Annotated in this window: 41 protein-coding genes, 2 tRNA genes and 2 pseudogenes (2 of these 45 cut by a window edge); 19 read left to right on the top strand and 26 right to left on the bottom strand. The window is 73.9% G+C overall.

Going from position 1 to position 57,671, the window contains the following annotated elements:
* The 5 genes from ACQPYD_RS17430 to ACQPYD_RS17410 form a co-directional block, all read right to left on the bottom strand.
* Positions 1 to 67, bottom strand: partial view of an alkyl/aryl-sulfatase gene (locus tag ACQPYD_RS17430; RefSeq protein WP_433696652.1) — the 5' portion only. Its footprint begins 1,739 nt before the window's first position; 67 of the gene's 1,806 nt are visible here — the first part of the coding sequence; the start codon lies at positions 65 to 67; its stop codon lies beyond the left edge, outside the window.
* A 226-nt stretch (positions 68 to 293) separates the two neighbouring features.
* Complete coding sequence (locus ACQPYD_RS17425) at positions 294 to 722, bottom strand: hypothetical protein (RefSeq protein ID WP_433696651.1); 429 nt, start codon at positions 720 to 722, stop codon at positions 294 to 296.
* Positions 723 to 1,112: 390 nt separating this feature from the next.
* The gene (locus ACQPYD_RS17420) at positions 1,113 to 1,685 is read right to left on the bottom strand and encodes a suppressor of fused domain protein (RefSeq protein WP_433696650.1); all 573 of its coding nucleotides are present in this window, start codon (positions 1,683 to 1,685) and stop codon (positions 1,113 to 1,115) included.
* Between the two features lie 89 nt (positions 1,686 to 1,774).
* Positions 1,775 to 1,918: a hypothetical protein gene (locus ACQPYD_RS17415; RefSeq protein ID WP_433696649.1), complete on the bottom strand. Its 144-nt coding sequence runs from the start codon at positions 1,916 to 1,918 to the stop codon at positions 1,775 to 1,777.
* Between the two features lie 335 nt (positions 1,919 to 2,253).
* Positions 2,254 to 2,550 (bottom strand): hypothetical protein, encoded by a 297-nt coding sequence (locus ACQPYD_RS17410; RefSeq protein WP_433696648.1) that lies wholly within the window; start codon positions 2,548 to 2,550, stop codon positions 2,254 to 2,256.
* 559 nt (positions 2,551 to 3,109) lie between these two features.
* Here ACQPYD_RS17410 and ACQPYD_RS17405 point away from each other — a divergent pair.
* The 4 genes and pseudogenes from ACQPYD_RS17405 to ACQPYD_RS17390 all read left to right on the top strand — a co-directional run bounded on the left by ACQPYD_RS17405 (position 3,110) and on the right by ACQPYD_RS17390 (position 18,395).
* A complete protein-coding gene (locus tag ACQPYD_RS17405) occupies positions 3,110 to 4,141 on the top strand; it encodes a methyltransferase (RefSeq protein ID WP_433696647.1) in 1,032 nt (343 codons plus the stop codon).
* A gap of 229 nt (positions 4,142 to 4,370) precedes the next feature.
* The gene (locus ACQPYD_RS17400) at positions 4,371 to 17,306 is read left to right on the top strand and encodes a hypothetical protein (protein WP_433696646.1); all 12,936 of its coding nucleotides are present in this window, start codon (positions 4,371 to 4,373) and stop codon (positions 17,304 to 17,306) included.
* Between the two features lie 6 nt (positions 17,307 to 17,312).
* A pseudogene (locus ACQPYD_RS17395) lies at positions 17,313 to 17,599 on the top strand (hypothetical protein); the annotation flags it as partial.
* Positions 17,600 to 17,735: 136 nt separating this feature from the next.
* Positions 17,736 to 18,395, top strand: a complete 660-nt coding sequence (locus ACQPYD_RS17390; protein WP_433696645.1) for a hypothetical protein — start codon at positions 17,736 to 17,738, stop codon at positions 18,393 to 18,395.
* 220 nt (positions 18,396 to 18,615) lie between these two features.
* Here ACQPYD_RS17390 and ACQPYD_RS17385 read toward each other — a convergent pair whose 3' ends face one another.
* Positions 18,616 to 18,849, bottom strand: a complete 234-nt coding sequence (locus ACQPYD_RS17385; protein WP_433696644.1) for a peptidoglycan-binding domain-containing protein — start codon at positions 18,847 to 18,849, stop codon at positions 18,616 to 18,618.
* 807 nt (positions 18,850 to 19,656) lie between these two features.
* On the opposite strand from ACQPYD_RS17385, the gene ACQPYD_RS17380 reads away from it, so the two are divergent.
* The 5 genes from ACQPYD_RS17380 to ACQPYD_RS17360 all read left to right on the top strand — a co-directional run bounded on the left by ACQPYD_RS17380 (position 19,657) and on the right by ACQPYD_RS17360 (position 23,268).
* Entirely contained in the window at positions 19,657 to 20,289 is a 633-nt protein-coding gene (locus tag ACQPYD_RS17380) for a hypothetical protein (protein ID WP_433696643.1), read from the top strand.
* Position 20,290: 1 nt separating this feature from the next.
* The gene (locus ACQPYD_RS17375; RefSeq protein WP_433696642.1) at positions 20,291 to 20,731 is read left to right on the top strand and encodes a phage holin family protein; all 441 of its coding nucleotides are present in this window, start codon (positions 20,291 to 20,293) and stop codon (positions 20,729 to 20,731) included.
* Entirely contained in the window at positions 20,707 to 21,294 is a 588-nt protein-coding gene (locus ACQPYD_RS17370) for a DUF3618 domain-containing protein (RefSeq protein WP_433696641.1), read from the top strand. Before ACQPYD_RS17375 ends, ACQPYD_RS17370 begins: the two co-directional genes overlap by 25 nt.
* Before the next feature lie 114 nt (positions 21,295 to 21,408).
* Positions 21,409 to 22,404, top strand: a complete 996-nt coding sequence (locus ACQPYD_RS17365; protein WP_433696640.1) for a YihY/virulence factor BrkB family protein — start codon at positions 21,409 to 21,411, stop codon at positions 22,402 to 22,404.
* A 276-nt stretch (positions 22,405 to 22,680) separates the two neighbouring features.
* Positions 22,681 to 23,268, top strand: a complete 588-nt coding sequence (locus ACQPYD_RS17360) for a histidine phosphatase family protein (protein WP_433696639.1) — start codon at positions 22,681 to 22,683, stop codon at positions 23,266 to 23,268.
* Positions 23,269 to 23,327: 59 nt separating this feature from the next.
* On the opposite strand, the gene ACQPYD_RS17355 is transcribed toward ACQPYD_RS17360, so the two are convergent.
* From ACQPYD_RS17355 to ACQPYD_RS17345, 3 genes are all read right to left on the bottom strand, one after another.
* Positions 23,328 to 24,200 (bottom strand): phosphotransferase enzyme family protein, encoded by an 873-nt coding sequence (locus tag ACQPYD_RS17355; RefSeq protein ID WP_433696638.1) that lies wholly within the window; start codon positions 24,198 to 24,200, stop codon positions 23,328 to 23,330.
* Positions 24,201 to 24,379: 179 nt separating this feature from the next.
* Entirely contained in the window at positions 24,380 to 26,011 is a 1,632-nt protein-coding gene (locus ACQPYD_RS17350) for a pyruvate, phosphate dikinase (RefSeq protein WP_433696637.1), read from the bottom strand.
* Positions 26,008 to 26,628, bottom strand: coding sequence for a transcriptional regulator (locus ACQPYD_RS17345; RefSeq protein ID WP_433696636.1), 621 nt, complete (start codon positions 26,626 to 26,628; stop codon positions 26,008 to 26,010). The genes ACQPYD_RS17350 and ACQPYD_RS17345 overlap by 4 nt, the downstream gene beginning before the upstream one ends.
* Positions 26,629 to 27,067: 439 nt before the next feature.
* On the opposite strand from ACQPYD_RS17345, the gene ACQPYD_RS17340 reads away from it, so the two are divergent.
* Positions 27,068 to 27,490, top strand: a complete 423-nt coding sequence (locus tag ACQPYD_RS17340; RefSeq protein WP_433696635.1) for a VOC family protein — start codon at positions 27,068 to 27,070, stop codon at positions 27,488 to 27,490.
* Between the two features lie 63 nt (positions 27,491 to 27,553).
* On the opposite strand, the gene ACQPYD_RS17335 is transcribed toward ACQPYD_RS17340, so the two are convergent.
* Genes ACQPYD_RS17335 through ACQPYD_RS17310 form a run of 6 tightly spaced genes read right to left on the bottom strand, consistent with a single transcriptional unit; the run spans position 27,554 to position 33,548 of the window.
* Positions 27,554 to 28,489 carry a fumarylacetoacetate hydrolase family protein gene (locus ACQPYD_RS17335; RefSeq protein ID WP_433696634.1) on the bottom strand — a complete coding sequence of 312 codons (936 nt, stop codon included), beginning with the start codon at positions 28,487 to 28,489 and terminating at the stop codon, positions 27,554 to 27,556.
* An 18-nt stretch (positions 28,490 to 28,507) separates the two neighbouring features.
* Positions 28,508 to 29,446 carry a VOC family protein gene (locus ACQPYD_RS17330; RefSeq protein WP_433696633.1) on the bottom strand — a complete coding sequence of 313 codons (939 nt, stop codon included), beginning with the start codon at positions 29,444 to 29,446 and terminating at the stop codon, positions 28,508 to 28,510.
* Complete coding sequence (locus ACQPYD_RS17325; RefSeq protein ID WP_433696632.1) at positions 29,443 to 30,456, bottom strand: amidohydrolase family protein; 1,014 nt, start codon at positions 30,454 to 30,456, stop codon at positions 29,443 to 29,445. Before ACQPYD_RS17325 ends, ACQPYD_RS17330 begins: the two co-directional genes overlap by 4 nt.
* A complete protein-coding gene (locus ACQPYD_RS17320) occupies positions 30,453 to 31,580 on the bottom strand; it encodes an FAD-dependent monooxygenase (protein ID WP_433696631.1) in 1,128 nt (375 codons plus the stop codon). The genes ACQPYD_RS17325 and ACQPYD_RS17320 overlap by 4 nt, the downstream gene beginning before the upstream one ends.
* Positions 31,581 to 31,593: 13 nt before the next feature.
* Positions 31,594 to 32,553: a cyclase family protein gene (locus ACQPYD_RS17315; protein ID WP_433696630.1), complete on the bottom strand. Its 960-nt coding sequence runs from the start codon at positions 32,551 to 32,553 to the stop codon at positions 31,594 to 31,596.
* The gene (locus ACQPYD_RS17310) at positions 32,553 to 33,548 is read right to left on the bottom strand and encodes a fumarylacetoacetate hydrolase family protein (RefSeq protein WP_433696629.1); all 996 of its coding nucleotides are present in this window, start codon (positions 33,546 to 33,548) and stop codon (positions 32,553 to 32,555) included. Before ACQPYD_RS17310 ends, ACQPYD_RS17315 begins: the two co-directional genes overlap by 1 nt.
* Before the next feature lie 113 nt (positions 33,549 to 33,661).
* Between ACQPYD_RS17310 and ACQPYD_RS17305 the strand changes: the two genes are divergently transcribed.
* Complete coding sequence (locus tag ACQPYD_RS17305; RefSeq protein ID WP_433696628.1) at positions 33,662 to 34,642, top strand: LysR family transcriptional regulator; 981 nt, start codon at positions 33,662 to 33,664, stop codon at positions 34,640 to 34,642.
* Here ACQPYD_RS17305 and ACQPYD_RS17300 read toward each other — a convergent pair.
* Positions 34,639 to 35,613, bottom strand: coding sequence for a LacI family DNA-binding transcriptional regulator (locus ACQPYD_RS17300; RefSeq protein ID WP_433696627.1), 975 nt, complete (start codon positions 35,611 to 35,613; stop codon positions 34,639 to 34,641). The two genes, ACQPYD_RS17305 and ACQPYD_RS17300, sit on opposite strands and share 4 nt — an antisense overlap.
* A 144-nt stretch (positions 35,614 to 35,757) precedes the next feature.
* Positions 35,758 to 38,367 carry a family 78 glycoside hydrolase catalytic domain gene (locus ACQPYD_RS17295; protein WP_433696626.1) on the bottom strand — a complete coding sequence of 870 codons (2,610 nt, stop codon included), beginning with the start codon at positions 38,365 to 38,367 and terminating at the stop codon, positions 35,758 to 35,760.
* Positions 38,368 to 38,798: 431 nt separating this feature from the next.
* On the opposite strand from ACQPYD_RS17295, the gene ACQPYD_RS17290 reads away from it, so the two are divergent.
* The 8 genes from ACQPYD_RS17290 (at position 38,799) to ACQPYD_RS17255 (ending at position 48,723) form a co-directional block, all read left to right on the top strand.
* Positions 38,799 to 39,737, top strand: coding sequence for a carbohydrate ABC transporter permease (locus ACQPYD_RS17290; RefSeq protein ID WP_433696625.1), 939 nt, complete (start codon positions 38,799 to 38,801; stop codon positions 39,735 to 39,737).
* Positions 39,734 to 40,558: a carbohydrate ABC transporter permease gene (locus ACQPYD_RS17285; RefSeq protein WP_352985194.1), complete on the top strand. Its 825-nt coding sequence runs from the start codon at positions 39,734 to 39,736 to the stop codon at positions 40,556 to 40,558. The genes ACQPYD_RS17290 and ACQPYD_RS17285 overlap by 4 nt, the downstream gene beginning before the upstream one ends.
* Positions 40,559 to 40,622: 64 nt before the next feature.
* Positions 40,623 to 41,873: an ABC transporter substrate-binding protein gene (locus ACQPYD_RS17280; protein WP_433696624.1), complete on the top strand. Its 1,251-nt coding sequence runs from the start codon at positions 40,623 to 40,625 to the stop codon at positions 41,871 to 41,873.
* A gap of 154 nt (positions 41,874 to 42,027) precedes the next feature.
* Positions 42,028 to 44,502 carry a glycoside hydrolase family 3 protein gene (locus ACQPYD_RS17275; protein WP_433696623.1) on the top strand — a complete coding sequence of 825 codons (2,475 nt, stop codon included), beginning with the start codon at positions 42,028 to 42,030 and terminating at the stop codon, positions 44,500 to 44,502.
* Positions 44,503 to 44,743: 241 nt separating this feature from the next.
* On the top strand, positions 44,744 to 45,484 hold the full coding sequence (locus tag ACQPYD_RS17270; RefSeq protein ID WP_433696622.1) for an IclR family transcriptional regulator: 741 nt from the start codon (positions 44,744 to 44,746) through the stop codon (positions 45,482 to 45,484).
* 250 nt (positions 45,485 to 45,734) lie between these two features.
* A complete protein-coding gene (locus ACQPYD_RS17265; protein ID WP_433696621.1) occupies positions 45,735 to 46,724 on the top strand; it encodes a PDR/VanB family oxidoreductase in 990 nt (329 codons plus the stop codon).
* A 23-nt stretch (positions 46,725 to 46,747) separates the two neighbouring features.
* Entirely contained in the window at positions 46,748 to 47,953 is a 1,206-nt protein-coding gene (locus tag ACQPYD_RS17260; protein ID WP_433696620.1) for a cytochrome P450, read from the top strand.
* Positions 47,954 to 48,327: 374 nt separating this feature from the next.
* Complete coding sequence (locus tag ACQPYD_RS17255; protein WP_433696619.1) at positions 48,328 to 48,723, top strand: Fur family transcriptional regulator; 396 nt, start codon at positions 48,328 to 48,330, stop codon at positions 48,721 to 48,723.
* A 383-nt stretch (positions 48,724 to 49,106) separates the two neighbouring features.
* Here the strand turns inward: ACQPYD_RS17255 and ACQPYD_RS17250 are convergent, their stop codons facing one another.
* From ACQPYD_RS17250 to ACQPYD_RS17210, 9 genes and pseudogenes are all read right to left on the bottom strand, one after another.
* Positions 49,107 to 50,585, bottom strand: a complete 1,479-nt coding sequence (locus ACQPYD_RS17250) for an alpha/beta fold hydrolase (RefSeq protein WP_433696618.1) — start codon at positions 50,583 to 50,585, stop codon at positions 49,107 to 49,109.
* A gap of 192 nt (positions 50,586 to 50,777) precedes the next feature.
* On the bottom strand, positions 50,778 to 51,140 hold the full coding sequence (locus ACQPYD_RS17245; RefSeq protein WP_433696617.1) for a VOC family protein: 363 nt from the start codon (positions 51,138 to 51,140) through the stop codon (positions 50,778 to 50,780).
* Between the two features lie 116 nt (positions 51,141 to 51,256).
* Positions 51,257 to 51,406: pseudogene (locus ACQPYD_RS17240) on the bottom strand (FAD-dependent oxidoreductase); the annotation flags it as partial.
* A gap of 798 nt (positions 51,407 to 52,204) precedes the next feature.
* Positions 52,205 to 53,188 (bottom strand): phosphatidylinositol-specific phospholipase C, encoded by a 984-nt coding sequence (locus ACQPYD_RS17235; RefSeq protein WP_433696616.1) that lies wholly within the window; start codon positions 53,186 to 53,188, stop codon positions 52,205 to 52,207.
* 387 nt (positions 53,189 to 53,575) lie between these two features.
* The gene (locus ACQPYD_RS17230; RefSeq protein WP_433696615.1) at positions 53,576 to 55,882 is read right to left on the bottom strand and encodes a transcriptional regulator; all 2,307 of its coding nucleotides are present in this window, start codon (positions 55,880 to 55,882) and stop codon (positions 53,576 to 53,578) included.
* Between the two features lies 1 nt (position 55,883).
* Positions 55,884 to 55,955, bottom strand: a tRNA-Arg gene (locus ACQPYD_RS17225).
* Positions 55,956 to 56,015: 60 nt separating this feature from the next.
* Positions 56,016 to 56,087: transfer RNA gene (locus ACQPYD_RS17220), tRNA-Pro, on the bottom strand.
* A gap of 227 nt (positions 56,088 to 56,314) precedes the next feature.
* Entirely contained in the window at positions 56,315 to 56,950 is a 636-nt protein-coding gene (locus tag ACQPYD_RS17215) for a hypothetical protein (protein ID WP_433696614.1), read from the bottom strand.
* A gap of 540 nt (positions 56,951 to 57,490) precedes the next feature.
* Positions 57,491 to 57,671, bottom strand: partial view of a nucleotidyltransferase domain-containing protein gene (locus ACQPYD_RS17210; protein WP_433696613.1) — the final stretch only. Its footprint extends 593 nt past the window's final position; only the last 181 of its 774 coding nucleotides appear in the window; its start codon lies off the right edge, out of view; the stop codon is at positions 57,491 to 57,493.

The following is a 57,671-nucleotide window of genomic DNA, read 5'->3' as shown; positions in this document are numbered from 1 at the left end:
CCGTTCCGAGGAAGCCCCTGTCGGCGTTGTCGAAATCGGTCCGGTCGTCGAACGACGGCTGGGTCACGGAGGGTCTCCTTCGGGAGCTCGGGGTCGGTGGCGCACCCACCCCATCCCCCGCCCACTGACTCCGAATCGTAGTCAAGTCATTGCTTTAGGTAATGATGGAGGGATCGGGTCGATGCCGGTCGCCCGCCCGCATGGCGGCGCCGTGGCGCCGTTCGGGGCGGACTGCGCGGTCGGCCGCGACAGGGCGGACGGCTCCGCTGGAGGGGCGCCGTCCGCCCTGCGCGCTAGGCTTCCCCGTCCTCGATCAGCCGCACGGCCCGTTCCCAGTCCTCGGAGCGGGTCAGCCACCGGAACAGGGGAAGCCTGCGGCGCTTGCCGTCCGCGGCCTCGAAGACGATCCGGCCGCCGTCGACCAGGAGGCGCTCACCCGGGCGGGTGGGGCCGATGTCCAGGCGGCCGACCCAGCCGGTCCCGCTGAGCGCGAGGCGGCCGTCGGAGTAGCGCGCCAGCTCGAAGTGGTGGCGGCGCAGGTGCAGGGGGCCGGCGATCAGCAGCACGATCGCGACGACGATCGCCGGGGTGAACGCCCCGAGGAAGAGAAGGAGCAGGTTGAGGACGAGCAGGACCGCGCCCAGGACGATGAACGTCCAGCCGACGACCGGTGAATTGCGGGCCTGGAGCGTCTGCGAGGTCGTGCGCTTGTTCTCGGGCACGAGGGGATCCCTCCGGGGGAGTGATGGTGCCTCACCTTCCTCCCGCCGCCCGGGTTTGTCCAGACGTGTGTGCGGGATCGGCTCAGGATCCCCGGTCGGGCACGGGGCCTGCGCAGCCCGCGTGCCCGTCACCGCACCGGTGGGCGACGGCTGCGGGCAGTGCCGGGCCGTCCCGGCACTGCCGTCCCGGACGCTCACCGCGCCGACGGTGCCATGTTCGAGTCCGGCAACCGGGGGCGGAGCCGTCAAGGCCACGCCCCACGGCGATGCGCCCCGGAGCCGGGGCGCGGCGGGGGCACCGTCGGGCGGATGCGGCCGCGCAGGCCCGGCCGGTGGCGTAGGTGCCGCTGCCCGCACGCACCCTCGGGTGCGGGCGGGCAGCGGGGCGGCTCAGACGAGGGGAGCCCGGTCGGCGTCCAGGACGTTGACGCCCTCCGCCTCCAGGAGTTCCTCGAAGGCCGCCAGGGAGTCGCCCGTGACCAGGGCGGCCTCGCTCCGGTGGATCGGCAGCAGCCACAGGAACCGCGCGTTCCCCGCCTCCTCGGGCGCATGCTCCAGCGCCGGCCCGTAGGGGTAGGGCGGGCTCACCAGCAGGTGGTCCATGCGCGAGCCCTCCGCCCACGGGCCGCCGACGTCGATCACCGAGCCGACGCCGAGCCGGTACTCCTCGAAGGAGTGCAGGTGGCCGACCACGGCCAGGGTCTCGGAGTGGGCCGGGTCCTCGTCCGGAGCCATGAGGAAGAACTCGGTGCCGCCCCCGCTCTCGTGGACGGACGAGCCCACCGTCACGTAGACCCAGCCCTCGCCCTCGTCCCTGGGCGCCACCCGGTAGGTGGCGAAGCCCGGGACCCGGTCGAGGAGGGGCGCCTCCGCCCAGGTGGCGTCCTCCACGGCGTGCCCCTGCCAGAACTCCCGGACGTGCCTCTCCAGCGCGCGGATCCGCGCGTCCTCCCCGGTCGTCAAGGAAACCGACCCTCCGTCGTCGTGCCTTCGGCCCCCGGAGCCCCTGCGGCCCCGGATCGCCCGATACGTGGATGTTCCGAGCGGCCAGACTACGGCTTCCCGGTGCCGTCCGGTGCGGGGGAGTCCGGCCCGGACGCGTCCTGGCGCGAGCGCTGTTCGGGGTACCCCGGCAGTGCCGAGCGGACGGCCGTCGTGCTCAACAGCAGTCCGGTGGCGAAGTGCACGGTGTGCACAGCCCCCTCCGGGTGCGCCGGGAAAACCGGGGCACGGCCGCGAGGACCGGCGGCACCGCGGCAGACAGCAGTGACCACCCCGTCCGGCCGCCGCCGCGCGTGTCGGCCGGGCGGCCGCCCGCCGCGCCCGGGGGTGGGGAGCAGGGTCGGAGGGGCCTCCTCGGCCACGGAGGCATCCGTGCCGTGTTCCGCGCCGGTGGTCGGCCTCTCCCCGTCGGGCGCGATGCCCCGAACGTCGCGGTGCGAACCGCCGGGGGTGGGGACCCGGACACGCAGATGCGTCGCGGACCGCCGCACGGCGGTCCGCGACCGGGGGAGGGGAGCTCTGCCGGGGATCAGGGGACCAGCAGGAAGAAGGGCTCGTCGGCCGCCGAGCCGTTGGTGCCGGTGAGCACGCCGATGGTGGAGCTGTCGATGATCTTGGTGTAGACCTCGCCCTTCCAGTCGGCGGACTGGTTCAGCGTCACCTGCGGGACCGTGGTCGTCGCGTCGATGTGGGCCTCCAGCACGACGCTGTAGCGGCCTGCCCCGGTGCGCTTGACCTCGGTGACTCCCTTGCCGTGGTTGAGGGTGCCGTCACCGGCGACGGAGGCGGCGGCCTGGGCGTAGGGGGCGTTGGCGTACTCGGCCATGGTGTTCCTGCTTTCGTGTGTGGGCGACCCGTGTGGTCGCCTTCGCAGGGGAACCTATCTGCGTCGATCACTCGGGGTGTTGTTTTGCGTACTCCTTGTCCACATGTGGTCGTCGCCCCTTCTCGCGGCGCCGACGCGTGGTAGCCACGGCAAAGGCGGGCATCGGCGGACAGAACAAAGCCGGGACGGGGGAGGGCGGCGCTGCGGTCGGCCGAAGAGCGGTTTTCGGAAGGACCCGCTCCCGACGCGGGGAGCGGCCCGCGCGGGAGCCCGCTGCGCGAGAGGGTGCGGGTCTCCGTGCCGGTGACGTGCTCGTCCTCGGCCGCGAAGACGAGGTGCGGGGCGTCCCGGCCGGGTGTGGGAGACGCGGGGAGTGTGCCGCACTCGGAGTCCGGGCGTCGGGGCATGGCTGAGCCCCCTTGCCTCCCGCAGGGTCTTCACTGTGAGTATCGAATTAGATGCCTTGTGTGATGTACTGTGTCGAACTGCTTCTTAGAGGCCGGGGTTTCCCCTCTCTTCGGTCGCTGAATCGGGAAACGTCATACGAAAGGGCTCTCCTGTGTCGCTTCCGCCCGCTTCTTCGCCCATCAGTGATTCCGCCGCGCGCATCTTCGAACTGGTCACGTCCAGCTGGGTCTCGACCGCGGTCAGCGCCGCCGCCGAACTCGGTGTCGCCGACGTGATGTCCGAGACTCCGATGCCCGTCGGGGAGATCGCGGAACGGGTCGGGACCGACGCCGACGCCCTCTACCGGCTGCTGCGCGCCTGCGCCGAGCTGGAGATCGTCGAGGAGTCCCCGGGGCGGGCCTTCTCCCTCACCGGGGACGGCCTGGCCCTGCGCGAGGACGCCCCTGACTCCATGCGGGGGTACGCGCGGTGGCTCGGTGGGCCGGACGAGGGATCCACCATGGTCGCCCTGGCCGACGCCGTGCGCACCGGGGAGCCGGTGTGGGAAGCCGTCCACGGGGCGCCGGTCTGGCAGTACATGAGTGAGAACCCCCGGAGCGAGTGGATCTTCGACCGGGGCATGGACGACCTCTCGGCCCAGCTCACCCGCACCATGGTGCAGGACTACGACTTCGGCGACTGCGGCTTGGTCGTGGACGTGGGAGGTGGCCGGGGGGTGCTTCTGGCGCTGGTGCTGGCGACCCACCCCCACCTGGAAGGCGTCCTCTTCGAGCGGCCCGAGGTGGTCGCCCGGTCCGACTCCGTGCTCGACCGCCCGGGGATCGCCGAGCGCTGCCGGATCGAGGCCGGAGACTTCTTCGAGTCCGTTCCTGCCGGGGGCGACACCTACCTGCTCGCCCAGGTCATCCACAACTGGGGTGACGAGGACGCGGTGCGGATCCTCGCGAACTGCAGGAGGGCCATGCGGCCCGACGGGCGGGTGCTGCTCGCGGAGATGGTCGTGTACGAAGGCGTCGAACGCTCGCACACCGCCAAATTCATGGACCTGAGCATGCTCGCGCACTGCGGGGGCAAACAGCGGACCCCCACCCAGTTCGCCGAACTGTTCGAGGCCTCCGGGCTCCGGTTGAACCGTGTCGTCTCGGGTGTCGGGGTCGGCGTCGTCGAAGGCGTACTCGCCTGACGGCGCCCACCGAGGCTCCTCCGCGGTGGGCGCGGGGCCCGGGGTGCGCTCGCGCCCCACGCCGCTGCGGCGTGTTTACACCGAAGGGCTGAAACGAGGCAAAAGCGCACGAGACATCACATCAGTGCATTCATCTGTTAACAAGTATGTCTTCTACCGCCGTTAACGTCTCGTTCCACTGCGTGCGTGGCTGCACAGTGGTACCAGGAGGTAGAAGGAGGAGTCGTGTATGCCGTTGGACCACAACATGTCCGACTCCTCTCGCAAGGCGATCGAGGTCCTCACCGGCATCCAGGTCCCCAGAGCAGGCATCAACAACCTCGGCCGCGCCTCGGAGATCTACACCGCCCTGGACCAGCGCCTGGCCGTCCTCGAGGACCTGTTCGACCTCAGCCGCAAACACGCCCGCCGCCACTTCGACGGCAACACCGCCGACCGCTACGAACGCTCCCTGGACCAGTTCACCCGCGGCGAGAACAACTACGTCGGCTCGGCCCGCGACAACTCCACCACCATGTCCGCCGAACTCTTCAAGGCCCGCGCCAACGTCGAGTACATGCACATGATGGTCATCGGCCAGTTCGTCCAGCTCCTGGTCGAGATCGCCTGGGCCATCGCCATGGCCAAGTTCACCTTCGGCGCCTCCCTGAAGTGGATCCCCGTCTTCAAGGCCATCCGCAGCCTGGCCATGCGCCGCATCCTGACCTGGCTCGTGATCACCGTGCCCGGGCACCAGATCATCAGCCAGATCTTCGCGAGCATGGACAGCATCATCCAGCGCATCCAGATCGGCAGGGGGACCCGCCACCACCGCGACGGCAACCTCACCGCGAGCGCCCACAAGGGCGCCGCCCTCGAGGGCGTGCTCTCCGCGGTCTTCTCCGCCGGCATGGACGGGCTGTTCAGCAAACACCTCACAGACCTGTTCAGCAACGGCCTCAAACACCTCAACGACCTCCCCGACCCGCCACCGTTGACCAGGACCGGACCCGACGGGCCGCCCCCGGTGGGCCCGCCCGTGCGCGAGACCCCGGACGGGCCCCCGCCCGCAGGTCCGCCTTCTGGTCCCCCCGACGGCCCCCCTGTCGGGCCGGTCAGGGACGACCCGCCACCGCTGCACCGCGACACCGACACCCCGCCACCCCCCGGCGGCGGTGGCCCCGACGGACCCCCCACGGGCCCGGTCAGGGACGACCCACCCGTCACCGACCCGGACCGGGGAGCGGACTCGCCCGCGCCCAAGGACACCCCGGGGACCACACCCGCACCCCGGGACACCCCGCCGACGCCACCGTCGTTGAACAAGGACCTGGCCGAGGTGTTCGGCCGCCACAACGACGAGTTCCTCACCCCCTACAACCCCGCCAGCCCCCTGGGCGCAGGAGCCTTCGACAACACGACCAAGGCCGCCGCAGCACGTCAGGACTTCGCCGAGGTGTTCGCCCGCAACTTCGGCGACCACCTCGGCGAGAGCGCCGCACGCGATCTGGGGCGCGACTACGCCGACACCCTGGCCCGCCACTGGAACGACCCCAACCTGGGCCAGCACCTGCGCGAGACCATCGGCGACCGCCTCCCGCCGCACATGCGCGACCACCTCGCCGACGTGCCCGTGGGCCTGCAAAAACCCCTGGGCGAGTACTTCTCCACCACCGGCGCCTACACCCAACAGGTCGGCGGCAGCATCGGCACCGGCGCCCTGGAGGGCTACCTCGGCGAAGGCCTGGGCAGCCTCGCCGACGGACGCGGCTGGGAGGCCTCCGGCTACTCCGCCACCGCCGGCGCCACCCAGGCCGGCATCCAACAGGGCGCCACCGACGGCATCCTGCACGGCACCGAACTCTTCAAGGACAAAGACAAACCCGACCTGTCCACGCCCGAACCGCAGCGAACCCAGAGCGAGAACGCCGACACCCGCAACGACGTTCCCACCGGCCCCGAAACCCCCGGCCCGTGGACGGGCGGGGACTCCGATCCCGGCCCCGACGGCGACCACGCCCCCGGACCCGACCGCGACCGCGACCGCGGCGACCAGGGACCCCAGCCGGAGGGCGGCCGCGGCGAGGGCCCCGCCCTGGCCCCTCCGGTGGAGGCGGACTCCTCCACCGACCGCGACGACTCCTCCGACATCGACGACGTCCCCGACCTGGTCAGCGACACCGACTCCGACTCCGGTTCGGAGTTCGGCGACGACGAATCCGATTTCGGCGACTTCGACGACCGCGACCAGGCCACCGACGACACCGTCCGCGTGCACCAGGACGAGGACGTCCGCACCCCCTACCCCGACCCCTTCAAGACCCCCGACACCGGCAAGGACCCCCTCGGGACCACCGAGGCCAAACACCCCGGCTTCGCGGACACCGCCTTCCCCGGCCCGGGCAACGACCTCTTCCACCCCGGCATGAACAACGACGGCCCCCTGACCGTCAACTTCCTCAACGCCATCGTCCCCGACAACCCCATGGCGACCCCGCCCCCCGCAGCCGAACAGACCACACCCGACACCGGCAACGGCACGAACCCGGCCGACCGCTCCGCCCCCGCACCGGAACAGCACACACCCGCGCCCGTCGCCGTGGCGCCCCCGATCGGCCAAGCAGCCCCTCCTCCCGCGACCGCCCCGCAGAACACGCCCACCGACAACAACCAGCGCTCCACACCCACCGAGCGCAACAGCGGTGGACGTCCCTCCCAGAACACCGGCGACACCCCCGCCGCGGCCCCGTCACAGCAGCAGTCGACCGCCAACGACACCCCCCGGATCGTCAACGAGAACGCACCGCCCGCCCCGGACACCGAGACCACCGGCAACCCAACCGGACAGGACGCCCCGGGCCCCGCGACGGACGACCAGCGGGCGACTCCCGAGACCGCGCACACCCCCGAACAGCAGACCTCACCGGCCGAGGTCCCGCTGCCCCCGTCTCCCGTCACCGAGAGCGACGGCCTGCACGACACCGACACCACAACCGTGAGCGGACCGCCCCAGGACACGGAGGACACCGGGCGCACCCCCTCCGACCGCGACGGCGAACAGCCCGACCAGCGCGGCGAGGACGCCTCCCGCGACGACGACCGCCCCCAGGACAGCGACGAGGACCGGACCGGAGAGGGCGGGGACCGGACCGGTGAGCAGGGCGGCGACCGCTCCGGTGACGGCGGAGACAGGCGCGACGACCAGGAAGACCACTTCCAGGACCAGAACAACGGCGAATCCGACGGCCAGGACGACAAGGGCGAGAAGAAGGACGACAAGGACGAGAAGAAGGACGACAAGGACGAGAAGAAGGCGGACGAGGAGCCCGCTCCGGAGGAGACCGCCGCCGACGGCCAGGACGACAAGCAGCAGGACGGGGAGAAGAGCGCCGACAGCGCTCCGGCCCCCGACCCCCAGGAGCGTCACGACTCCCCGAACGTCGCGAAGACGGAGAACACCCCCGAGCCCGAGGGCGCCGAGAAGACCCCGACCGAGGACAGCGGCGGGGACGATCCCTCACGCGAGCGCGACACGGATCAGGAGCAGGCCCCCGCGGAGCACGGCGGCACCGACGCCACGGGGACGTCCCGGGACCGGGCTCCGGAGACCGAGCCGACTCCCGAACCGGACCCCGACTACGCCGGGACGGTGGTGACGGACCGGAACACGCCCCACGACATCGGATACCTCCTGAACTCGTCCCTGGTGAACGCCAGCATGGTCCACGCCCAGCACCTCGACGCGTTCGTGGACGGCACGCTCGGGAACGACGATGTGACGGCCCCCGACAGCGTGCGCGACGAGGTCCGTGACCGGATCGCCGCCCAGCAGGACAAGAACATGTCCACCTTCTTCACATCCGACGGATACTCCACTCAGGTGAAGGGGGACGACGGCTCGGTCTGGACGGCCCAGGTGAAGCTGACCCTGCCGGAGGGCAACTTCTACCACGCCTCCTCGGAGGCCGCCCCGGGCACGAAGACCCCCCAGGCCAAGATGGCCGCCGAGGTGGGTAACAGCGCCGCCTTCGAGGGCAGCGGCGGACACGGCGGCAACAAGGCCTTGAACCTCGGCTTCACCCTCTCGCCGCTCATGCTCGGCGCAACCGGCGTCGGCGACGTCGGCCCGCGGGCGATCTTCAGCTTCACCAGCTCCACGCGTCAGCGGCAGACCGCGGCCAGCACGACCGTCACCTTCGAGTCCGCCATGGGCTACGAGGCCATGGGCACCCCGGAGGTCTACGCCGCGGACCTGGGGATGGACTTCGTCCTGGAGCGGACCTCACCGCCGACGACGTCCTCCCCGACACCGGACACCGCCTCGAAGGACGGGACGGCGCCGTCGACGGACCGGTCCCCTGAGGCCCGGGACACCTCCGGTCAGGAGCGGACGCCCGCACCGCCGAAGGGGGAGAACACCACCGACGCGAACCCCCGGGTACAGCGGCGGACGCACTCGTCCAACGGGCTCGCGCTGATCCTGCCCGGCAAGGTCACCTCGCACAAGGGCCCCTCGACGATCACCCTGTCCGACCCCTTGAGCGGCGGTCCCGCCCGGAAGGACGGCACTCCCCCCGCCAGGAGCCCCCACGCGAACGTGGCCAACGGGCAGCCCATCAGCCTGGGGGGCTTCCGGGAACGGACGGGGAAGAACGGGGAGAAGACCCAGGACGTCCCCTCCCTGGCCGACTGGGTGGCCGGCAAGGTGGCGCCCCCCGATGCCGGTCCGGGGAGGTTCAAGCGCGCCGCCCGCCACCTGCTCCCCTCCGTCAGCAAGGAACGACGGCAACAGCTCCTGGAGCACGTCCAGAACCAGATCAAGAAGAAGTTCTCCGACGAAGTGATGCTGGAGGTGTTGCCCAAGTCGACGCGGAAGGCACACCCCATCATCCTGACCACCCCCGACGGCGAACAGCGTCGCGTGGAGATCAGGTCGGTCCCGATCTCCTACGTCGCCAAGCCGTCGAACCTCCCCGAGGGCGGACAGAACCGCTCCAGCAAATCCGAGCACGAGGCCTCCCACTCGTTGCAGAAGCACAAGGTCACGGGTGGGACCGGGGGAGCGGGTGTCGGCCTCGACGTCGGTTTTCCCGGGACGAACCACGGCGTCCGGTTCGACATCCTGTCCGGCGAGGGAGGGCAGAGGCACCGCTCGACGGAGGAGAGCGGAACCGGCAACTCCGGCTCGGTCAAACGCACCTCCACGGACAGGGCCGGTTCGGGCGTCTACGAGGTCACGCGCAACTACTACGTGCACTTCCAGGGGGATGCGGAGCCGCACAGGCTCACGGGCACCAGCCTGGAGATCCTCACCGACGCGGACGCGTGGACCATCAGCGGCCAGACGCCCCCGGTCCCCACGGGCGAGGGGGACGCCGGCGGCCAGGACAGGACCACCGACGACCACGACGCGGAGACCGACGCCTCCCGGGACCGGAGCGTCCCCGAGACCTCCGGGACCGCACCCGGCCCGAACACCCGCGCCGACGACGCCGGAGCCGATCCGACGGGCCCGCCGGTGCCGGACGCACAGGACTCCCGGCGCGAGCGGACGGGAGAGGTCCGCACCGCCCTCCCGCGCGAGATCGTGCCGAAGGACTTCACCTGGCCCGAAAGCGACCTGTACCACGGCCGGGGCAAAGATCCGCAGCGCACGGTCTACGACCAGATCCTGCACCAGGTGCTGACCGGCATCGCCAAGCACCGGCCAGGCCTGGTCATGCCCGACATCACCAGTGACTCCAAGAACTTCAACCGTCCGCCGGGCGAGGGATCACGCAGCTTCGCGGAGGTGCTGCGCAGCCAGAGGCTGCTCAGCCGCGACCGGAGGACCGCCGAATCCAACACCGCCAAGATCGAGAAGGCGATCTCCGATGCCGGGTTCCTCGGCGGGATCGACTCCCTGAGGGACAACGGGATCTCCGTCACCCTGACCGAGACCGCGAGAACCGGCGCCTCCTCGGGCAAGTCGACGGGCACCTACCTTCTGCACGCTCCGACCATCACCCTGCGTATCCGAGCCGACTTCTCGGACGTGCGTCACAGCGGAGGCGGGAAGGACGGCCAGGACGGAAAGGAGAGCAAGGACGTCAAGGAGGGCAAGGGCGGAACGGAGAGCAAGGACGTCAAGGAGAGCAAGGACGTCAAGGAGAGCAAGGACGGAAAGGAGAACAAGAACGGCAAGAAGGAGCTCTCCTTCAAGTACGGTGGCGCCTCCTCCTACAGCAGCGGTACCGGCACCCAGGATCGCAGCACGGCGAAGGGCACGTCCGGCGCCTACGCCCGCGAGACCGGAGCGGCGGACGCGAACGGGTACGCGCCCCGGTCGGGTAGGGCCTCGGCCTCCACCACGTTGAGCAAGACGAAGTCGGGCTCACAGAACCTGAGCACCAAGGTCCAGAGCGAGCACGGTGTCAGCTACCCCGAGGACACCGTCGACACCTGGACCGCGACGGCGATGATCTCGGCCCGGCTGTACGAGCACGACGACATCGGCATGGCCAAGCCCGACGCGAAGACCAAACCGGTGTCCGAACGCGGGATCGCGCTGTTCGACCCCGTCGAGACGCTCTTCACCGGGGAAACCCCCAAGACCGGCTCCGACGCAGCCCGGGCCGAGCAGGCCCGGACCGACCAGCAGCAGGACATCCCCCAGGACCGGACCACGGCGGATCCGGAGTCCTCCGGCGAACGGCCGGAGCGGTCCGACCGGCGGCGGGACCGGTTCATGAGGCCGTTCCGCACGAAGACGAGCGACGCCGCGGACGACGGAGGCCGTCTCGCGGACACCCCCTCCCCAGACGGCACGCCGCAGGGGAACAAGGGCGGGACCGGGGTCGGCAGGAGCCGGGAGCCCGGCAGCCCCGAGGTCGTCGTGATCACACCGATGCCGTCGGAGGATGCCGAGAACATGCTCCGGGGGTTCACGACGGCGGCCCCCGAAAACGTCCACCAGCGCCCGGGAGGACTGGTGCGCGCGACGAAGCGGTTCGCGAACCGCTTCCACACCGAGCCGGACGGCACCGACCGAGGCCGGACCCCCGCCGGCCGGACCGACACCGACCGGCGAACGACCCCGCAGCCGGACACGACCACACAGACCGACGGGACCGGTCAGGACGGCACCGGTCGGACCGACACATCGGACCGGCCGACCACCCGGACCGACACCGCCATCCGGCCGTCCGCTCAGACGGACGGCACCGGCAAGGACGGCACCGACCGGCCGACCGCTCAGACCGACACCACCGATCAGGCCATCGACCGGCCGACCACCCGGACCGACACCGCCGCCCAGCCGATGCCTCAGACCAAGGGCACCGGCAAGGACGGCACCGGTCGGCCCTCCGCTCAGACCGACGGCACCGGCCAGGACACCACCGACCAGCGGACGAAGGAGCAGCGGCAGGCGGACACCGTCCTGGACACAGGGGCCACGTTCGAATACACCGCCACCACGTTCACGACCGAGGACGGTCAGGTCAACAGCCTGGTCGAGGCGTTCTACGGGAACTTCCCCAACCGCGCTCCCTGGGACACGAACGGGCCCGGCAAGCAGTCGGACTTCCAGCGGTTCAAGAGCTATCTGGAAGAGCTGAGCCTCGAACGCAACCTGAAGAAGCTGCGCTCCTACCTGACCAGGTCCGAGGGCAACAGGCAGTACATGGAGCACGTCCTCTCCGAGGACAACGTCCGCAACAACCCGCAGACGTACAGCTCCTCCGGCCTGCGGGCGAACACCGACATGACCGGTGACCTGCGTTCCGGCCACAACGCGCGCATCACGTCGGCGACCAGGTACGAGCTCGGGGCGATCACCCGCCTCGAACAGTCCGACGCCGCGCTGAGCTGGGAGGACAAGACCAGCCACGAGGTGTCCACGAACACCTCGACGAAGAAGGACCTGACCGTCCAGGGGGCGGGCGGAGGCCGGTACAACCCCAACCCGGCGGAGCCGACCGCCGGCGGCGCCCGGCACTCCGAGGCGCCCAACTCCGCCTCCGACCCGCAGGTGCACCTCGGCCCCGCGCTGGGCAAGAGCATCTACGACTGGACCGTCAGCGACAAGCCCTCGCAGAAGTTCTCGGAGACGATCGGGTTCAGTCCCGGGATCAACAAGTCGTACAAGTTCCACGCCTCGGGTGTCATCAAGCAGGCCGTCGAGTTCTCCAGGAACCTGCGCTACGGACCTCCCGTCCCCCACTCCCCGCGCTATCGCGGCTGGCAGGCCCACCTTCACGACCTCACCCGGGGGCTGCTCCACGTCCGCGACGCCCAGCAGTCGGGCCTGGTGGAGGACAGGGTCGTGGAGGAGGCCGACGGCACCCTGTCGACGGCCCCCCAGCCCGAGCCGGAGCGTCCCGAGCAGGCGCGGGTGCGTCCGGGCGCGGAGGACTCCGGGAAGTTCATGAGGCCCCCCTCCGCGGACGAGGCCCTCAAGGACCTCGCCGACAAGCTCGCCGCGTCGGGCTGGGAACTGACCGGGAAATCCCAGTCCGACATCCTGGACGCGCTGACCTCGTACCGGGGCCTGCGCCCCAATTCCGGGCCCCCGCTCGCGGTGCGGATCAAGCCCGTCGGCCACTCGGTCTTCAAGGGCAACACCACGTCGACCACACCGGTCTCCTTCGATGCCGTCGTGAACCTGAAGCTGGACACGAGCAACACACAGGTCGACTACATCGGCGGCAAGACCCTCTTCAAACAGCAGCAGACCCTGGAGACCGGCAACAAGGGGCAGCAGGAGCGCTCCGGCAACGCCAGTGCGGGTGTCCAGGAGGCGGTCATGCCGCCGCTGCCCCATGCCGAAGGCGGCCAGCCGTCGGGCGGGGAACCGGGGCCGGCGAGCCGCCCGACGATGATGGGCGTGTTCAGCGACCAGTCCGGCGCCAGGACCCACAACGAGGGCGTCGCCGTCAAGGACTCCGGCAAGCGGACCGTGCAGGTGTCGATGGACATCCCCTACGCCAAGACGTCCATGGACAGCCGACTCGTCATCGACCTGGAGATCCCCGAGAAGCAGGGCTTCTCCAACACCCTGGCCTGGGAGAACCTGGAGAAGGACGAACGGCGCAGGTTCCGGGGCGAGGGCGACTCGGGCACGGTCAAGGCCCTCTACCCGGCCTTCTCCATCGACCTGCCCCGCACCGGGGACGGGGTGAACGGCTCCACGGACACCTCCGGCGACGACCGCCCCGCCCCGCCCGGGGGCCGGGCCCCGCTCGACCGGGACACGGCCGCCGACACCCGGACCACCCAGGACGGCAGCGGCGCCGACCGCACCGGCGCCGCTCCGGAGACCCCGCCCCGGAGCACCCCCGACGACGCCGCGGCCACCCGCACCGACCCCCGGAGCACCGCCCGCACCCCGCCTCCACCGGCCCCGGAGAACGCCTCCTCGGACACCCACGCGTCCCTGGAGCAGATGATGCGGGACTGGATGTCGAGCAGGGGACCGGTCGGCGGCCGCGACATGCGGGACGCCGTGGTCATGCCCACCGCCATCGTCCTCGACGGCCAGGACCCCCGCGACATCGCCCATGTCGTGGTGGCCAAGTCTCTCGGCTGGACACCGTCGCCCGACGCCGTCGTCGACGGGCGCTACACCCCCGGGGCCGTCAAGGAGGCCCGCGCACTCGTCGCGGACAAGATCGGGCTGAACGTCCGCAACGACGCCATCGACCACAGCCTCAACCTGCTCTCCCTCAAGTCGCTCTTCCTCCAGGCCCTCGAACCCGGTGGCGTCGAGATGATCAAGATGGGCCGGACACGGCTGGCCGTCCAGGCGCTGCCCGACCTGAGGTCCGGGAAGATCATCGACTACAACCCCGACGTGCGGCTGAGCGACTCGTCGGAGTCGGAACAGACGGTCACCTCCTCCCAGAGCACCTCGGACTCCCTGGCCGCGAACCTGGACAACATGCCCGCCGGGCGGGTCGGCGGAACCGAGCAGCCGCCCCGGGGCGGACTCTTCGGTTCCACCGGTGCGGGGGACAGCACGTCCGCGGGCGGCTCCGCCTCCCAGGACACCAAGGCCAAGGACCCCTCCACGACGACCCGCACCCGCACCGGCCCCGGCTATCTCGTGGAGTTCGACACCACGTGGGGCGTGGGCGCCAAGACGGAACTGCGCGGTGCCTGGTACAAGCGAGCGGCGAAAAGCGTCGGCCACAAGAGCGCGGACATGGGCCGGGCCGCCGTCGACCGGGCGCGCCGGGGGCTCGGCAAGGAGCCCCGGCACACCTCCTCCCGGGAGAAGCCCGCACGATGGCAGCGCGGTGAGGTGAACACCAAGGTCCGGACCTGGATCTCCCACGGCGACGCGGTCAAGCTCGGCATCATCGCCCCCGACGGGGTCGACCACCTCAAGCCGCTGATGGACCGGATCGCCAAGACCCAGGAGACCCTGGCCACGGCGGAGAAGAACTACCTCGACGCGCGCGAGCCGCTGGACAAGGCCGCCGCGAAGGTCGTCGACACCCGGAACGCCCTGGACGCCGCCCAGGGCGAGGGCTCGGGCCGTGACGGCGCGACCGACGGGGCGCCGTCCGGCCCGGAGGGGGCCGAGGGGACCGGGCAGACCCGGTCCGACCCCGGTGGACAGAGGGCCGAGGACGCGCGCAGGGCGCGGGAGGAGTACGACAAGCTCCAAGACGCTCACGACAAGAACCTGGACGCCTTCAACACGGCGCTGCGCGAGTGGGCCGACGCCCTGCGCGCCCTGCGCCGGGGATTCACCGACACTCCCGCCGTGCAACCGCCGCTCACCGAGAGCACGTCCTCCGACGACGGCTCCGACAAGGGCAAGGCCCCCGAGCGTCCGGCCGACGGCGGTCCCTCCACCGACCCGACAGGCCGGGACGACGGCACGGCCACCGGAAAGGACAGTGCGCCGCCCACGAAGGCCGACAGCGGTCAGGTGCTGCGCGACAGGCTGGGCGAGACCTTCGGCATCACCCTCACGGGGGCGGGGGAGGACTCCGGGAACGGCTCAGGCCGGCCCTCCGACCACGAGTCCGACGACGGGGACGTCCTGGTTCCGGAGAGCTACCGGGCTCAGGTCCACGAGGAGGACGACACCACGCCGCTCCTGCCCCACACCTCCGTCCCGGAGGATACCGGCGCCCCCACGGGAGGGCGCGAGAGGGACGGCTCGGAGAACCTGTACGACGCCAGTGACGAGGAGGAGGTGCCGCGCGTTCGCTGGCTCGACAGGCACCACCCGGAAGCGGCCTCGCTCAGCGGGGAAGAGCGCACCCGTCTGGTGCGGTCGCTCATGGAACGGTCCCTGGCGGTGGGCCCGGCCGTCCCGGAAGGGTTCCGGTACGACACGGACCTGGGCGGTCCCGACGACGTCGCCTGGATCGAAGCCCGGGGAGCGCAGCGTTTCCCCCCGGAGTCCGACACCACCGCCCTGCCCGGGTCCTCCACGGCTGCGAGCGCACCGCAGCAGCAGGACCGGCCTGCGGAGGATCGGGACCAGCAGCCGCAGCCGGCACCGTCCGAGGAGGAGATGGCCGCGGCGGCCCTGGACGCGGTGTTCACCTTCGACGGGCAGCGCCTCCCCCTCCACACGCAGGCCGGACACGGCCACGACACGGACCTCCCGGCCGACCGGGATTCCCTCTCGGGGGTGTCCACGCCGGACTCGGACACACTCAGGGACATGCGGCTGCGGCTGGAGCGGCTGCGCTCCTCGAGCCCGGTCCCTTCCGAGGGCGACGGGTCGTCCCCGGCCGGCACCGGTCTGACGGGGGACCACGGTCGGCAGAGTTCCCCCGACCGGACCGGCCGCGCTTCCGAGGAGCCGACCGCTAGTCGACCGCAGACCCCTGACCTGCCCGCCCCCTCCCCGGTCCCGGACAGCCTCCCGAGCCCGCAGCCCCGGCCGGATCAGCCCGCCTCCTCGAGCCCGGTCCCTTCCGAGGGCGACGGGCCGCCCCCGGCCGACACCGGCCTGACGGGGGACCACGGCCGGCAGAACTCCCCCGACCGGACCGACCTCGCTTCCGAGGAGCCGGCTCCTTCCCGTCGACCGCAGACCCGTGAACTGCCCGCCCCCTCCCCGGCCCCGGACCCGGACCGGAGCGAGTGGGACAACCGGCTCCGGGCCATGCAGGACTGGAGGGCCAACTGGCAGCACAGGGCGCGGACGCCGGAAGAGGAGAACCGCCTGCGGCAGGAGTGGAGGGCCCGGTGGTCGCTGCCCGCCACGACCAGGCCGAGCGGGAGCGGACCCTCCCGGCACGGCGCCGGCCCGTTCGGCGGCCGTGCGGCACAGGGTTCTCCCGACCGGGCACAGACGCACAGCGCTCCTGAGAGCCGGCCCGTCCCCCCGGAGGGGACCGACCCCGCAGGGGAGGAACGGCGCTCTCCCGTCCCGACCGGGACGGCTCCGGGGCCTGACAACCCCCCGCAGAGCCGGACGAGCACGCGACCGACCCCCGAAGAAACCTCCGGCGCCCCGTCCCGACCGGCCCCTGGGGAAACCCCCACCCCCCGACCCCTCACCCACAACCGGGACGGGGAGGGTTCCTCCGCCCTGCCCCAGGACCGCACGGACACCTCCTCACAGGAGGGGACCGCGCCCCCGGCCGAGCAGGCGCCCGTGCTCTCCGGCCCGGCGGCCGACCTGTTCGCGTTCTTCGAACAGGAGCTGAACGGCTCCGTGGACAAGGGGAACGGCGACTCCGCGCAGGACACCGCACGCACCCCCTCCGACGAGGAGACGACGCCCCGGGCCGTTCCGACCGTCGACGACGGCCGGGGCCTGGAGGCGGCGGACCCCGAGACGGCCCCTGTGGAGTCCGAGTCCGTCCCGGCACGGCAACAGCCCGAGAACGAGGACCAGGGCGCGTCCGAGAACAAGGACGGCAACGGGGAGGACGCCGGGGGCGCTCCAGGCGACCAGAACGAACCCGAGGACGACGGCCGGGACGGAGGCCGGGACGAGGACGGGCCGGGCAGCAGCGGCGATCGCTCCGGCGGCGACAGCGGAAGCGACGTCGACCGGTCCGGCAGTAGCGGCGACCGGTCCGATGACAGGGGTGACTCCGGTACCGGTCGCGACCCCGACGGTGAGGGCGGGGGTTCGAGCGGGGACGGCGGCCGCTCCTCGCGCGGAGACGGCAGGGGCGGCCGCGGCGACGGCATGTCCCTGTCCGGCCATCCCGACACACCGGCCTAGGACCGGACCTTCGTCAACGGCGCCGAGGACGGCCCGACCCCGGCCTGGTCGCCCGCCGGCAAGCTCCTCGCCCAGGGCATCACCCGGTACCCCCACGGGCCGGTGGGTCCCTGGCGCCGGTGGGACGAACAGGGACGGCTTGTGCGCGAGACCGTGCACGACGCCCTGGGCAACCGCATCATCGTCCGCGAACTCGACCGGGTGGGCAACATCGCCCGCGAGGAGCGCAGGCCCCCGCCCGCCTGGCCCGCGTCCCCGCGACCGGCGCACAGCACTTCGCCCCCCGGTTCTGAGAAGCGCACGACGGAATGTTCCCCGGAGCACGCCCGGTCCCCGGGCCCGCGTGCGGGTCCGCTCCGGCCGGCGGCTCTTGGAGCGGCCCCCCGGGGGGAAGGACCTACAGCGTCCCCGACCCCCCGGACGGTCCCCGTGCGCGCTCGCCCCCTCCCTACCTGGCTCATCGGAGCCCTCGACCTCCTCGTCGCCGCCGCGATCCCCTTCCTCGTCCTGGGCGCGCTCTGCGCGAGCGCGTGGCTGGACGCCCACGGCCGGGGCTGGCCGAGCGACCTCCTGGGCGTCGCCCTCGGCCTCGCGGGGTTCTGCGGCGGTTTCTTCTCGCTGATGCTCTACATGCGCTTCGACTGGATGCCGGAGTTCTTCTTCGCGGGCGCGGTCAGCTTCCTGCTGCTCGGGAGCGCCTCGGTGATCGCGGACCGGATCACCGAGGAGGCCCTGCACGACCGGGGCGTCGAGGTGACCTGCGCACTGCTCGCCGTGGAGTCCCGCACGATCACGACCACCACCCAGCACGCGGACGGCACCACCTCGACCAACACCCGCACCGTGTACGACCACACCCTGGACTGCCCGCCGGGCGGACCCGCGGAGATGACCCTGGGACACAGCGCGGGACAGGAGGGGGAGTCGGCGCAGATCACCTACGACCCGCGCGGCCGCCTCGACCCCGTGCCCTCGGACTCCCTCCCGGCCGGATCCCCGTCCCCGCTGCCCTGGTGGCTCCTGTCGGCCGCCGCGGCCCTGCGGGTCGGCCACGTGGCGGTCTTCCTCGCCGTGTACCGCCGCTACTGACGGGGTCCGCCCGAGGGCGGGGCCGCGGGAGCCGGAGCGGATCCGCGCGCGGACACGCGGAAGGCGTCCCCGTCCGCCCGGGACGGACGGGGACGCCCGTGGGTGGAAGCCGCCGCACCGCGCCCCGGTGGCCTCGACACAGGGGAGGGGCGGCGGCTTCCGTGGGACGGGGGTCGGACGTCCTGCCGGCCCCCGCCCCGGTCTGCGGGGCCGGTGCGCCCTATCGGGGCACCCTCCTCACGAACGCGGTCAGGATCTGCTTGGCCGCTGCGCCGGTGATCGAGTTCCCGGAGGTCGCGTTGGACCCCTCGCTCTTCCTGCAGGCGAGGACCGCGTCGGCGGTCCTGGTGCCGTAGACGCCGTCGATGACGCCGGGAGGGAACCCGGCGAAGGTGAGCAGTTCCTGGAGGTACTTCACGCGCTCACCGGTGTCGTTCAGCTTGAGTCCGACCATGTCGCTCTCCGTCCGTGCGTGCGGGGCCGTGGAGCCCCGCGGTGTGGTGTCGCCGCCGTCCGCGGTCCGGTCGCGGCCGGCGCCCGCGGACAGGAGGCGGGTCGTGTGCGGCTGAGCCCCGTCGCGGGCGTACCGGCCCGCGGCGGGCCGTGCGGGGCGCCGCCCACCCGGCGCCGGGAGGCGGGGGACCTGCCGGGGCGGCGCCGTGGCCGGTTCCGGGGGCACACGGTCCCGGAAGCGTTCGGGTCGCCGTCGGGCTGCGCGGGCGGGCCGTGGCGCGGTCCGGGCCGGCGCGGCCGTGTCCGACTCGTCACGCGGCGCGTCCGACCGCGCGCGAGTCCGTGGGCCATGGGGGCCTCCAAGGGAGGGAGAGGGGTGAGGGCCACCTCGCGTCGGGGCCGGTGACCTGGTGTGTTACTACCCCGCGCGGCGAAACGGCGCACAAGCGGGCCACCCGGTGGGGCGCACCGGGTGGCCCGGTGTCGGTGGGGCCGACGCCTGCGGGGCGCCGGTCGGACGCCCGGCGGAAGGCCCCTGCGCCCGGGCCGGGCCCGCGGGGCCCTCCGCGGCCCGGCAGGGGACCGCCGGCCGGGGGAGCGCGCCCCGGACCGTTCCTCCGGGGACCTCCTCCCGGCGGGCCGGGTCTGCCCGGGGTCGGCGCCCCGCCACCGGTCCGCATCCCCGCGGGAAAGAACACGGCAAGGAACGTCCAGGAATGCACACTCGCGGCCTTCCGGGGCGTACCGGCACGAGTGCGGGGTACGCGCGTCCCAACGCATGACCAGCCGATCCGAGGAGGTTGTGGTGATGCACCCGCAGGATGGGTCCGGCGGGCCCGACAGCGGTGGCGGCAAGGCCGACACGGCTCGCGCGGCGGCGGGCGAGGTCGCGTCCACCGCGAAGGAGCAGGCGCGTTCCCTCGCCGGAGAGGCCCGCTCGGAGACGGGGCACGTCGTCGGCGACGTGCAGGACCGCCTCCGGGAGGAGGCCGACAACCAGACCCGGAAGGCCTCGGGCAACCTGCGGCAGTGGTCGCAGGAACTGGGGTCCATGGCCGAGCACGGGGACGACGGGTCGCCCGTGGGGGACGTGGTCCGACAGGTCGCCGACGGCGGCCGCGGCGCCGCGGACTTCCTGGACGAACGGGGCGTCGACGGCCTGCTGGACGAGGCCCGTGACTTCGCCCGGCGAAGGCCGGTGGCGTTCCTCGTGGGGGCCGCCGTGGCCGGGTTCGCGCTCGGTCGCGTCCTCAAGGTGTCCTCCTCGGTCTCCGACCAGGCAGGATCCGGAGGCGACGCCTCCGGGCGGGGGACGCCCGCGGTCGCAGGGCGCGGGGAGACCTCACTGCCGCGGCAGGGGGACCCGGTGGCGGGCGAGGCGGTCCCGTCGGCCGCGGCCCCGGAGGGGCCGGGCCGGGACCGGGGAAGCGGGGGAGGCTGACATGGCGACGGTTCCCAGGCCCTCACCGAGCACACGGGACCGGATCCGGCCGGAGCCGGTCCAGGACGACAGGTCCCTGGCCGAACTCGTCGGCGAGGTGACCACCGACCTCCAGACGCTGTTCCGCCAGGAGCTCGCCCTGGCCAAGGCCGAACTCCGCGAGGAGGCCGCCAAGGCGGGCAAGGCCGCCGGGCTCTTGAGCGGGGCGGGCTTCGCGGGCTACATGACGGTGGTGCTGCTCAGCCTCGCGGCCGTGTTCGGCCTCGCCGAACTCATCGGCCTGGGCTGGTCGGCCCTGGTGGTGGCGGTGCTGTGGGCGATCGCGGGCGCGGTCATGTTCTTCATGGGGCGCAGCCGGATGCGCGAGGTCTCGCCCAGGCCCGACCGCACCATCGAGACGTTGAAGGAGGATGCCCGATGGGCGAAACATCCGACCGGATAAGGCAGGACATCGAACGGACGCGCGCGGAGCTGACCGAGGACACGGACCGTCTGGTGAGCCGCGCCAACCCGAAGAACGCGATCGACCGGCGCACCCACCGGATGCGCCGCAGGGCCCACGACATGAAGGAGCGCGTCATGGGGTCGATGCCGTCCCCGGGATCCGGCGGGGACTCCGCCGGGGGCTCGATCCGGCAGAACGCCGACCAGATGGCCGGCGCGGTCAGGTCGGCTCCCCAGCAGGCACTCCGGCAGACCCGGGGCAACCCTCTCGCCGCGGGCCTGATCGCCTTCGGCGCCGGGCTGCTGGCCGCCTCCCTCCTCTCCGAGAGCAGGGCGGAGCGGCAGGCGGCCCAGCAGGTCCAGGACCGTGCGGGCGGGATGATCGAGCCGGTCCAACAGGCCGTCTCCGAATCCGTGGACCGGGTCAGGGAACAGGCCGCCGAGTCGGCCCGCGGCGCCGGAGAGCACCTGAAGGAGAGCGCCTCGGAGAAGGCGCACGCCACCGGTGAGCAGGCCCAGCACGAGGCCAAGAGCGCCTCGGAGGAGATCCGCGGTTCCTAGACCGCGGGCCGTGTCCTCGCCGCGCTCCCACCCGGCCGGCCTCGGTGGCGGGCCGGGAGGGCACGGCCTCGGCTCCGGCGGTCCCGCCGGAGCGGGAGAGGAAGGAAGTGGCCGATGGCCCGTCAGCGCGACGAGAACCCCGGCGGCGGACACCCTGCGGCGGGAGAGGCCTCGGCGCCGACCCGCATGTCGAAGTCCTCGTGGTGGGGCTCCCTGCGAAGGACGTTCCGCGAGTTCAGCGCGGACAACGTGACCGACCTGGCCGCCGGGCTGACCTACTACGCGATCCTGTCGCTCTTCCCGGCGCTGCTGGTGCTGGTGTCCCTGCTCGGCCTCGCGGGGCCGGAAGCCACGCGGACACTGACCGAGAACGCCTCGGCCGTCCTGCCCCAGGACGTCTCCGGCCTGGTGACGACCGCCATCGAGAACCTCCAGGGCAGCGCCGGCGTCGCCGGGCTGGTCGGCGTCATCAGCCTGGCCGTCGCCCTGTGGTCGGCCTCGGGCTACATCGCCGCCTTCATGCGGGCGTCCAACATCGTCTACGACGTCCCGGAGGGGCGGCCGGTCTGGAAGACGCTGCCCATCCGCGTCGGCGTCACCCTGCTGCTCGTGGTCCTGATGACCCTCACCGTGCTCGCCGTCGCGGCCTCGGGCGGGGTCGCCGAGCGCATCGGACAGCTGCTCGGACTGGGCTCCACGGCGGTGACGGTCTGGGGCATCGCGAAGTGGCCGGTGCTGCTGGTCGTCGTGGCCTTCATGATCGCCCTGCTGTACTGGGCCTCGCCCAACGCCAGGCGCGGCTTCCGCTGGGTCAGCCCGGGGAGCCTGCTCGCGGTGGTGATCTGGCTCCTCGCCTCGCTGGCGTTCGCCTTCTACGTCGCCACCTTCGCCTCCTACAGCAAGACCTACGGGAGCATGGCGACCGTGGTGATCTTCCTCGTGTGGCTCTGGATCAGCAACATCGCGATCCTGCTGGGCGAGGAGTTCAACGCCGAGATCGAGCGCGGCCGGGCTGAGGAGGCGGGGCAGCCCCCGGGCGAGGAGCCCTACGTGGAGATGCGCGACCGGCCCAAGGCCGAGGGCGGGAAGCGGTCCGGGCGCCGCGCGTGAGCGCGGCCGGCGCGCGTGTGCGGCCCCGGCCCGGAGGCGGCTCGTCCGCCGGCCCTCCCCGGCCGGAGCAGCAGGTCCGGTTCTTCCGGGCCCCGGGGCGTTTCCTCCCCGGCTTCCGCCCGTCCTCATTCAGATGTTAACATCATCTGGATGTTGTAAGTATGGGAATTTCGGGGCGCCGGAGCTCCGCCCGCCCCCGACGCGGCGCCCCGCGCTCCGGGGCCGCGCGGGGCCGCCGCACCCCGGACGCGCAACGGTGGGGAGCACGGTTCGACGATGGCGACTCGGCACTTGTACGTGGTGCGGCACGGCGAGGCGGACCCCTTCGGGGAGCTGACCGACGCCGGGCGGCGGCAGTCGGAACTGCTCGGGGAGCGCCTGTCCCCCCTGCCGGTCGACGCCGTGTGGCACTCGCCCCTCGCCCGCGCGGAGCGCTCCGCCCGGATCATCGGCGCGCACCTGGGCGGGGCCGCCGTGCGGGAGGCGGCCGAACTGGTCGACCACGTCCCGTACGTGCCGGACGAGCCGCCCCCCGGGTGGGCCGGGTTCTTCGACGGGTACGACGCCGCGGAGGCCGCCTCGGGCAGGGAGCTCGCCGACGCCCTCGTCCGCAGGTTCGCCCGCCCCGCCGACACCGTGACCCACGAGGTCCTGGTCACCCACGCCTACCCGGCGGCCTGGCTGGTGAGGCACGCCCTCGACGCGCCGCCCGCGCGCTGGATCGGGCTGAACTGCTCGAACACGGCGCTCACCGTGATCGAGTACCGCGACGGCGCGGGATCCACGGTGCTGACGTACAACGACATGGGACACCTCCCGCCCGAACTGCGCTGGACGGGCTTCGGGCCCGGCGTACGGCCCTGAGGGACCGCCCGCGAACGGGTGGGGCCGGGACCGCGGCGGATCCCGGCGCCGACGGCCGGCTACGACACAGGGGGCCGCTTGCGGCCACGGGCGTCCGGGCCGTCGTGGCCGAGCGCCGTCCGGATCCGGCCGAGCCACTCCTCGCCCAGCCTGCGCCCGTCCGGGAACCGGTCCTCCCGGTCCCAGCGCCACGCCGTGACCATCGCCAGCACGAGGATCCGGCACCGGCGCAGCAGGTCGGGGTCGACACCCGGGTAGTGCTCGCCGGCCTCTTCGGGCGCATGGGCGAGGTCGAAGACGACGGGTCCGCGGCAGCACGTCTCCAGGTCGACGAACACCGGCCCGCTCCGCGTGGCGAGCACGTTGCCCGGGTGCGGCTCCCCGTGCAGCAGCTGCGCGGCGCCGCCGCGCTCGCCCACCAGCCGCCCCAGGCTCCGCAGAGTGTCGCCGAGCAGGTCCCGGTCGGCGTCGGCCAGCGCCGGGGAGCGGTCGCGGTCGGCCACGAGACGCCGGGCCTCCTCGACCCGGTCCGTGAAGTGCGGAGCCGGGACGTCGAGCCCGCGCATGCCGGCGTGCAGCCGCCCGAGCGCGGCGGCATAGTCGGCCGGCGGGATCTCGCGGGGCGCCACGGGCTCGTAGTAGGTCCAGAGCGTGACCACGAAGCCGTCGCGCTCGTACACACGCGGCTCCACCCGGGGGTCGAGCGCTGCCACGGGGCACCCGGAGCCGACGAGGCGCAGGGAGAGGTCGACCTCGAACTGCGCGACGTGGTCCGACGCAGGCGCCACCCGGGCCAGGACGTCGCAGGGCAGCAGCCGCAGGGTGAGCTTGTTCGAGTCGTGGAGGACGATCGCGTCGTCCGTCGCCAGGCCGAGTGAGGAGGCGACCGACACGGCCGCGGCCATCGCATGCGAGATCTTCGACGCCTGCATCCCCGCCGGGCCCCTCTCCCTCGAGCGGCGCCGCACCTCTTCGCGCGGTGCGACCAGCGCACCCTACCAAGTTCCCGGCCGGAGGGACGGGGCGGTGCGGCGGCCGGGGCGGCGGCCCCGGCGGACGGCCCCGTGGGAGGCCCTGCCGCCGGCCCCGCCGCCGGACGGCGCGAACGGTCTCAGCCGCGGCGCCGCCCGCGCCCGAGCACGGCACGGGCGGCTTCGAGGCGGTCGGCCTCGTCGCGTCCGGAGCGGTCCCCCGACACGTCGTCGGCCCACGCGAGCAGCCGGTGGAGGTGCTCGTCGGCGGCAGTGGCGACGACGCGGGGGCGCCCGAGGGCGACCTCGCCGCCCGTGCCGTCGACGGTGACGAGGCCGCCCTCGCCCAGCGTGCGTCCGCCGACCTCCAACCAGTCGGCTCCCACGGACAGGCCGGAGACCCCCACGACGGCGGGCTTGCCCATCGCGCGCGCGACGACCGCGGCGTGGCTGGCCGGACCCCCGCGGGCGGTGACGACCCCCGCGGCGGCGGCCAGGCCGCGCATGTCGTGCGGGGAGGTCTCCGGACGCACGAGGACCACCGGTCCGTCCGCGGCCATGCGCACCGCCGCCTCGGAGGTGGTGGCCACCCCGCCGACGGCGATCCCGGGACACGCGCCCAGCCCCCGGGCCAGCACGTCGGCCTCCCCGGCCGGGTCCAGCCGGGGCGTGCGCACGTGCCGCAGGTGGTGCGGCGAGACCCTGCGCAGCGCCTCGCGGCGTCCGATCACGCCCTCGTCCGCGAGTTCGGTGGCCACGCGCACGGCTGCGGCCCCCACGAACCGGCCCGGCCGGACCTGGAGCAGCCACAGTTCGCCGGACTGGAAGGTGAACTCGACGTAGCACGCGTCCCGGTAGTGCTCCTCGATCCGGCCCAGGGCGTCGAGCAGGCCCGCCCACACGGCCGGCTCCCGGTCGGCGAGTTCGCGCAGGGGCCGGGTCGCCGCCCTGCCGGAGACGACGTCATCGCCCTGGCGGCCGAACAGGACCTCGCCGAAGGGGGTGTTCCCGCCGGTGTCGGGATCCCGGCTGAACGCGACCCCGCTGCCGCTGCGCCCGTCGCGGTTGCCGAACACCATCGCCTGCACGACCACGGCGGTGCCCAGGTCGTGCGGGATGCCGTGCAGGTCGCGGTAGGTGCGTGCGCGCGGGGACTCCCAGGAGGAGAACACGGCCCCCACCGCCAGCTCCAGCTGCGCGGCCGCCTCGTCGGGGACCGGCCGGCCCAGGCGCCGCCCGATGCGGTCCTGGAGCGCCGCGATCGCACCGGCGGGGTCGGCCTGCCCGTCGGTGTCCCCCCGCGCGGGGGCTCCGCCGGGTGCGGTTCCGGCGCCGTCCGCGTCCGTGAGCGCGGAGGCGAGGGTGGACAGGAACCGCAGCCGCGAGCCCAGCGCGAACCGGGGGTCGCCCGTCTCGGCGGCCAGCCCGGCGGCGGCCCCGTCCGTGAGGCCGAGGTTGAGGACCGTGTCCATCATGCCGGGCATCGACACGCCGGCCCCGGAGCGCACGGACACCGCCAACGGCAGCCGCGGCCCGCCGAAGCGGCGCCCCGTGGCGGCTTCGAGACCGCCCACGGCGGCCGCGAGCTCCCCGTCCAGGCCCTCGGGGAGGCGCCGGTCGCGCAGGAAGGCGCGGCACGCCTGCGTGGTGACGACGAACGCCGGGGGCACCCGCAGGCCGAGGCGGTGCAGGAGCACGAGGCCGTGCGCCTTGGCGCCCAGGGTCCGCGCCGTCCCCCGGGTCCCCGCCGAGAGGGGGCGCACCCACCTCATCGGGGGATCCCCAGGGTGGCGAGCAGGTCCTCGTGGAGCTCGGCCCACACGGTGTGGTAGGACGCGGTGGTGTCGGTCACGTGCTCCAGGGCTCCGGCCCGGGCGCGTTCGAGGGCCCCGGCGAGGCGGGTCCGGTAGCGGCCGAACCGGGGCAGCGCGGCGGCCAGGTCGGCGCAGACGGCGGCGGCCCGCCGGTCCAACCCGGCGAACGCGGCCAGGACGCGGGCGTCGTAGGACGGGTCGCCGTGGTCGTTGACGGTCATGACGCCGTCGACCGACCGCAGCTGCCAGGCCGTGCAGAGGTCGAGCAGTTCGGGGTTGAGCACGAGGAAGTCCTCGTAGGCCGCCGTCACGGCGGTGCGGGCGCCGGCCGCCTCCAGCTCCCCGGTGATCCGCTCGGCGTCCGTAGCGCGGCCAGCCTCCGTCAGGCCCCACCCGCCGAAGTCGCCGGCGGTGCGGGTCACCAGGCCGGCGACCGCCAGGTCGATCAGCTCGGACTCGGCCCCGGATGCGGCCAGGCCCGTGGCCTCGGCCACGCGGGAGAGGCCGGAGTGGCCGCCGCAGCGCAGGGCGTGCAGCACCAGCAGGTCGGCGCCGGTCGTCGCGGGGCCGCTCATGTGCGGGCCCCCCGGGGCCGTACGCCGCCGGTCCTCCGGCCGTGTCCCGCGGGCCGCGCCTTCGCCGCGCCCGTGCGGGCGGGCCCCCGGCGCCGTGCCCGATCCTGTCGGACCATCACCACCTCTTTCTCCGTGCCAACGCCATCAGGATACTCACATAATCTGGATGCTGAGAACATCTCAATATGGGGAGGTCGGTCCGGCGGCCCCGGGCCGGGGCGCCGAACGCGTCGACCGGGCCCTCTGCCCGGACGCCCCGGACCTCGTCGTGCTCACCGCCCCTCCGGGGGCGACCGCTTCCGCGTCATCGACACCGGCCGCGGCCGACGGGTCCGGCCCTTGCCCCGTCTGCACGCGGGCACCCTCAGGCACGGACCGCCCGGGGGAGGGCGGCCCGCCGTGGAGGACGCGCACCGCCCCGCCGCGTTAGTCTCCGGGCATGACCGACATTCCTGCGCGTCTGACCGTGGTGACACTCGGCGCCCGCGACATGCCCGGGCTCCGACGGTTCTACCGGGCCTTGGGGTGGGAGGAGGTGGAGTCCAGCGGCGACGGCTGGTCGGGCTTCCTCCTGGGCGGGGTGCTGCTGTCCCTGTACCCCCTGGAGGAGCTGGCAGCCGAGGCCGCGGGCGGGGCCCCGGCCCCGGCCGGGTGGTCCGGGTTCACCCTCGCCTGCAACGTGGACGGCCCCGAGCAGGTGGACGAGTCGTTCGCCGCCGCGGTCCGGGCAGGCGCCGCGGTCGTGGCCGAGCCGGTGGAGCGCCCCTGGGGAGGACGGTCCGCCTACGTCGCGGACCCCGAGGGCAACCGCTGGGAGATCGCCTGGGCGCCGGGCGCGGGGTTCGACGACCGGGGGCGCTGACCTCCTTCGGAGCCTGACGCCGGCCCGGGGCGTCCGTCCCGGAGGACGGGCCCCGGACCCGGCTCAGGGCCGGTCGCGGGGGCGCCTGCGCGCCCCGCGCACGGGTTCCGGGGCCTTCCCGGCGACCACGGTGTTGGACACGGAGCCGATGCCCTCGACGGTCAGGGTGACCGTGTCGCCCGGCGCCAGCGGGGGCGGGTCCTGACGGCCGCCGCGCCCCCACAGCTCGGCCAGGCAGCCGCCGTTGCCGCAGGTGCCCGACCCGAGGACGTCGCCCGGGCGCACCCGCGCGCCCCGCGAGGCGTAGGCGAGCATCTCCTCGAAGGTCCAGCCCATGTTGGACAGCAGGTCGCTGCCGACCACCTCGCCGTTGACCTCCGCCGTCAGGGCCAGGCGCAGGTACCCCTCCCCGTCGCGGTACGGCTCCAGCTCGTCGGCGGTGACCAGCCAGGGGCCCAGCGTCGAGGCGGTGTCCTTGCCCTTGCAGGGCCCCAGGCCCACCTGCATCTCGCGGGACTGGAGATCGCGCGCCGACCAGTCGTTGAACACGGTGTAGCCGAAGACGTGGTCGCGGGCCCGCTCCGGCGTGAGGTCCGACCCCCCGCGGCCGACGACCGCCGCGACCTCCAGCTCGAAGTCCAGCACCGCGCTGCCCGGGGGGACGGGGACGTCGTCGTGCGCCCCCACCAGCGAGGCCGGGTTGGAGAAGTAGAAGGTGGGCGCGTCGTACCAGGCGTCCGGAACCCCCTCCCCGCCGCCCACGCTGCGGCGCACGCCCTCGACGTGCTCCTCGAAGGTCACGAAGTCGCGCACCGAGGGCGGTTCCAGGGGCGGCAGCAGCCGCACCGAGGACAGGGGCACGGGCGCCCCCGTCCCCGGCACGGGGGCGCCGCCCACCAGGTCGAGCACGGCGGTCCCCACGGGGAACGGGCGGACCCGCCCGTCCTCCACCACGCCGCAGCGGCGCAGGCCCTCGTGCTCATAGGCGGCCAGTCGCATCGGTTCTCCTGTCGGTCTCTACAGCGGAGGGGCGACGAAGCAGCCGCGGTCGGGGTCGTTGAACGACTCCTTGGCGACGAACTCGTCCATCGGGTTGGCCGTCCCCCACTGGTCGGTGACCCCGGGGTCGGAGAAGTCGTACATGTGGGGGTGCCAGGCGTCCTCGTCCAGCATCTCCAACTCCGTCGTGTACTCCAGGGTGTTCCCGTGCGGATCCATGAAGTAGGAGAAGGTGTTGTTGCCCGCCAGGTGGCGCCCCGGCCCCCAGATCTTGCGCACGCCCGCCCGCAGCAGGCGCCCGGTGCCGCGCATGTACTCGTCGATCCCGCGCATCTCGAACGAGACGTGGTGGAGCGACGTGTGCGGCCCCTTGGCCAGCGCGATGCTGTGGTGGGCCGGGTTGCACCGCATGAAGTGCATGACCTCGCCCATCCTGGGGTGCATGAGGGTGTCGGAGAGCGCGAAGGACAGGTGCCGCTCGTACCAGGCGCGGGTGCGCTCCAGGTCCGGGGTGTTGAGCACCACGTGGGAGAGCCGGACCGGCACGGACTCCTTCTCCTCCACCTTGCGGTGCGCGCGCACGGCCACGTCGGCGGAGACCTCGATGGTGCGCCCGTCCACGTCGAAGAAGCGCGTCCCGTAGCCGCCGCCCGGGGTGTCCACGGCGCCCGGTTCGCTGATCATCACGACCCCCGACCGGATGAGGCGGTCGGCGAGGGCGTCCACGTCCGCGGGCGAGGCCGCGCCGAAGGACACCAGGTCGATCCGCTTCTCCTCGGCCCGGCGCAGCCGGACCACGTAGTTCTCCGGTGAGCCCTCCGCGGCGAGGAAGGACACGCCCGAGTCGGTCTCGGCCTCGGTCAGCTTCCACATGTCGGTGAAGAACGTCCGCTGCTTCTCGAAGTCGGGCACGGCCAGCGCGACGTGGCGGACGTGGGTGATGAGGCGTTCGGTCATGGTGCTTCCTCCGTGGAAGGGTCGGTGGTCAGGCCCAGGAGCTCCGCGGCGTTGCCGCCGCCGATCCGGGCGAGGGAGGCCGCGTCCAGCCCGGCCGCCCGCAGCGCCGCCACGGGCGTCTCCGTGCCCATGTCGAACGGGTGGTCCGAACCCAGCAGGACGCGGTCGGCGCCCACCGCCTCCACCAGGTGGCGCAGGACGGCGGGGTCGTGGACGAGGGAGTCGAACCACATGCGCCGCAGGTAGGAGCTGGGCGGGTCCGCGCAGCCCCGGGCCTCGGGGCGCACGCGCCAGCCGTGGTCGGCGCGGCCGATGTGGGTGGGCAGGTAGCCGCCGCCGTGCGCGGCGAGGACCCGCAGCCCCGGGTGCCGGTCCAGGACGCCGGAGAACACCAGGTGGGACAGGGCGACGGCGTTCTCGGCGGGCTGCCCGACGATGTTGGACAGGTACCAGCGGTCCAGGCGGGCGTCGAGCGTGCACCCGAAGGGGTGGACGAACAGCACCGCCCCGGCGTCCGCCGCCCTCTCCCACAGCGGCTCGTAGGCCGGGTCCGACAGCTCCCGGCCGGGCGCGTGCGAGGAGACCTCCACGCCCCTGAGCCCGAGGGAGAGGGCGTGGTCGAGCAGGCCCACGGCCCGCTCCGGGTGCTGGAGCGGGACCAGGCCCAGGCCCAGGAGCCGGCCGGGGGCGCGGGAGCAGTGCTCGGCCACACCCTCGTTGGCCAGCCTGTGCGCGCGTTCGGCCAGTCCGGGAGCGGCCCAGTAGTGGTAGTGGGACGGGGAGGGGCTGACGAGCTGCACGTCCACGCCCGCGCGGTCCATGTCCGCGAGCCGGGCGCCCACGTCGGTCAGGCGCCCCACCCGTTCGGCGACCATGCGCCCGCTGACCCGCAGGGACTCCGCCCCGTTGCGCCGCGCGTCCAGAGCCCGGTGCGCGTCGTGCCCCGGCTGCCCGGCGACCAGTTCCTCCACCCCGGGGAGCAGGAGGTGGGCGTGCACGTCGACGATCACGGCAGCTCCGAGACCAGCGCGGAGACCTTGCGCATCATGCCGGGCACGTCGGCGTCGCGCGCGCCCTCCAGCTGCCAGCGGGCCAGGGTGACCGACGCCTCCACGACGGTGCGCACGCGCTCGAAGCGCCTGGCCGCGAACGCGTCGAACAGCCGCTGGTCGACGGCCTCCGCGGACAGCAGCAGCTCGGCCAGCACCAGGGCGTCCTCCAGACCCTGGGCGGCGCCCTGGGCGAGGGTGGGCGGGCAGGCGTGCGCGGCGTCGCCGATGAGCACCACCCGGCCCCGGTTCCACGGCGCCTCCACCAGGAGGGACTCGAACCACGTGTAGTTGACCCGGTCGGAGGCGGCGATGTCGGCGCGGATCCCGTCCCACACACCGCCGTAGCCCTCCGACAGCGCGGCCATGCGCCCGGCGCGTTCGCGTCCGGTGAGGTCGGCGTAGGCCCCGGCCCGCTCCACCAGGTAGGCGTACATGGTGTCCGGCCCCGTGGGGCAGTGGCCCGCGATGAAGCACGGGCCCCCGTAGACGAGGTCGGTGCGCTCCACCCCGGCCGGACGGCGGGTGTGGATGCGCCAGATGCCCATGCCGTTGGGCTCGGGCCGCGTGTCGATCCCGATCATGCGCCGCACGGTGGAGCGGATCCCGTCCGCGCCCACCACCACGTCGTAGCGCCGCGAGGTGCCGTCGGAGAGCCGGACCCCCACCCCGCCGGGGTCCTCGGCCAGGCCGTTCACGGTCAGGCCGAGGCGCAGCCGGGCCCCCGCGGCGCGGGCCGCGGCGCCGAGGAGGGCGGTCAGGTCGGGCCGGTTCATGCCCACGGTCGCGGGCAGGTCCGGACCCCCGGTCCGCACGTCGGGGATCTCCGCCAGCAGGGTGCCGTCGGGGGCGCGCATGCCCAGGCTGTCGAAGGCGAAGCCCGCCGCGGCCACCTCCTCCCACACGCCGAGCTCGCGCAGCACCCGCAGCGCGTTGCCCTGGACGGTGATGCCCGAGCCGAGGGTGTCGGCGTCGGACCGGATCTCCGCGACGTCCACGTGCACGCCCTCGCGGGCGAGCAGGACCGCCAGGGCCAGGCCCGAGGTCCCGGCTCCGACGACCAGGACACTGGTGACAGCTTTCATGGGGGACGCACCTTCACTTGACGGCGACGGGGTTGACGGGGGAGCCGACCGCTCCGGTGAACGGGATCGGTGCGGCTGTCAGGAAGAACTCGTGGACGCCGTCGGCCGCGCAGTGCGCCGCGAGCGCGTCCAGGTCCCACATCTCGCCGATGAGCAGCCCGATGTGGGGGATGGCGACCTGGTGCAGGGGCTGGAAGGCGTGGTCGAACTCGTTGGGGCGCACCTCGAAGCCCCACGTGTCGGTGGCGACCGCCGCGATCTCGGAGGAGTGCAGCCACCCGGCGGTCGTGAACGACAGGCCGGGGGCGGGACCGCCCGCGTAGTCGCCCCAGCCCTCCCTGCGGGCGCGGGTGAGCTGGCCGGTGCGCACGCACACGATGTCGCCCCGGCCGACCGCGACGCCGTGCGCGGAGGCCGTGGCCTCCAGGTGGGCGGCGGTGACCGCGAAACCGTCCGGGAGCTCGCCCTCCTCCCCGAGGACGCGGCCCACGTCCAGCAGCACGCCCCGGCCGGCCACGGGGGCGGCCATGTGCTCGATGCCGGTCACCAGGTCGCCCGCCGAGGTGACGACCTCGGCGGCGTCCCGGCCGTTCCAGGCGCGGCCGTGGTCGAAGATGTGGCCGAGGCCGTCCCACTGCGTGGAGCACTGCAAGGGCATGGACACCACGTCGTCGGCGCCGCCGAGGCCGTGCGGGAACCCCTGGTCGCCCCGGGCCGCCTCCACACCGGTGTCGAGCATCGTGTGCACGGGGTTGGTCCGGCGCCGCCAGCCGCGCTGGGGCCCGTCCATGTCGAAGCGCTGCGCCAGGGAGAAGCTGACGCCGAGGCGGACCAGCCCGGCGGCCGCGCGCCGCTTGGCCGCGTCGAGGAAGTTGACGGTGCCCAGGACGTCGTCCGGGCCCCAGCGGCCCCAGTTGGAGTACTTGCGCGCGGCCTCGGCGACGGCGCCCTCGGGATCGGTCCTGTCGGGCATCACGCCTCCTCCGCCACGCAGGTGTTGCGCTGGGCGCCTAGCCCGGTGACCGAGCCCTCCATGACGTCGCCGTCGCGCAGGAACCGCCCCCAGTGCATGCCGTTGCCCGCCGGGCTGCCGGTCAGGACCACGTCCCCGGGGAGCAGTTCGACGGTCCGGGAGACGTAGGAGACCAGGCGGGCGACGTCGAAGATCATGTCCTTGGTCGACTCGTCCTGCATCGTGCGCCCGTTGAGCTTGAGGGTCACCCGCAGGTCGCCCGGGTCGGCGACGAACTCGGCGGGGACCAGGTACGGGCCCAGGGGGGTGAAGGTCGGGGCGTTCTTGGCGCGGAGCCAGTCGGTGCCGATCTCGGGCATGTCCCGGCGGAAGACCAGTTCGCGGGCGGTGATGTCGTTGGCGATGGTGTAGGCGGCCACGTGCTGCGGCGCCCGCTCGGGGGAGACCCGGAAGGCGGGCTCGCCGATCACCGCGGCCAGCTCCAGCTCCCAGTCGGGGCGGGTGCACCAGCTCGGGACGACCACGTCGTCGTAGGGGCCGGTCACCGAGGAGGGGAGGCCGACGAACACGTACGGCTGGTCCTCGGCGGCCCGGCGGTCCATCATGGCCGCGGCCTCCGCCCGCACCTGCTCCGCCGGACGCCCGCCCTCGGGTTCGTGGGCGACGGCCAGGTCGATGACGTGGGTGCGGTAGTTGGCCCCGGACTGGAGGATCTGGCGCGGTCGCACGGGGGCGTGGACCCGCAGGTCGGCCAGCCGGTGGCGGCCGGACCCCCCGGTGGAGGAGGACAGGCCGCGCAGCACGGGCAGCACCTCGGACCAGCGCTCCAGCAGCTCCCGCGTGCCCGGGTTCGCGCCCGGGGCGCCCCGCAGGACGGGCACGGTCCGCAGGTCGAGCACCTCCTCCCCCGTGACCAGGCCCGGGAAGGGCGCCCCGCCGGCGAGCGAGAAGGTCCCGAGGGAGAAGGGTCGGACGGCTGACGGGTCTGTTGCCACGGTGTTTCCTTCCGGTGTGATGCCACTAACATCGATCCCCCGGAGGGATTTGTGAAATAGATCTCCCATATGGAGGACATCCACCCAGTGGATATCCGCAGGAGGGCGTGGGCGTGAACATCGCGAATCTGGACCTCAACCTGCTCGTCGCCCTGCGCTCACTGCTGGAGGAGCGCAACGTCACCAGGGCGGGGGAGCGCATCGGTCTGAGCCAGCCGGCGACCAGCGCGGCCCTGGCCCGGTTGCGCCGCCACTTCTCCGACGAACTCCTGGTGCGCAGGGGCAACCGCTACGAGCTGACGCCCCTGGGCCACGCCCTGCGGGTGCCCGCCGCCAACGCCTGCTCGGTCATGGAGCGGCTCTTCAGCAGCCGTGCCCGCTTCCACCCGGACACCGATCGGCGCGACTTCACCCTGCTCGCCTCGGACTACGCCGTCGCGGTCTTCGGGTCCCGGCTCTCGCGCGCGCTCCACACCGAGGCGCCGGGCGTGCGGCTGCACTTCCGGCAGATGCCCGACACGATCGTGGAGGCCACCGAGGGCGTGCTCGGGGGAGTGGACGGCGTCCTGATGCTGCACGGGGTGATCAGCGGCTACCCCACCGTGGAGCTCTACCGGGACGAGTGGGTCTGCCTGGTCGACGCCGCCAACGACACCGTCGGCGAGACGGTCACCATGGACGACCTGGCGCGGCTGCCCTGGGCCGTCTACCAGCGCCCCTACGACGCCCCCGTCACCCACCAGCTGGGCATGCTGGGCCTGGACCCGCGCGTGGAGGCCTCCGCGCACAGCTTCCGCCTGCTCCCCGACCTGGTGCGCGGAACGCGCAGGGTGGCACTGGCGCAGCGGCGCCTGGTGGAGCACGAGGGCGGGCACGCCGGGCTGCGCGCGCTGCCCTGCCCGTTCCCCGCCGCCCCGATCCAGGAGGCCCTGTGGTGGCACCCGGTGCACCGGCACGACGCGGCCCACGTGTGGCTGCGCGAGACCGCGGCCCGGGTGGCGGCGGACCTGGACCGCGACGGCGCCGGGGCCGGCCCGCGCCGGCCCCCGACCCGCGGCGCGGACCCGGGCGCCCCGGCCGGCGCGGCGCCCTAGCTGGAGGCGCGCTCGACCAGGTGCGGGGCGAACAGCAGGCGGCGGTGCCGGTGCCCCGGGTCCTCGACCTCCTCCACCAGCAGGCCGGCCGCCGCACTGCCCAGCGCGTGGCTGTCGACGTGCACCGACGTCAGCGGCACCCCGGCCGTGGCCGCCGAGGCGATGTCGTCGAACCCCACCACGGCGAGGTCGTCGGGGATGCGCCTGCCCGCGCGCGTGACCGCCTGCATCACCCCCAGGGCCAGCAGGTCGTTCGCGCAGAACACCGCGGTGGTCGGGCGGGACGAGGCCAGGATCCTCTCTCCCGCGCGCCGCCCCTGGTCCAGGGTGAACGCCCCCGTCTCCACCACCTCCACGGCCTCCTCCGGGCGCCCGGCCATCGCCGCCGCCCGGCGGCACCCCGCCAGGCGGTCCACGGACTGGCGCATGTGCACGGGCCCCGTCACGCAGGTGATCCGCTCGTGCCCCCGCGCCAGCAGGTGCGTGGCCGCCAGCTCGCCGCCCGCCTCGTCGTCCACGGCCACCGAGCACACGTCCGGGAAGTCGGTCGAGTTGTGGAACAGCACCGTGCGCAGCCCGCGCGAGCGCACCCGGTCCACCCACTCCCGGGAGAGCTCCGCCGGGGTGATGAGCACCCCCTGGGCCTGCTGCTGGAGGAGCATCTCCAGATAGCGCTCCTCCTTGCCCGGGTCCACGTCGGTGTTGCACAGCACCACGGTCCGGTCCACCGCGTGCAGGCGGTCCTCGGCCCCGCGCGCCACACCGGTGAGGAAGGGGTTGCGCACGTCGAACAGGACCAGGCCGACCCCGGTGCCGTGGCCGCTGCTGAGCTGGCGCGCCGCGTGGTTGGGCCGGTAGCCCAGCGCGTCGATGGCCCCGCGCACGCGGTCGCGCGTGGTCGGCGCGACGATCTCCGGCCTGTTCAGGACGTTGGACACCGTGGCCACGGAGACCCCGGCCTCCTGCGCCACTTGCCTTATGCTGACGGCCTTCACGGCGTGTGTGCTCCCCGCGTCCTCGATGGAGGGGTCGAGTTGTAACGCTTCAATCCCGGTCCCTGATGGTAGTGGCGGCGCGGAGCGCCCCGGGCGCCCCGCGCCGGTCGCGGCGCCCGCTCACGCGGGAAGCCAGGGCGCCTCCACCTCGTGGGCGCCGCTGCCCACCTCGAAGGGCTCCAGCCCGGGCAGGTCCACCACGGCCGTCGCGCCCGGGGGCACCACGGCGGCCACGCGCAGCCGGTCCCCGTCCCGGCGCCAGTGCACGCTCGCCGTCCCGTAGGGGGTCTCGTGCGAGGCGCCCGCCCGCTCCAGCCCCCCGCCGGGACGGGGCGCGACGCGGATCCTCCGGTAGCCCGGGGCGCCGGGCGCCAGGCCCGCCACCGTACGGTGCAGCCAGTCGGCCACCGCGCCGAGGGCGTAGTGGTTGAAGGAGGTCATCTCGCCCGGGTTGACGCTCCCGTCGGGGAGCATGCTGTCCCAGCGCTCCCACACGGTGGTCGCCCCCATCAGCACCGGGTACAGCCACGACGGCGACTCGCGCTGGAGCAGCAGCCGGTAGGCCGTGGCGGTGTGGCCGTGGCGGGACAGGGCGTCGCACACCAGGGGCGTGCCCGCGAAGCCCGTCGCGATGCGGTACCCGCCCGCGGCCACCAGTTCGGCGAGCCGGTCGGCCGCCGCCGCGCGGGCCGGGCCCTCCGGCAGCAGGTCGAAGCACAGGGCCAGCGCGTACGCCGTCTGCGTGTCGCTCGTCAGGCGCCCGCCGCCTGGGGAGTACGCCGCGCCGAAGCCCTCGCGCGCGCGTGCGGCCAGGCGCTCGTAGCGCTCCCGGTCGGCGTCCTCGCCCAGCACGCCCGCGGTCCCGGCCATCGTGCGCAGCGTGTGCGCGGCGTAGGCCGTCGCCACGAGCGAGGGGTCGGTGAGGGAGCGGAACGGGTCCTCGGGCGGGGCCGCCGGGTCGAGCCAGTCGCCGAGCTGACGGTCGCGCCGCCACGTGCCGTCGGCCTCCAGCCGCTGCGCCACCAGGTCCGCCCACGCCCGGGCGCTGGCGTACTGGTCCCTGAGGACCCCCGCGTCGCCGAAGCGCTCGTAGAGGCGCCAGGGAGTGAGCACGGCGGCGTCGCCCCACACCGCCGCGGGCCAGGCGGGGGTCCAGGTCGGGGCGTGGACGGTGGGCACGATGAACGGCACCGTGCCGTCGGGGTACTGCTCGGCCGCCAGGTCCGCCAGCCACGAGCGCAGCATCCCCGCGCAGTCGTAGAGGAAGGCCGCGGTGGGGGCGAACACCTGGATGTCGCCGGTCCAGCCGAGCCGCTCGTCGCGCTGGGGGCAGTCGGTGGGCACGTCGACGAAGTTGCCGCGCATGCTCCACCGCACGTTCTCGTGCAGCCGTTCCACCAGGGGGTCCGAGCAGGTGAACTCACCCGTGGGGCGCATGTCGGTGTGCAGCACGACCGCCGTCACCGCGTCCGGTCCCGGCTCCCCGGGCCAGCCGGTGACCTCCGCGTAGCGGAAGCCGTGGTAGGTGAAGCGGGGCTCCCACACCTCTGCCGCACCGGTCCCCGCCAGGACGTAGGTGTCGGTGGCCTCGGCGAAGCGCAGCGGGCGGGTGCACAGCTCCCCGTCCTCCAGCACCTCGGCGTGGCGCACGGTCACCTCGGTCCCGGCCGGCCCCGCCACGCGCAGGCGCACGCGCCCCACGAGGTTCTGGCCGAAGTCCACCAGCAGACCGCCCGACGCGGTCGGGGCGAGCGACACCGGCGCGAGCTCGGCGGTGCGGCGCACCGGCGGCGACAGCGGCGCCACCAGCGTGGCGGGGTCGCGCTCGACGGGCACGGCGGGGGACCACCCGGAGTCGTCGAAGCCCGGCTCCGACCAGCCCGCCTGCTCCAGGCGCGCGTCGTGGCGCTCGCCGTCGTAGAGGCTCGCGGACAGGATCGGGGAGGGCGCGCACCGCCACCCGGGGCCGGTGCCCGAGCGCACGCGCGACCCGTCCTCGCACTCCACCTCCAGCTGCGCGAGCAGGCCTGTGCGGTCGCCGTAGATGTCGCGGCGGCCCCCGTGGAAGCCGAGCCGGCCGCGGTACCAGCCGTCCGCCAGGTGCGCCCCGAGCACGTTCTCGCCCTCGCGCAGCAGCTCCGTCACGTCGTGGGTGCGGTAGCGCAGCCGCGACCGGTAGGAGGTCCAGCCGGGCGCGAGCACCTCGTCGCCCACGCGCACGCCGTTGACCTCGGCCTCGAAGGCCCCGTGCGCGGTCACGTACAGGCGCGCCGACCTGGGGGGCGCGGGCAGGGTGAAGCCGCTCCGCAGCAGGACGGGCCGCTCGTCCCCGCCCAGGCCGTCGCCGGGGCCGACCATGCCCGCCCGCCAGTCGCCCGCCTGGAGCAGGCCGGCCTCCACCTCCAGGGGCGCGCTCCAGGGCGAGGGCGCCTCCAGGCCGCCTCCCCACACGCGCACCCGCACCGACCGGCGCTCGCGCGAGGCCAGGGGGGCGTCCGGCCAGGGGACGAGGACGGACTCGGCGCCGGCCAGGCGTCCGCTCCTGCGGGTCCGGCCGCCGTTCCCGCGGACCTCGATCTCGTAGGCCTCCTGCCGCCAGCCGGGCGCGGCCCGGCGCACCGTCCACGAGAGGCGGGGGCGCGGCTCGCCGATGCCCAGCGCCGTGCGGTGGTGCTCTGCCGTGGGCGCCTCGGGCACGGGGCCGACGGGGGTCTTGCGGGGGTGGGACACAGGGGACTCCTGTACGGGAGTGAGGGAAGTGACGGCCCCGGACGCGGACCTGAACGCGCGTCCGAACGCTCTGGTTGAAACGGTTCAAAGCGTGAGGGCAAGCGCAACCGTAGGAACCCGGGCGGGCTCCCGTCAAGGTCCGAGGGGCGGCACGCAGCTGTGCGATCTGGTGTCAAGACCCCCTTCCATTCAGTGAAATACCTGTTCAAAGGCTTTTTCTGGGAGGTGGTCGGAGAGATGCGCTGGCCGACCCGCTCTGGTTGCGAAGAGGTTTCGTTCGCCTCCGGGGGTTGACGCATGTCACTTCCTCGGCCTAGCTTCGGGCCAATCAATAAATCGTTTCAACTCTGTTAAACCCGGAGTCGCGCAGGAATCGGAGCAGTGAACTCCCCTCCCGCGCCCCATGAGGAAGACCCCCGATGGAGACAGCTATGGCCACACCGGCCACACCCGTGGGGAGCACCAGCCCGCCCCCGACCGCCCCGGCGAGGCGCCCCCGGTCCCACCGGACCGCCGTGCCCTGGTGGTTCGTGCTCCCCGCGCTCGCCTTCTTCGCGTTCGCGGTCCTGGTGCCCAGCGCCCGGGGCGCGGCGTACTCCTTCACCGACTGGGACGGCCTGGCCAGGACCTTCGACTTTGTCGGCCTGGACCAGTACCGCTCCCTGCTCGCCGACGAGGCCGCGCGCGGCGCGCTCGTCCACACCCTCCTGATCGCCTTCGCCGTCACCGTCGCGCAGAACGCCGTCGGCCTGCTCCTGGCGCTCGGGGTCAACAGCCGGATCAGATCCCGCAACGTCCTGCGGGTCTTCTTCTTCGCCCCGGCCGTCATCACCCCGGTCGTCACGGCGTACCTGTGGAAGTACCTGTACGCGCCCGAGGGCGCCGTCAACGCCGCGTTCGACGCGCTGGGCCTGGGACTCCTCGCGCAGAACTGGCTCGGGGACAGCGGCATCGCCCTGTGGTCGGTCGTCGCCGTCATCGTCTGGCAGTTCTCGGGCTACTCCATGGTCATCTTCCTGGCCGGGCTGCAGTCCATCCCGCGGGAGGTCTACGAGGCCTCCGACATGGACGGCGCCGGGCCGTTCCGCCGCTTCTGGCACATCGTCCGGCCCATGCTCGCCCCCGCCCTCACCATCAACCTGATGCTCTCCCTCATCGGCGGGCTCAAGCTGTTCGACCAGGTCTGGGTGATGACCCAGGGCGGCCCCGGCGGCGCCACCGACACCCTGTCCACCGTCATCTACCGCGAGGCGTTCCAGTTCAACGCCTTCGCCTACAGCACGGCCATGGCGGTGGTGCTGACGGTGTTCGTGATCGTGCTGAGCGGCGTCCAGTACGGCGCCCTGGGCCGACAGGAGAAGAACTCGTGAAGCGCTACACCTGGCGGACCGGCGTCCTGGAGGCGGCGATGGTCGCCACCGCCCTGGTCTTCGCCTTCCCCGTCTACATCCTCCTGGTCCAGGCGTTCCGCCCCGCGGACGAGACCGGGGCCTCGCCCCTGGCCCCGCCCCGCTCGCCCACCCTGGACAACTTCGGCCAGGCCTGGCAGCAGGCCGACCTGGGGCCGGCCATCGCCAACAGCGCCATGGTCACCGCCGCCAGCGTCGTGCTGCTGGTCGTGCTCTCGGCGCTCGCCGCCTACCCCATCGCCCGCTCCACCCGCGGCTGGTCGCGCGCCGTGTTCGCCCTCTTCATGCTGGGCCTGCTCCTGCCCTTCCAGCTCGCGCTGATCCCGCTCTACCAGACCATGCGGGACCTGGACCTGCTGGGAAGCCCGGTCGCGCTGGTCATCTACTACACCGGCGTGCAGATGCCCTTCTCGGTCTTCCTGTACACCGGGTTCCTGCGCGGACTGGACCGCGGCTACGAGGAGGCCGCGATGATGGACGGCGCCGGCCCCCTGCGCACCTTCTTCGGCGTCGTCCTGCCGCTGCTGCGCCCGATCACCGGAACGGTGGTCATCCTCAACGTCATCTTCGTCTGGAACGACTTCCTCACCCCGCTGCTGTACCTCAGCGGCTCGGGCAGCCAGACCATCCCCGTGGCCCTGTTCGGATTCGTCGGACAGTACGTCTCCCAGTGGCCCCTGGTCTTCGCGGGCCTGATCATCGGCTCGATCCCGGTGCTCGCGGTCTACTTCGCCATGCAGAAGCGCGTCATCCAGGGCTTCGCGGGAGGCCTGAAGGGCTGATCCCCTTCCGGACGAGCCCCGCCCCACCTCCATCCCCACCCCCGCCCGACCTTTGGAGAGACCCATGTCCAAGAAGCCCCTCGCGTCCCTGGCCTGCCTGGCCGCGGTCGCGGCGCTCACCTCGTGCAGCGCCGACGGCGACGCCCCCGGGAACGGGATCACCGTGACCGCCAACTCCACCGACCGCGTGCCCATGGACGAGGTGGTCGCCGCCTTCCGGGAGGCCAACCCCGACACCGGGGTCACCGTCACCTACGCCGACACCGACCAGCTCCAGAGCACCCTGCGCACGCAGCTGTCCTCGGGCACCGGCCCCGACGTCTTCACGGTCTGGCCGGGCAGCGGCAACCCGGCCGCGCTGGACCTGCTGGCCCCCAGCGGCTACCTCGCCGACCTCGGCGACACCGCGTTCGCCTCCGAGATCCCCGAGGGCGACCGCCCCGTGACCGAGTACGAGGGCACCACCCACGTCGTCCCCGTCACCTACAGCGGCATCGGCGTCATCTACAGCCAGGAGGCGCTCGACGGACTGGGGGCCGAGCCCCCCACCACCTGGAGCGAGCTCATCGAGCTGTGCGGAACCGCCCGCGACGAGGACATGAGCCTGCTCGCCCTGGGCAACCAGACCCCCTGGGTGACCCAGCTGGTCACCTACGCGCTGGCCGCCACCACCGTCTACAGCGAGACCCCGGACTTCGACGGGCTGATGGCCTCGGGCGACGCCTCCTTCGCCGACTCCGAGTGGCGGACCGCACTGGAGAAGTACCTGGAGATGGAGGAGGAGGGCTGCTTCAACGAGGACCCCCTCGGCACCAGCTACGAGGCCTCCGTCAGCAGCGTCGTGCAGGGACGGTCGGTCGGCCTGGTCCAGGTCGCCACCACCCTCTCGCAGGTCCGCACCGAGATGGGCGACGCCGAGCTGGGCATGTTCGCCCTGCCCGCCACCGACGACGCCGGGGAGACCCTCATGCCGGGCTCGATCTCGGCCGCCTACGGGGTCAACGCCGAGAGCCAGAACCCCGAGGCGGCCATGGCGTTCGTGGAGTTCCTCGGCTCGGCCGAGGGCCAGGACATCTACGCCACCGAGGGCGGCACCCTGACCGCCCTGCCCGACGAGGAGCGCGAGGCCGACCCGGCCCTGTCCACCCTCACCGAGTTCCAGAGCCAGGGCCGGACCGTGCCCTTCATGGACCAGCGCTGGCCCAACCCCCGCGTCCAGCAGACCCACTTCACCGTGGTCCAGCAGCTCTTCGCCGGCGACATCACCGTCGAGGACGCCCTGGCCGAGATGGACGGCTCCTACCAGGAGGGCTAGGGCGCGCGGTCCGCGGGCGCTCCCGGCGGGACCGGCGGTCGCGCCGACCGCCGCGCCCGGAACGACCCGCGGAACACGCCCCGGCCCCGACCGCCCGGAGCCGGCCCCGGCTCCGGGCGCCCGCCCCGCCCTTCCCCACCCCCCGGGAAACACCATGAAACGCAGAACCCTGCTGTCCGCCGCCGCCGTCACCGCGGCGGCCGCCCTCACCGCCCCACCCGCCACCGCCGCGGCGCGGCCCTCCGCCCCCTCCGGGGCCACGCCCGCCGAGCGCGCCGACGAACTCCTCGCCCGCATGGACACCCGAGACAAGGCCGCCCTGGTGTGCTGCGACTTCGACGCCCTGGCCGCGCTGGGCATCCCCCCGCTGCTGTTCGCCGACGCCTCGGCCGGTGTCCGCGGCGAGACCGGCGTGACCGCCTTCCCCGTGCCCGTCGCCCAGACCGCGACCTTCCACCCCGGTCTCCTGGGCGACATGGGCGCCGCCATCGCCGAGGAGGCCAGGGGCAAGGGCTTCAACAGCGTCCTGGGCCCCACCGTGGACCTGGCCCGCACCTGGCGCTCGGGCCGCACCGCCGAGGGGATGGGCGAGGACCCCCACACCGCGGGACGCCTCGGCGCGGAGATCGCCGCGGCGATGACCGCAGGGCACGTGGCCACCACCGTCAAGCACTTCTCCGCCTACAACCAGGAGTACGACCGGCTCACCGTGGACGTCCGCGTCTCGGCCCGCGCCCTGCACGAGACGCACCACGAGCCCTTCCGGCACGTGGTCGACCGGGTCCCCCACACGTCGGTCATGACCTCCTACCCCCGCGTCAACGGCGTGTACGCGCCGCAGAACCCCGACCTGATCGGCGACCTCAAGGACCTCCTGGGCCTGGAGGGGTACACGGTCCCCGACTTCATGTCCGGCGACGACCAGGTCGCCGCCGCCCTCGCCGGCATGGACCTGGCGGGCCTGGGACCCGACGGCGTGCAGATCTCCCCCGGGGACGCCGCCGCGCTGCCCGCCGACCGCCTGGACGACGCGGCCCGGCGCATCCTCCTCACCATGTTCGCCGGAGGACTCTTCGACCACCCGCTGCCGCCGCCACGGGAGACGGTCAGCACCCCCGGGCACCGGGAGCTGGCCCGCGAGATCGCGGTGCACGGCACGGTCCTCCTCGCCAACCGCGACGCGCTCCTGCCCCTGCCCGAGGGCGCGGGCGTCGCCGTCGTCGGCCCCGCGGGCGCCGACTTCGTCACCGGCATCGAGGGTTCGAGCTGGGTGGAGCCGGGGGAGTGGACCACACCCCTGCAGGCGATCCGGGACCGCTCCGGCGCACACGTCTCCCACGCGCAGGGCAGCCTCGGCGACGTCCCGCTCGACACGGTCCCCGCCTCGGCCCTGCGCACCCCCGCCGGAGAGCCCGGCCTGGCCGGCGCCTACCACGCGGGCCCCGGCCTGGAGGGCGATCCCGTCGCCACCGCGACCGCGGCCGGACTCGACTTCGAGGGCGCCCCCGTCGACGGGCTGCCCGCCGTGTGGTCGGCGCGCTGGAGCGGCACCCTCACCGCCCCGGCCGAGGGCCCGTGCCGGTTCTCCCTGCTCTTCTCCGGACGGGCCCGCCTCGTCCTGGACGGGGAGACGGCCGTCGAGGGCGTCCGCCCCAGCCGCGACTTCCAGTTCGGCCCCCACGCCTACCCGCTGCACGCGGTGCGCGAGTTCACGGCGGGGCAGGAGGTGGAGGTGGCCGTCGAGTACACCAACGACGGCTCCTTCCTCGGCGCGACCGACCTCCGGTTCGGCTGGCAGCCCGAGTCCGGCATCCCCGGGGCCGCGGAGGCCGCCGGCTCCGCCGACGTCGCCGTGGTCGTCGTCAACCGGGTCGCGGGGGAGAACATGGACCACGCCTCCCTCGCGCTCCCCGGTGACCAGGACGCCCTCGTGCGGGCCGTGGCCGCCGCCAACCCGAACACGGTGGTGGTGCTCAACACCGACGGCCCCGTCCTCATGCCGTGGCTCGACGACGTGGGCGCGGTGGTCCAGGCCTGGTACGGCGGCGCCGAGGCCGGACCCGCCCTGGCCTCGGTCCTGTACGGCGACACCGACCCCGCCGGGCGCCTGCCCCTGACCTTCCCCGCGGGGGAGGACCAGGGACCGGGGAGCACCGCCCGCACCTACCCCGGCGAGGGCGGGGCCGTCCACTACGACGAGGGCCCCGACATCGGCTACCGCTTCTACCGGCGCCACGGGCAGGAGCCCCTGTTCCCCTTCGGCCACGGCCTGTCCTACACCACGTACTCCTACGCGTCCCTGGGGCTGCACCACGATACCGCGGCGGGGGACCTCGTCGTGGGCGTCGACGTGCGCAACACCGGGAGCCGCGCCGGCCACGAGGTCGTGCAGGTCTACGTCGCACCGCCCGGGCAGGGGGGCGCCGCCCCGGCCGTGCTCAGGGCCTTCCGCAAGGTCCGCCTCTCCCCCGGGGCCCGGGAGCGGGTCGAGCTGCGCATCCCCCTCACCGACCTGTCCTCCTGGGACGGGACCGCCGGGGAACGGCGCCTCGTACGCGGCCCGTACCGCGTGCGGGTGGGCCGCTCGTCCGACGACCTCCCCCTGGAGAGGACCATCGCCCTCGGCTGAGGACCGCGCCCAGCGGCCCGTCCGGCCCCGCCCGCCCCGGCGGGAGGGCCCGGACGGGCCCGGACGCCGGCTCCCCGCCGGCGACCGGGGGAGGGGCGGGACCGGTATCCACCCGGTGGATGGCGGGTATCCGCGATCCGCTCTTCCGGGCCGCCGCGCTCCCGGGCAGGCTTGACGCGTACGCGCCGCGGGCGCCGGGGCCGCCCGCCGACCCCCGTCCGAGCAGCGAGGAGCGACAGACATGGCCCGGTCCCCCGACGGCGAGTCCGTCATCACGCGGGCGGTCAGGATCCTCGACGCCTTCGGCCCTGAGTCCACGGTCCTGAGCCTGAGCGAGCTCGGGCGCCGCGCCCGGCTCCCGCTCGCCACGACGGCCCGGCTGGTCAAGGAGATGACCCGGCACGGGCTGCTCGACCGCGACGAGCACCGGCAGGTCCTCATCGGCACGCGCATGTGGGAGCTGGCCGAGCGGGCCTCACCGGTCAGGGACCTGCGGGAGACCGCACTGCCCTACATGGGCGACCTGCACGCGGTGGTCGGCCACTCCACCCAGCTGGGCGTGCTCGACGGCGGGGAGGTGCTGTTCGTCGAGCGGCTCACCGCCCCCGGCTCGGTCGTCAACGTCACGAGGATCGCGGGCAGGCTCCCCCTGAACGCCTCCTCGGCGGGCCTGGTCCTGCTGGCCCACGCGCCGGACGGACTCCGCGAGCGCGTCCTCGCCGCACGGCCGACCGCGTACACACGGCACACCCTCGCGGACGGGCAGGCGCTGCGCACCGAGCTCGCCGGGATCCGGCGCCGCGGGTTCGCCTTCTGCCCCGGGCACATCCACCCCGACGCGACGGGCATCGCGGTCCCGGTGCGCCGGGGCGGGCACGTCGTCGCCGCCATGGGGTTGGTCGTGCCCAACGACGACGACGCCTGGACGTTCAGCCGCCCGCTCGTGCTCGCGGGGCTGGCGCTGAGCCGTGCCCTGGGCTGAACGGTGCCAGGGGAACGGGCCGGGACCGACCGGTAGCGGGGGAGCGCGCCGGAGGCCGCCCGGTCCGCCCGGCCCGCGCGGTGCGGCGGACGCCGCCGGCCCTCCCGGCCCCGCGCCTCCGGCGGGGCCGGGAGGGCCGGGCGGTGTGACCCGCGTCATCACCGGCCTTCCGCTGAACGGAAGACGCGTGGACCCGGGAGGGCGGCCCGTCCGATGCTCGTGGCACACCCCGACGCCACGAGGAGGCTCCATGGCGACACCGCCCCCCACCCTTCCCCCCGGCGACCGCGGGTCGACCGCGACCACGTCACTGCTGGTGACCGGGCGGTCCGACGTGGCCGACGGCGTGGTCTCCCTGACCCTCGCCCGCCCCGACGGGGACAGGCTGCCCGACTGGACCCCCGGATCCCACATCGACCTGGCCCTGCCCCACGGGCCCGTCCGCCAGTACTCCCTGTGCGGCGACCGGTGGGACGCCCACAGCTACCGGGTGGCCGTGCTGCGCGAGGCCGGCGGCCGAGGCGGCTCCGCCTTCCTCCACGACCGCGTCCGCGAGGGCGACCGCCTCGGACTGGGCGGGCCGCGCAACAACTTCGTCCTGGCCCCCGCCCGCGAGTACCACTTCGTCGCGGGCGGGATCGGCATCACCCCGCTGCTGCCCATGATCGCCCAGGCCGACATGCTCGGCCTCCCCTGGCGCCTGCTCTACGGCGGCCGGACACGGGCCTCCATGGCCTTCGCCGGCGAACTGGCCCGGGACCACGGCCCGCGCGTGCTGGTCGTGCCCGAGGACGAGCACGGCCGCCCCGACCTGGCCGGCTGGCTGCCCGAGCCCTCGCCCGGTGCCAAGGTCTACGCGTGCGGCCCCGGCGGCCTCCTGGACGCCACGCGCGCCGCCTGCGCGCACTGGCCGCCCGGGCAGGTGCGCACCGAGCGCTTCGCCGCCGCGGACGGGGCGGCGGGGGCGGGCGGGGCCGGGTTCGAGGTGGAGCTGCGCCGCTCGCGCACCACGCTCACCGTGGGACCGGACCAACCGCTGCTCCGGGCGCTGGCGGAGGCGGGCGTCCACGTGCTGTCCTCCTGCCGCCAGGGCCTGTGCGGCACCTGCGAGACCACGGTGCTCGACGGCGTGCCCGACCACCGCGACTCGATCCTCGACGAGGCCGACCGCGCCGCAGGGGACCGCATGTTCGTCTGCGTCTCCCGTGCGCGCTCCGAGCGCCTCGTCCTCGACCTGTGACCCGTCCCCCGGAGGACCGACCTGTGCCCGAGACCGAATTCCTCCCCGCCGCCGCGTCCCTGGACGCCGACCCCTTCGCCCCCGAGGTCCTGGAGAACCCCCTCCCCCTCCAGGCGCTCCTGCGCGAAGCCGGGCCCGTGGTGCGCCTGGAGCGCTACGGCGTCCACGCGCTGGCACGCCACGAACACGTCCACGCGGCCCTGGCCGACTGGCAGACCTTCCAGTCCGCCGCGGGGGTGGGCCTGGCCAACTTCCGGCACGAGGAGCCGTGGCGCCCGCCGAGCCTGCTCCTGGAGGCCGACCCGCCCCTGCACGACGCCCCCCGGGCCGTCCTCACCCGGATCCTCGGGCCCGTGGCGCTGCGGCGGCTGCGCGAGGCGTGGGCCGAGGACGCCCGTGAGCTCGTGGACCGGGTGGTGCGCCGCACCGAGTTCGACGCCGTGGCCGACCTCGCCCAGGCCTTCCCCCTGCGGGTCTTCCCCGACGCCGCGGGCCTGGGGAAGGAGGGCAGGCACCGCCTGCTGCCCTACGGCGACCACGCCTTCAACGCCTTCGGCCCACCGAACGCCCTGGTCGACAAGGGCGCCCCGCGCATCGCGGAGCTCTCCGCGTGGGTCGACGGCCAGTGCGCCCGCGAACGCCTGGCCCCCGGCGGGTTCGGCGCGGCGATCTGGGCGGCGGCCGACCGCGGCGACATCACCGGGGAACAGGCGCCGCTCGTCGTCCGCTCCCTGCTCACCGCCGGCGTGGACACCACCGTCCACGCCCTGGGCGCGGTCCTGCACGCCTTCGCCACCCATCCCGGGCAGTGGCGGCGGCTGCGCGAGGACCCCCGCCTGGCGCGGATCGCCTTCGACGAGGCGGTGCGCTGGGAGTCGCCGGTGCAGACCTTCTTCCGCACCGCCACCCGCGACGTCGAGATCGCCGGGACGACCGTCCCGGACGGGGGCAAGGTCCTCCTGTTCCTGGGCGCGGCCAACCGGGACCCCCGCCGCTGGCACGAGCCCGACGCCTTCGACCTCTCCCGGGACCCCTCCGCCCACGTGGGCTTCGGCATGGGCCTGCACCAGTGCGTGGGCCAGCACGTGGCCCGGTTGGAGGCCGAGTCGCTGCTCACGGCCCTGGCCGAGCGCGTCGAGCACATCGAACCGGCCGCCGCGCCCCGCCGGCACCTCAACAACACCCTGCGCGCCTGGGACTCGATGCCGGTGCGCGTACGCCTCGCCTGACCGGGGAGCCCGGCCCCGCCCCGGGGCGGGGCCGGGCTCCGGCTCCCCGGGGGCGCCGCGGGGCGATGCGCCGGACCGTCGGCGCGGGCCCGTGGGCAAGGCCCGGCCCCCGGCACGTTCCGGGAGGCCGCGTACGTCCGCCGGAGGGTGCGACCGGGGACGTCCGCCCCCGGAGGACGTCGAGCGCGCCCATGACGGGGGTTTTGAGAGGGTACGGGCGCGGTCATGGTACGGTTATGAAAATCATTTCCATACAGACTGTGTCACAGGACCGGAGGACCGTGACGTGACCGGAGCAAGGGGGCTGCGGCGCCGTACGCCGGACCCCGCGGGCGCGCCCCCCGCCGCGAGAAGCCCCCGGGCGGTCGGCTGAGATGCCCAGGGTGTCCCAGTACGACGACGTCGTCCTCGGCGCGCTGGACCGGAGCACGCACTTCCGCAGCTGCCAGGAGATCCACGCCGCCCTCAGCGGGAGGCGTTCGGGCGGCCCCGGGCCGCCCAGCCTTTCCACCGTCTACCGCACCCTCCACCGGCTGGCCCAGGAAGGCGTCCTCGACACCCTCCACTCACCCGGGGGAGAGCGCCTCTACCGTCTGTGCAGGACCTCCTTCCGCCACCACCACCTGCTGTGCCGCGTCTGCGGCCGGGTGGAGGACGTCGCGCAGGCGGACGAACTGGCGGCGGTCGCCGACCGCGTGCGGCGCGACAGCGGGTTCGCGTCCCTGGACTACTCCTTCGAGCTCTCGGGCGTGTGCCCGCGCTGCGCCTAGCACCGCAGCGGCAGGTCGCGCTGTCGTGAACTCGCGTACTGCGTCCGTTCCGCAGGCCAGGACACGCCCCGTGCGAAGAACCCGGGCGGCCGGGGCGCGGTGGGCCGCCGGGGAGTGCTCCCGGGCCGGGAACGAAGACCCCTGCCCCGGCGACGCCCCCAGCGGGCCGGTATGGTCACCGGCGCCCCCGCCGGCCCCTCCGGGAGAGCGCGGGCGGTCGTCCTGCCGCCCCCACCGCCCGTGCCGGGCGCCGTCGTCCCGAACAGGGCCGTGCACGGTGGAGTCCTCAGGGCGCCCGCCCGGGCCCACAGCGGGGCGGGAGGTGAGGGCCCCGCCCGGACCCACGGCGGCGCGGGGGCGCACCGCCGTGGGCGGACACGGACTCAGTCCTCGGGGCTCGGCGCGGGCGGTCCCGGACACGTCTGCGTGGTGGTCCGCCCGGTGGCGAAGAAGTCGACGGCCGCCGAGGCGCAGTCCAGGTCGGAGAGGGTTCCGTGCCCGTCGTCCTCCACGCTCATGACCTCTCCGCCGATGGCCCGCCCCATGTCCAGGGCCCAGACGTGCGGGGTGACCATCTCGTCGACGTGGCCCACCAGCTGCAGGGGGCTGTCCCCGCGGTTCAGGTCCGGCTTCACGCCCTCCTCGGGCCACCCGACACAGGAGTGCTCGTAGAAGCCCAGGGTGCCCATGACGGGGTACCGCTCGGCACGCTCCAACCGGTTCTGCCACACCTGGTCGAAGTCGCGCGGGCTGTCGGAGTCGTTGCACAACAGCGACACCTGCGCGAAGGCGTCGAAACCGCTGGTCTCGGCGTCCCAACCGGTGCCGGGGACGGGCCCGTTGCGAACCCCCCACTCGGGCACGCCTCCGTCGAGGAGCGTGACGAGGGAGCGGGCGTTGGCGGGCCATTCACGTTCGGGGGTGGCCAGCAGCGCGGTCACGGTGCCGCCGTCGGCGACCGTCCCGTCGGGGCCGGTGCGGGGCTCGTCGGTCAGCTCCTCCCGCAGCCCGTACACCTCGTCCCGGATGCGGTCGGCCTCCGTGCCGAGCCCGTAGTGGTCGTCGTGCTCGGCCACCCAGTCGGTGAAGCGGTGGAACGCGGCCTGGGCCGCCATGGCCTGCCCCTCGTCCAACACGGTGACACTGGCCTCGGGCGACATCACCGAGTCCAGGAGCATGGCCTCGACCCGGTCGTCGTACATCGACCTGTAGGCGGCGCCGAGCAGGGTTCCCCAGGACACCCCGTAGTAGCCGACCGTCTCCGCTCCCAGTGCCTCACGGATCAGATCCATGTCCCGGGCCACGTTCTCCGCGGTCAGGGAGGCCACCAGCTCGGGGTCGTGGGCGTGGCATTCGCGGTTGATCCGGCTCTGCTCCTCGGCGACGCGCCGTGCGCTCTCCTCGTCGCTCAGGCCGGGGTCGGGGTCGGCACCCCCCATCTCGCACTCCACGGCGTCGCTGTAGCCCACGCCGCGCGGGTCGAAGCCCACGAGGTCGTGGCCCAGCGCCAGGTCCGCGGCCTCGCTGTCGAGGATGTGCCCGGGCATGGTCACGCCCTGATGCCCCGGGCCGCCGGGGTTGAACAGGATGGGATAGGCGTTCTCCCCGGTGGCGGGCACACGGGTCACCGCTATGTCGATCGTGCGCCCGTCGGGATCCCCGTGGTCCAGGGGCACCGGAACGGTGGCGCACAGGGTGCGGTCGTCGCTCTCGTCCCACCCCCGGGCGACGTCGGAGCACAGCCGCCACTCCGGTTCCGGGCCGGGGGCGGCCGAGGCGGGGGCGGCCGAGGCGGGGGCGGCCGAGGCGGTGAGCAACAGTCCGGAGGCAGCGGCCAGCGCGGCGCTTCGGGCAAGGGGCACGGGGGTTCTCCACTCACATGGTTCTGTTCGGGGTCCGCCGTCCGCGGTCGAACGGCGGGTCCTCCGCAGGCTACTGTCGGCCGCACCGCGCGCGCCTCCCCCCGCCGGAGGACCCGACGGGCCTTCGAACCGACTTTCGTCGGGGGCCGCCCGGGCCCGGACCGCCCCCGACGGGGACCTGTGACAGCCGGGTCAGCCCAGCATCTGCACCAGGCTCAGCCGGTGGTCCTCGGGGCTCTTGAAGTCGGACCACGCCAGGGCGTCCGGGATCTCCCTGCGCTCGCCGCACTCGACGTCCACCGAGGCCAGTCGCTTCTTCTCGGCATCCAGGTCCTCGACCCCGAACAGGACCTTGGCCCCGGCCGCCTCGGCCTCTTCGTCACCCGTGGTCAGGAGCAGGCTCACGCCCTCGCGCAGGTCGAACTCCACGTCGGTGGGGGAGGGTTCCCCGGAGGGTCCGTGGCCCAGCACCTTCGTGTACCACGCGGTCGCCGCCTCCAGGTTCTTGACCGGGAGGTTGATGATGACGAGGGTGGGGCTGAATGCTTCGCTCATGTTCTCCTCTTTCCCTGTTTCTCCCGTGCGCGCGACATCGGGGCCGAACACCGGGCCGGCACCGGCCAGACATTATCCAATCCGGTCCTGGTAAGTCCATTCCTCACTTCTGGTACCTAGGTAGTACCCATGGTCTCTTGTGTCGCGCGGTCCCCGCTTGATATTGCTCCGTTCATGCCGCTGTCGTGCGGACTGGTGTGCTCTCCGGTGAAATGGCAGCGACCTTCCGGAAGTGCTTCGACACCGGCAGGGGAGGTGAACCCGCCCGGCCGGTAGAACGCGTGCCAACCGAGCGGTCACGGAGATACGCCGACTGGTTCCGGGTAACGGCGCGTACGGTCCATGGCCAGGCCACGCCCGGAACCAGCGCATCGAACTCCGCCCCGGACAAGTCCACGCGCGCCCCGCGGACGGTGCGGTCCGGCCGGACCTCGAAGACCCCCGTCCCGGTCCAGGACGGTGCGGCCGACCCCGTCCCTGCGCAGGGCGACCAGTTCGTGGCCGAGTCCGACCCGGCCGGGCAGCAGTCCGCAGCCGCTGATCCCAGCCGGGTCGCGCCGCCGGAGGCGTCCACGATGTCCAGGTGGACGTGGTACCCCTTGCCGTCGAGGTCGCCGACGAAGTCGGTCTGGAAGACGGTGTCGAGGATCTGGGTGCCGCTCGGGCTCCGGCGGCCGACAGGGGGGTGCTCCCGCGAAGCCCTGCCGCAGATTCTCATTCCTACTCCTCCGCGCCGGGGGTGGATCGTCATTCACCCTGGAAATGAACACGGGGGAATATTTCGGACGGTCGCATGAGTCGTTGAATGAGGCAGGGTCCTAGATCTCGGTTCCTCGCCTTCTGTGTCCGGGGCATTGCTTTGAATAGTGGCCGACTCTTTTCTCCGGTGCTTTTCCTTGGAAATCCCTCGGGAGGGCGAGGGAATCCCCCGGTGGGGCGGGAATGGAATTCCGGTTCGCGGCCTCCGGGTTGCGGAGGAGGCGTTTTCCGGACCCCGGCGCGGGGGCGTCGTCCTCGTGGCGGCGCGCGGGCCCCGGCCGCGCGGGGCGGCCGGGGCCCCGGTGTCAGGAGGGGTTGCGGGCCAGGACGAGGTCGGTCAGCTCCTGGCTGGGGAAGTCCATGACGACGACGCCCGTCCGGGGCGCCCGCGAGGAGCGCAGGTGGTCCACGGCGTAGGCGTTGACGCCCCGCTGCCCCAGGGCGCCCCACGCCACGTCGCGCGGGTTGGCCCACGGGGCGCCGCTGCCGCTCAGGTGGTTGACGTACAGCAGGTCGGCGGGGCCGCCGGCCGCCGCGTCGAAGTGCGCCCGGGCGCTGTCCCACTTGGCGGGGATGTCGAAGAGCGTGGGCACGCGGTAGTCGTCCTGGACGCTGAGAGCGGGCCCGTTCCAGTGGACGCCGTAGGAGCGGGAGGCGGCGAAGTCCTGCACGATGACGATCCGGCCCCGGACCTCGCCCAGGTCGGGCACCCGGTTCCCGTCCCCGTCCGGGACCCACAGGTGTTCCGCCAGCACATCGCGGGTGTCCGGGTTCTGCTCGATGTAGTGGTCCAGCGTCTCCTCGTAGCTGCGGGTGTTCTCCTCCTCGGTGTGCTCCTTCTTGAGCCGCATGAGCACGGTCTCGCCCGGGTTCCGTTCGAGGAAGGCGCCCACGTCGGTGACCACGTCGGTGAAGTTGAGGTGCAGGTACTCGGCCCCGTGGTGGATGGGGAACGCGTCGCGGTAGTGGCGCGTGCGCACGTCGAGGAAGCGCACACCGGAGTCGAGCTGCTGGGCGATGGTCAGGTCCTGGGTGCGGGACCACACGGATCCGCGCCAGGCGCCGCTGTCGTGCGTGCCGGGCACCGACAGCGCGGACAGGCTCGCGCCGTCGGGCAGCGCCGCCATCCAGGAGGAGTGCTCGACCAGGGGCGCCGGCGCCGGGGCCGGGGCCGCGGAGGCGGGGGCCGCCGGGGCCAGCAGGGCGGGGAGGACGAGGAGGGCGGACAGGGCCGCGGCCAGCAGGGCCGCGGGTCCGGTCGGGGAGGCGGGGCCGGGGGAGGGGAGCATGGGGGCTTCCTTCGGTCACGGGGGCGGGCGCGCCGCCGGGGCGCGTCCGGAACGCCGTCCACACTGCCACGGCGCGACCGTCCTGACACCCCCTGTGCGCGTCCGCCGCCCGCTCCCGCCGCGAGCGGCGGACGTCCTGGACCTCAGGGAGAATCTACGTCGTAAAGGTGGGACTGCGGATGGTCCTCCCACCCCACGAGTTATGGCGAACACGCCGCGGAAGGGCGCCGGTTTCCGTAAGGTGGTCCCTGCGCGCACGCGCGCATGCCGGTGCGGGGCAGCGTGGACGGATGCCCCGCACCGGCCTCTCCCGTGCCCCGCCCGGTCGCCGCGTGATGACGCCGCAGCCTCCGGCCCCGACCGGCCGGGAGGGGTACCTGCGAAGCCTCATCCCCACCGGTGGGTGCGGGGCAGGAGGGCCTGCGGCGCGATCTCCAGCATCCAGTGCTGCCGTTCCGACCAGCCCAGGAAGCGCCGGGCACCGTCACTTCCACCCTCCACCAGGGGCCCGCCGTCGACGACCCGGCGCAGACCGGCCACCACCGGAGCCATCCGCTCACGGGTGTGGCGGGGGCGCGCGAGAAGGGATTCCTCCATCCGCGCCACCACCTCGCGCTGCTCCGGGACCGGGCACAGGGACAGGAAGAACACCGCCTGGCGCCACGAGAACGCCGCGCTCCGGACGTGCCCGAGGGGAGTGCCGACCCGCGGCAGGCGCTCGACCGCCGCGACGGCCAGGGCGTGGGCGCGCCACGCCGGGTCAGCCCACCCCGCCGCCGGTACGGCCCCGGCCACCACCAGTGTGGCCAGGTTGTGGGTCGTGAGGATCTGCGCCTGTTCGATCACCGTGCCGCTGGACGCCACCCCGGACCTCCGCAGCCCCGCGCGCTCCGCGCACAGCACGGCGAAGGGGGAGGCCCGGTCGGCGGACCCGGCGGGCGGTGCCTCCTCCAGGGCGAGCACCCCCGCGCAGTCGATGCCGTAGTAGCGGGCGTAGGCGGTGCCCTCCACCAGCGAGGCGGCGGCCTTGGCGGCACGGAGGAACTTCGGCGCGAACTCGCCCGTGAAGATGTCGGCGGCCAGCTCCTCCAGCCACGGCAGGTCCAGCCCCGCGGACCGGGACACGGCGTTGAACTCGCGCACCAGAGGGTTGGGCAGGACCGTGCCGGGGAAGTGGGTCAGCGCGGACGTGCCGAGCTCGGGGACCAGCCGCGAGACGGCCTCCCGGCGGGCCCCCGTGTCGGAGAGGTGGGACCGCAGCGCCTGCACCCACGGCAGCCGGTCCGCCCGGACCTGGCTCTCCAGGTTCAGCAGCATCAGGGAGCGCCGGCGGCTGAACGCCCGGTGGTGGGCGGCGACCAGCCGGGAGAGTGCGGGGTCGGGTGCGGCGGAGGCCTCCGCGGACGCGGTGAGGGCAGGGACCAGCTCCGCCATCACCTCGGCGGAGGGGACCACCCCGAGTGCGACCAGGTCGTCCAGGGGCGCGGCGGCGGCCCGCAGGGCGATGCGGCGCACGGGGGCGGGGACAGGCCAGCCCACGGGGACGCGGAGACCGTCGGCCTCCTCGCGCGTGGCCGGGGCGAGCGCCTCCTCGATCCGGGGCACACCGGAGTTCTGCGGCAGCCCGGCCAGGCGGGCGGACACGAGCCCGGCGAGCACGTCGTGGGTGGGCCGCGCGGCGTGCGCGGACTGCGCGGTGCGCAGGGCGGTGTGCGCGGGGGAGCCGGGCAGGCCGCGCTTGCGCACCATGGAGTCCACGGCGTGCTGGAGCAGGCCGCGGCTGCGGGCGGTGGGCCCGTCCGACTCCACGGCCTCGCGCAGCGCGGCCAGCATGACCGCCAGGTTCTCCTTGGGCCTGCGGTGCTTGGTGCACAGTGTGTGCTCCGCCGACAGCCGTGCGTACTCGGCGAGTAGATCCGCTCCCCGGGCCCTCCAGCCCTCGGGTCGGCGGCCGTCCACGCGGTCCCCCTCGCGGGTCTGCCACCAGTGGGCGAGGACGCGGTCGGCGAACGGGTTCCACACGGCCAGGGCCTCCTTCTGGACCAGGGGCCGGTTCTGGGCGGGGGACCTGCGCCGCGCGCGCCGGTCCAGGTCCGCGCGCACCTCCCCGGCGGAGGCCCGGTGGACCACGCGGCCGGGCAGTTCGTGGGGCGGAGCCGGCCGGGGCGTGAAGCACAGGGTGTCGGCGAAGGGCTCGACCGCGGCGAGCAGCCGCAGCGCGCCGGCGGTGTCTCCGGCGCGCACCAGCCACGCCATGCCGAGCAGGGCGGCCTGTTCGGGCACGTCGATCTCGTAGGCGCCGCTGTCCAGCAGGGCGGACAGCTCGGCCATGCCGTCCTGGGCGAGGTGGTGGGCGTACAGGGCCGAGCGCGTGGCGGGCAGGCCGTGCCGCCGGGCCAGGTCCTCCTCGTGCGGCCGGAGGCGGCCGCCCGCTGCCGCCCTCCCGGTGGCGAAGCCGCCGGGGGCGATCTCCAGGGTGACCCAGGGGGGCAGGTGACGGATCGGGGTGCTGGATCCGATGTCGAGGGTGCCGTCGGCCATGCCCGCGACGACGAGCCGCCAGGCGTCGGCGCGCTTCTCGGCGGCCTCGCGGACACGGGGGTCCTCGTGGGTGAGCGCGGCCGTGAACGCCTCGGCGAGTCGGCCGACGGCGTAACCGGGGTTGGCCCGGGCGGGTGCGGTGTTCTCGTCCATGCCGACGTGGCGGGTTCTGCCCCCGCGTCCTCCCGGACCGGAGCCGGGTGCTCTGCTGCTGAGCTACACGTCGTGGTGGCCCGGTGTCTCGGACCGCCCCGTCCCCGAAACCCTCGGGGTCGGGCCCGGGTCGCCGGCACGGCGGGTTCTGCCCCCGCGTCCTCCCGGTCCCGAGCCGGGTGCTCTGCTGCTGAGCTACGTGCCGTGGCCGCGGCCCGTCGGCGGCGCCCTTCCGGGTGGTCCGGGGGCCACGGCGTCGGGCCGTACTGCGTCGCGCGCCTCACCGTAGCCGTCCCGGGCTCCGGGGGAAAGGGGTTTTCGCGGGTGGGGCGCCGGGACCGTCGGCGCCCTCCCGGGCGCCCGGGCCGCGGGAAGCTCCCCCCCCGGGACGGGGAGGGGACGAACCTGCGGGGCCGCCGAGCGCGGCCGGGTTCAGGCCGTGGGGTCGAGGCCGTGGGAGCCGGCGAAGCGGGTCGCCAGGGAGAAGACCGCGCAGGGGGCGGGGAGCGGCCCCCGGCGCAGGAGGGTGTTCAGGCAGGGGCACCACGGGGCGCGTCCCTGGGACAGGCACGCCAGGACGCCGAGCAGGCGCAGGGACAGGGCGATGTCCTCCAGGTGCGGGCCGGGGTGCTCGACGCGGGCCCGGGTGAAGGAGCGGGTGCTGACCTGGCTCTCCTTGGCGTGGGCCAGGGTGCGCGCGATCCGGTGCTCGTGGGTGCGGGGCAGGTCGGCGAAGCCGTGCTCCGCGACGCGGTGCAGGGCGCCGACCGCGACGGCGCGCGGGGACTCGCAGGCGCGGGCGAGGGCTTCGAGGGCGGGGCAGTCGGCGCGCGAGCGGGAGGAGGCGACCCTGTTCCACTGGGCGGCGGGGACCAGGGAGGCGAAGCAGTCCAGGGCGGCGCGGCCCTCCGGCGGGAGAGGGCGTGGGGGGTGTGGTCCCGGCAGGGCGGGACCAGGCGTCGGCGTCGGCAGCGTCCGTGGTCCAGGGTGGGGCCGCCGCAGGGGAGCGCGCGGCCGGTTGTCCTCGCCATGACCACGAGGTTCCAGGATCGGGCCGTTCGCGGCCATGCCCCGGGGGGTGAGGTTGTCCGGTCCGCGCGGTAAGGGGGAGGGTCTCGGGGAGTCCGCCGTGGTCGGCGTGCCCCGTCGCCGACCGGGGGAGCGGTCCTGCCGCGGGCGGCGGCGTCCGGTGCGGACCTGTCTCCGGTGGGCGGTGACCGCCGTGCGGCGTCCGGCGCGGGAGCGTCGGCGGTCGGGCCCCGGTGACCGCGGTACGGCGGCCGGCCGGGGAGCCGGGTGGGCGGGTGCGCCCGAGGGACGGCACCCGCCGCCGGTCAGCGGGTCTTGATGAACGCGGGGATGATGCCGGCGATGAGCATCATCGACAGGCTCACGACCATGAGCACAAAGGCGATGGTTCCGACCATGGTGTTTCCTCACGTTTGTTGTTCCCGGACACCGCGCGCGGTGCCCGCCGCGCGGTCGACGCCCGGTGGGCCGGGCGCGCCGCGTGCCTCTTCGGTGGATCACCCTATCTCGCCCCCGCGCCGGTTCCCCGGCGGGTGCCCGCACTGGTCGGAGGGGTCGCGGGGCGGGGCGGCGGGGTCCTCAGCGGCCGTCCCAGGACCTCCGGTAGGCGTCGACCAGCCAGCGGTCGGCCCAGGCGCGGTCGGGCTCCCCGGGAAGGTCGGCGTGGTCGCACAGCCGCACCAGCCGCTCCTCCAGGTCCGCGGCGCGCTCGAGGGCCTCGGCGCGGCTGTGTTCGCCGCGGCGCAGCTCCAGCAGCCAG

This window comes from Nocardiopsis sp. CA-288880, from assembly GCF_050955985.1.
Classification (GTDB): domain Bacteria; phylum Actinomycetota; class Actinomycetes; order Streptosporangiales; family Streptosporangiaceae; genus Nocardiopsis; species Nocardiopsis tropica.
The sequence above is the reverse complement of the archived record's forward strand: the minus strand, read 5'-3'. Positions and strand labels throughout refer to the sequence as shown.

Excerpts from the sequence above, each read along its gene's own strand:
- ACQPYD_RS17315 (WP_433696630.1), bottom strand. The coding sequence starts at position 32,553 with ATGCCCGACAGGACCGATCCCGAGGGCGCCGTCGCCGAGGCCGCGCGC.
- ACQPYD_RS17335 (WP_433696634.1), bottom strand. The coding sequence starts at position 28,489 with ATGCGACTGGCCGCCTATGAGCACGAGGGCCTGCGCCGCTGCGGCGTG.
- ACQPYD_RS17385 (WP_433696644.1), bottom strand. The coding sequence starts at position 18,849 with ATGGTCGGACTCAAGCTGAACGACACCGGTGAGCGCGTGAAGTACCTC.
- ACQPYD_RS17375 (WP_433696642.1), top strand. The coding sequence starts at position 20,291 with ATGGCGACGGTTCCCAGGCCCTCACCGAGCACACGGGACCGGATCCGG.
- ACQPYD_RS17230 (WP_433696615.1), bottom strand. The coding sequence starts at position 55,882 with ATGGACGAGAACACCGCACCCGCCCGGGCCAACCCCGGTTACGCCGTC.
- ACQPYD_RS17340 (WP_433696635.1), top strand. The coding sequence starts at position 27,068 with ATGACCGACATTCCTGCGCGTCTGACCGTGGTGACACTCGGCGCCCGC.
- ACQPYD_RS17255 (WP_433696619.1), top strand. The coding sequence starts at position 48,328 with ATGCCCAGGGTGTCCCAGTACGACGACGTCGTCCTCGGCGCGCTGGAC.
- ACQPYD_RS17410 (WP_433696648.1), bottom strand. The coding sequence starts at position 2,550 with ATGGCCGAGTACGCCAACGCCCCCTACGCCCAGGCCGCCGCCTCCGTC.
- ACQPYD_RS17215 (WP_433696614.1), bottom strand. The coding sequence starts at position 56,950 with ATGGCCGCGAACGGCCCGATCCTGGAACCTCGTGGTCATGGCGAGGAC.
- ACQPYD_RS17330 (WP_433696633.1), bottom strand. The coding sequence starts at position 29,446 with ATGACCGAACGCCTCATCACCCACGTCCGCCACGTCGCGCTGGCCGTG.
- ACQPYD_RS17365 (WP_433696640.1), top strand. The coding sequence starts at position 21,409 with ATGGCCCGTCAGCGCGACGAGAACCCCGGCGGCGGACACCCTGCGGCG.
- ACQPYD_RS17380 (WP_433696643.1), top strand. The coding sequence starts at position 19,657 with ATGCACCCGCAGGATGGGTCCGGCGGGCCCGACAGCGGTGGCGGCAAG.
- ACQPYD_RS17290 (WP_433696625.1), top strand. The coding sequence starts at position 38,799 with ATGGCCACACCGGCCACACCCGTGGGGAGCACCAGCCCGCCCCCGACC.
- ACQPYD_RS17360 (WP_433696639.1), top strand. The coding sequence starts at position 22,681 with ATGGCGACTCGGCACTTGTACGTGGTGCGGCACGGCGAGGCGGACCCC.
- ACQPYD_RS17400 (WP_433696646.1), top strand. The coding sequence starts at position 4,371 with ATGCCGTTGGACCACAACATGTCCGACTCCTCTCGCAAGGCGATCGAG.
- ACQPYD_RS17245 (WP_433696617.1), bottom strand. The coding sequence starts at position 51,140 with ATGAGCGAAGCATTCAGCCCCACCCTCGTCATCATCAACCTCCCGGTC.
- ACQPYD_RS17235 (WP_433696616.1), bottom strand. The coding sequence starts at position 53,188 with ATGCTCCCCTCCCCCGGCCCCGCCTCCCCGACCGGACCCGCGGCCCTG.
- ACQPYD_RS17270 (WP_433696622.1), top strand. The coding sequence starts at position 44,744 with ATGGCCCGGTCCCCCGACGGCGAGTCCGTCATCACGCGGGCGGTCAGG.
- ACQPYD_RS17350 (WP_433696637.1), bottom strand. The coding sequence starts at position 26,011 with ATGAGGTGGGTGCGCCCCCTCTCGGCGGGGACCCGGGGGACGGCGCGG.
- ACQPYD_RS17355 (WP_433696638.1), bottom strand. The coding sequence starts at position 24,200 with ATGCAGGCGTCGAAGATCTCGCATGCGATGGCCGCGGCCGTGTCGGTC.
- ACQPYD_RS17280 (WP_433696624.1), top strand. The coding sequence starts at position 40,623 with ATGTCCAAGAAGCCCCTCGCGTCCCTGGCCTGCCTGGCCGCGGTCGCG.
- ACQPYD_RS17370 (WP_433696641.1), top strand. The coding sequence starts at position 20,707 with ATGGGCGAAACATCCGACCGGATAAGGCAGGACATCGAACGGACGCGC.
- ACQPYD_RS17320 (WP_433696631.1), bottom strand. The coding sequence starts at position 31,580 with ATGAAAGCTGTCACCAGTGTCCTGGTCGTCGGAGCCGGGACCTCGGGC.
- ACQPYD_RS17275 (WP_433696623.1), top strand. The coding sequence starts at position 42,028 with ATGAAACGCAGAACCCTGCTGTCCGCCGCCGCCGTCACCGCGGCGGCC.
- ACQPYD_RS17265 (WP_433696621.1), top strand. The coding sequence starts at position 45,735 with ATGGCGACACCGCCCCCCACCCTTCCCCCCGGCGACCGCGGGTCGACC.
- ACQPYD_RS17345 (WP_433696636.1), bottom strand. The coding sequence starts at position 26,628 with ATGAGCGGCCCCGCGACGACCGGCGCCGACCTGCTGGTGCTGCACGCC.